This window comes from Blastococcus deserti (genome assembly GCF_042682525.1).
In the GTDB taxonomy this organism is placed as follows: domain Bacteria; phylum Actinomycetota; class Actinomycetes; order Mycobacteriales; family Geodermatophilaceae; genus Blastococcus_B; species Blastococcus_B deserti.
On sequence record NZ_JBHUHP010000016.1, the window covers coordinates 244,975 to 299,749 of the forward strand.

The following is a 54,775-nucleotide window of genomic DNA, read 5'->3' on the forward strand; positions in this document are numbered from 1 at the left end:
CCGTCGGCCCCGTCGGGGGCTCGTCCCGAGCGTGCCGGGACAGCAGGACGGGATCGGTGTTCAGTCGCGGGTCAGCTTGCGGTACGTCGCGCGGTGCGGGCGGGCCGCCTCGGCGCCGAGCCGCTCGACCTTGTTCTTCTCGTAGTCGGCGAAGTTGCCCTCGAACCAGAACCACTTCGACTCGCCCTCGTAGGCGAGGATGTGCGTCGCCACCCGGTCGAGGAACCACCGGTCGTGGCTGACGACGACGGCGCAGCCGGGGAACTCCTCGAGCGCGCCCTCGAGGCTGCTCAGCGTCTCCACGTCGAGGTCGTTGGTCGGCTCGTCGAGGAGGAGAAGGTTGCCGCCCTGCTTGAGGGTCAACGCGAGGTTGAGGCGGTTCCGCTCGCCACCGGACAGGACACCGGCAGGCTTCTGCTGGTCGGGGCCCTTGAACCCGAAGGCGGCGACGTAGGCGCGCGAGGGCATCTCGACGTTGCCGACCTTGATGTGGTCGAGGCCGTCGGAGACGACCTCCCACAGCGTCTTCTTCGGGTCGATGCCGCTGCGGCTCTGCTCGACGTAGGAGATCTTGACCGTGTCGCCGACCTTGATCTCGCCGTCGTCGGGCTTCTCCTCGCCGACCAGCATCTTGAACAGCGTCGTCTTGCCGGCCCCGTTCGGGCCGACGACGCCGACGATGCCGTTGCGCGGCAGGGTGAACGACAGGTCGTCGATCAGCATCCGGTCGCCGAAGCCCTTGGTCAGGTTCCTCGTCTCGACGACGACGTTGCCCAGGCGCGGGCCCGGCGGGATCTGGATCTCCTCGAAGTCCAGCTTGCGGTACTTCTCGGCCTCGGCGGCCATCTCCTCGTACCGCGCCAGCCGGGCCTTGCTCTTGGCCTGGCGGGCCTTGGCGCCGGAGCGGACCCACTCCAGCTCGTCCTTGAGGCGCTTCTGCCGCTTGGCGTCCTTGGCGCCCTCGACCTTGAGGCGGGCGGCCTTGGTCTCCAGGTAGGTGGAGTAGTTGCCCTCGTAGGGGTAGGCCCGGCCGCGGTCGAGCTCGAGGATCCACTGGGCGACGTTGTCGAGGAAGTACCGGTCGTGGGTGACGGCCACGACGGTGCCGGCGTACTTCTCCAGGTGCTGCTCCAGCCAGGCCACGCTCTCGGCGTCGAGGTGGTTGGTGGGCTCGTCGAGCAGCAGCAGGTCGGGCGCCTCGAGCAGCAGCTTGCACAGGGCGACGCGGCGGCGCTCGCCACCGGAGAGGACGGTGACGTCGGCGTCGCCGGGCGGGCAGCGCAGCGCGTCCATGGCCTGCTCGATGCGGGCGTCGAGCTCCCAGCCGTCGGCGTTCTCGATGATCTCCATGAGCTCGCCCTGCTCGGCCAGCAGTCTGTCGAAGTCGGCGTCGGGCTCGCCCATCGCCGCGCTGACCTCCTCGAAGCGGGTCAGCGCGTCGCGCAGCGGCTTGACCGCCTCCTCGACGTTGCCGCGCACGTCGAGCTCCTCGTTCAGCGGCGGCTCCTGCAGCAGGATGCCGACCGTCGCGTCGGGCGCCAGCGTCGCCTCGCCGTTGGAGGGCTGCTGCATGCCCGCCATGATCTGGAGGACGGTCGACTTACCGGCGCCGTTCGGCCCGACGACGCCGATCTTGGCGCCGGGGAGGAACGCCAGGGTGACGTCGTCGAGGATCACCTTGTCGCCGTGCGCCTTGCGGGCACGGACCATGGAGTAGATGTACTGAGCCACTGGGCTTGCCGAGCCTTCCGTCGTCTCACGAGCGTGGGCGGGGCCGCCGGTGCGCGGCCCCACCCCGTGCGTTCTCGCCTCCGATCCTCCCAGCCCGGGGCAACTAGGCGTGCGCAGGCTCCGCGGAGAGATCGGCGGGGTTCATGTCGTCCAACGTCTCGGGATCGCCCACGTAGTCCCGCCCCGCGAGCAGTTCCTCGGACGCGAAGTCGTCCCGCGTGTCGTCGCCGAGAGCCGGGGACAGGGGTCCTCTCGCTGTCGCGTCGGCTGGCTCAGCGCTGCGACCGAACCGGTCCCGCTTGAAGACCGCCGTCCCCCGCGCGAGGTTCGGCCCCACGGCGAAGGCCCTGATCCGCGGGGTGCTGCGCCGGCCGTTGTCGGTCTCCCAGCTGTGCGTGGTGAGTGCGCCGTGGACGATGACCGGATCGCCCTTGCTGACGCTGCCGGAGACGTTGCTGCTCAGGCCGTTCCAGCACTCGACGTCGACCCAGAACGTGCCGGAGTCGACGAACTCCTCGCGGGCGGCGTCGAACCGGCGGGCGGTCGAGGCCATCCGGAAGTTGGTGACCGCGCCGTTCTGCAGGCTGACGCGTCGCGGTGAGTCGACGACATTGCCGACGACGGTGACGATGGTGTCGTTCACGGTGCTCCTCAGGGCTGTGGCGCCGTACGGCGCGACCGGCGAGGTGCCGGCCTGTGCAAACCTTGACGGCGCCCGGTGCGCGGGAGCACCCGACCGGGCGATCTGTGGACGGCCCTCCGCCCTGTGGACGGCGGATCTCCCGCTCACCCGCGCGCATGACCACGCCGCCGCCTGCCGACCCGGCGCCGCCCGCCGATGCGATGATCGGCAGCCGAGCGCCCGTAGCTCAGCGGATAGAGCAGGTGCCTTCTAAGCACTTGGTCGCAGGTTCGAGTCCTGCCGGGCGCGCCTACCGGGGAGCTGACCTGAGCTTTCGTCGGCCCGCCCGGCGCTGTGACCGCCGGTTACCGAAATTGTTACCCGTCAAGGGCGTCGGCCACCGACTGCTGGCCGCCCATGAGGTCGCGCCGGAGGTAGACCCGGGCGGTCATCGCCGGATCGGCGTGCCCCAGCTGGTCGGCGATCTGGACCAGGGGGACGCCCGCCTCGTGCAGCCGCGAGGGTGCGGCGGAAGGTGTGCGGCGTCGCCCAGGACATTCCGGCGTCGGCGAACAGGCGGCCAGGGCCTTGGCGCAGTTGGACTGACCTCGGGGCCGTTCGGTGTCGATCAGGTGCGGCGAGGCCACCACGTAGCCGAGCGCCCCGGTCTGCTCGGCCCGGCGGCGCAGCCGGGCGCCAGGGTGCCGGGCAGCGGCAGACGGCGGTGCGACGACTTCGACTTGGTGCTGCCCAGAAACATCTGGTGGGAGAGGGGACGCGGGTCAACCTACCGGCAATCTACTGGGTATGTCACCGACCCACGGCCTTTCAGTTTACTGTGCGGAAAGCGACGCCCCCTCAACAACGAATGTCGGAAAGACGTCCCCGCACCAGATGAGGTGACGCCGCGCCGCGCTGAGAGTATCGTCGACAGCCCGTCAGGAGGCCGAGATGGATCATGCGGCGCAGCTGATCAAGTCCATAGCCGCGATTGCCTGGCCGGTGATCGTAGTCCTAGCGCTGGCCCTGGCGTGGCCGATCTTGAGGGATCGCCTTAAAAGGGATCCGGTCACGTTCAAGTATGGCTCCATGGAACTAACCCTCGAAAGTGTCGCAAAGCAAGTTTCTGATCTACAGAATCAACAGATCGCAGGCAGTCAACGTGGCTCAGGAGAGCTGCCACCGGCCGCGTCTACGCCGATCCAGATTGCGCGCGGGAGCCGAATACTCTGGGTCGATGATCGACCTCAGTACAACACCTTCGAGGTGGGGAGGCTTAAGGACTGCGGGATCATCGTGGAGCAGGCATCAACCACGAACGACGGATTGCGCAAGCTGGTGCACGGGGACTACGACTTGCTCATCACTGACATGGAGCGCGAGGAGGGTGGTCATGTGCATCCAAGGGCGGGGCTCGAGCTGCTCCGGCAGGTGAAGAGTGATCCACGACTAGACCTCCCCACGATTGTGTATTGCTCTCCAGAAGCGGTTCACAAGTACGGGGACGAGGCATTGATCGCTGGCGCCGCAGCCGTAACGCACTCTCCCCTTGCACTTCTTGGGATCTTATATCCCCAGGTTACCGACAAGGCCGGTGTGGTGGACAAGGTCGTACACTCATCGGCATCCGTGTCTGGTAGTTGACCGGATAAATTTCGGTAGGTTGACCCGCGTCCCATCTCCGACCAGACGTCTGCTGGGCATGACGCGGGGATACTAGGTCAGTCGACTCCGGCCTGCGTCACCGCAGCGAATCAGGGTCAACCTACGAGCAATCCTCTTGGTAAGGCCAGGCGGAGTGCGGCGCACACCCATGGCATGACGACACGTATGCCTCCCGCTACGCCGTCGGCAGTAGCACGCGTTCGAGGACGTCGCGGTCGCGAAGGACCGGCTCGTCAGCCTGTCCCAGCTCAAGTCGCCGCTGCGCTACGTGCTGGACGGCGCGCTCACCGACGCGCGGCGCGCGGTGCAGGACGATCCGACTGCGCCGGCGAAGTTCTTCCACGTCCACCCGACCGTGCTGGCCTTCGCGCCGGGACCCGTGGGCGGCCGCAGCGGCCCCAGCCGGGTGACGCTCGTCAACAACGGCAGCGCCCCCCTCGTGGTCGCGGACGTCGAGATCGGGGGTCCCCACGCCACCGACTTCGCCGTCCGCGGGGGCGACTGCCTCCCCCAGACGACCCTCGCGGTCGGCGCCGGCTGCGGCATCGACCTCGAGGCAACTCCGTCGGCCGTGGGCCGCCGCACCGCGCAGCTGCGGATCGACGCGGCGGGCGGGGACGCCGCGTCGTCGAGCTCGTGGCCACCGGCGTCGGGGCGGACCCGGCCTTCGACCCGCCCCACACCGACTTCGGCACCGGTCTGGTCGGCAGCACGACCGACCTCCACCAGGCCTCGACCACCGGGCCGCGGACGGGCCGCATCGTGGCCACGGCCGGCGGTCACGAGGGCATCGCGAGCCTGCACGGCATCGGCGCTGCGCCGGCGGTCGCTCTGGACCCGGCGGCCGTGACGTTCCCCCCGACGGCCGTGGGGAGGTCCGCCCCGCCGATGGCGATCACCCTGACCAACTCCGGGACCTGGCCGCTCACGCCACGCAACACGGTGCTGCGGGGCACGAACGCCTCGGACTTCGCCCCCTCGCGACAGCGGACGGAGCCGTGCTCCCGCCCGGGGGCACGCGGTTGCTGCAGGTCGCGTTCACGCCGGGCGCGGAAGGCGAGCGGACGGCGAGCCTGGAGTTCGAGGCCAATGTCCAGGCCGGCCCGCACCGTGTGGCACTGACCGGCACGGGCACGGCGCCGTAGCCCCGCGGACGCCGTCTCAGCGGGCGGTCGTGACCACCGAGTGCGGGAACGGAGCACTGCGGCCGTCGAAGGCGCCGAGGTGCACGAAGGCGATGAGGTGCACGAAGGCGATGAGGCCGGCCGCCGCCGCGACGGTCCCCAGTGACGCGACGACCTTCCGGCCGGCCGCCCGGTAACGCCTCTCCCCCACGACGCGGATCCTGCTCTCGGAGGTGACCGTCGGTGACGATCCCGCCGACCGTCCGCCCGGTCGAGTACCGCCCAGGAGGGCTGGGGCGGGAGATCGCCACCCCTCTGGACGGCGGTGACGACGGCGGTCGGCGGCGTCGACACCCTTCCCGGTCTGGCCGAGGGTGTGCTCCTGGACCTCCTCACCGTGGTCACCCTGGGCGTGCTCGTGATGCTGCTCTGGCGCGGGGCGCGCGGGCGCTGGCCGGTGGCCCCCGCCGCCCTGGCGACCGCGCTGTGGGCCGCGCCGGTGTTCAGCCGGTCGATCTCGGGGCACGTCCGGTGCGCCCGGGTGCCCGGCCCGTGCTCCTCGTGCCGGGCACCCCTGGTCGCGGCTGCCCGCGTCGTACGGGCCGCCGTCGTCCTCGCCGCGGGCATGCTCACTGTCGTGCTGCTGCGGCGGCTGACCTACGGGATGTTCGCGGCCTGAGGTCGGCGGCCCGACCCGTGGCGCTCCGACGGGGGCCGCAGGACCGCGAAGGGGTCGGTCACCTCCAGGGCCGTGGACGCGAAGCGGTAGAGCATCGCGGGGCGCCCCCCGGCCCGGCCGGGCGACGCCATGTCGCCGGTCGCCTCCAGCACCCCGCGGCGCAGCAGCACCCGCTGCAGGTTGGTCGCCGTCACGTCGTAGCCGAGCGCGGCGACGTAGATGTCGCGCAGCTCGGCGACGGTGAACGTGGGCGGGGCCAGGGCGTACCCGACGTTGGTGTAGGACAGCTTGGCCCGCAGCCGCAACAGCGCCGAGGCCACGATCGAACCGTGGTCGAAGGCCGTCGGCGGCAGGCGGTCGACGGGGTGCCAGCCGGTGTCCTCGGGTAGCGCCGGGTCCACGTCCGACGGGATCAGCCCCAGGTAGGCGGTGGCCACCGTCCGGCCGCGCGGATCGCGCTCCGGGTCGCTGCGCGTCTCCAGCTGCTCGAGGTGCGCGAGGTGCGTCACCTCGACCTTCGACGCCAGCTGGCGGGCCACCGAGGCACCCAGCCGCTCGTCGGGCAGCAGCGGCCCGCCGGGCAGGGCCCACGCGCCGGCGAAGGGCTCGTTCTCCCGGCGCCAGAGCATCACGTGCAGCCGGGCGGCCCTGACCTGCAGCACCGCCGCGAGGGCGTGGTGCGGATAGGCGGGCCGGTCCGGCGAGGACCACACAGAGGGCACGACCCGAATGCTATGGTCTGCCACCGAGGTTTTCGCCTGCCAGTACGAAACCCACCCTCCCGGAGGTCCCGGTGACTGCGACGCTGCCCGCCCCGACTGCTGCCGACTGGACGCGTGACCAGTGGGAGGCCTGGCGCGACGAGGTCCGCCGGCTCGCCCGCGAGCGGGACGCCGTCCTCCTGGCGCACAACTACCAGGCACCGGAGATCCAGGACGTCGCCGACCACGTGGGCGACTCGCTCGCCCTCTCGCGGCTCGCGGCGGCCAGCGACGCGTCCACCATCGTGTTCGCCGGCGTCCACTTCATGGCCGAGACGGCGAAGATCCTCGCGCCGGAGAAGACCGTGCTGGTCCCCGACGCCGCCGCGGGCTGCTCCCTCGCCGACACGATCACCGCCGAACAGCTGCGCGCCTGGAAGGCCGAGCACCCCGGCGCGGTCGTCGTCTCCTACGTCAACACCTCCGCCGAGGTGAAGGCCGAGACCGACATCTGCTGCACGTCGTCCAACGCGGTGGAGGTCGTCGAGTCGATCCCCGCCCACCGCGAGGTCCTCTTCCTGCCCGACCAGTTCCTCGGCGCCCACGTCCAGCGGGTCACCGGCCGGCCGAACATGCGCATCTGGATGGGCGAGTGCCACGTGCACGCCGGCATCTCCCCCACCGACCTGCGCGCCAGCGTGGAAGCGGCGCCCGACGCCGAGCTGCTCGTGCACCCCGAGTGCGGCTGCGCGACCAGCGCGCTGTGGATGGTGTCGGACGGGCAGCTGCCCACCGAGCGGGTGCACGTGCTCTCCACCGGCGGGATGCTCGACCAGGCCCGGCGGACGACGGCGCAGCGGGTGCTCGTCGCCACCGAGATCGGCATGCTCCACCAGCTGCGCCAGGCCAACCCGGCCACGTCGTTCGAGCCGGTGAACGCCCGGGCGGCCTGCCCGTACATGAAGATGTCGACGCCCGAGAAGCTGCTGCGGGCGCTGCGCGAGGGGCGCGACGAGGTCACCGTCGACCCCGTGGTGGCCGCGCGGGCGCGGGCGGCGGTCGAGGCCATGGTCGCCATCGGCACGCCGTCGCCGGTCGGTGAATGACGTGCGCGCGAGCCTGTCCCCGATCGTGCCGGCGCTGCGGTTGCCCGCGGCCGGCTGGAGCCGCTGGACCGACGTCGTCGTCGTGGGCGGCGGTGCGGCCGGGCTGATGACGGCGGTCGCGCTCGCCGACGCCGGCCGCGCGGTCACCGTGGTCACCAAGGGCGCCCTCGGTGAGGGCAGCACGGCCTGGGCGCAGGGCGGCCTGGCCGCCGTGCTCGGACCCGACGACGATCCCGAGCTGCACCTGCGGGACACCCTCGTCGCCGGCGCGGGCCTCTGCGACGAGGACGCCGTCCGCACACTGGTCGACGAGGCGCCGGCCGCCGTGGGGATGCTGCAGGCGCTGGGCGCCCAGCTCGACCTCGACCCGCACGGCCGGCCGGCGCTGACCCGGGAGGGCGGCCACAGCCGCGACCGGATCGTGCACGCGGGCGGCGACGCGAGCGGAGCGGAGGTCACGCGCACCCTCGGATCGGCGCTGCGCGCCCGCGGCATCGAGGTGCTGGAACGGACCGCCGCCCTCGAGGCCCTCCGCACGGCGGACGGCCGGGTCGCCGGCCTGCGGGTCGCGCGCATCGACGACGGCGACCTGGTCGACGCCGGAGACCTGCGCGCGCGGGCCGTCGTCCTGGCCACCGGTGGGTACGGGCAGGTGTACGCCGCGACCAGCAATCCCGACGGCGCCACCGGCGACGGGCTGGCGCTGGCCCTCCGGGCGGGCGCCGAGGTCGCCGACGTGGAGATGGTGCAGTTCCACCCGACTGTCCTCTGGACCGGGCGGCGGGCCCACGGCCAGCAGGCGCTGGTGTCCGAGGCGGTGCGGGGCGAGGGCGCCGTCCTCGTCGACCGGTCCGGACGGCGGATCATGGCCGGAGCGCACCCGCTCGCCGACCTCGCCCCGCGCGACGTCGTCGCGGCGACGATCGCGGCCCGCCTGCGCGACACCGGCGAGGACTCCGCCTTCCTGGACGCGACCCACCTGGGGGCGGACTTCCTGACCGGCCGGTTCCCCGGCATCGCGCGGGCGTGCCGGGAGGCGGGATACGACCTGACGCGCGAGCCGGTGCCGGTGGTCCCGGCCGCGCACTACGCCTGCGGCGGGGTGCTCGCCGACCTGGACGGGCGCACCTCGGTGGCCGGTCTCTTCGCCGTCGGTGAGGTCGCCTGCACCGGCGTGCAGGGGGCCAACCGGCTGGCCTCCAACTCGATTCCGGAGGGACTCGTCGCCGCCCGGCGCTGCGCCGCGCTGCTCGCCGGAGAGCTGCCGCCTGCCGGCGTCCCGGTCGAGCCGGACGGGGGCGGCGCCATCGACCCGGCCGCCCGAGGGACGATCACCGCGGCCACCACCCGGCACGCCGGGGTGCTCCGGGACGCCACGGGGCTGGGCCGGCTGGTCGAGGTGCTGGCGTCGGCCCGCCGGACCGCACCGGACCTGCCGCTGGACGCGGCGGCGGTCGAGGCGACCGCCCTGCACACGGTCGCCACGCTGCTGGCCACCGCGGGCCTGGCCCGTCCGGAGAGCCGCGGCTGTCACCGCCGCACGGATGCGCCGGCGAGCCGCCCGGAGTGGCGGGTCCGGCTGGTGCACCGGCTCGACGGGCGCGGCCGGCTGTCCGTCCGCACGCAGCCGGTGCGGGAACTGGTCGCCGAGGGCGTCGCGTGACCGGCGAGGGGGTGCTGCGGCCGGAGCTCACGGCCATGCTGGCCGACGCCGGACTCGTGCCGGGCGAGGTGGTCCGCGTCGTGCGGCGGGCGCTGGAGGAGGACCTCGCCCTCGGCCCCGACGTCACGACCGAGTCCACCGTGCCCGCGGGCGCGCACGCGACCGGCGACGTCGTCCCGCGCACGTCCGGCGTGCTGGCCGGCGTGCCGGTCGCCGCCGCCGTCTTCGACCTGGTGGGCGGGCCGGGGACGGCCATCCGGATGCACAGCGCCGACGGCGCCGCCGCGGAGCCCGGGCGTGCCGCGCTCACCGTCGCCGGCCCGGCCCGGTCGCTGCTCACGGCCGAGCGCACCGCGCTCAACCTGATCGGGCGTCTGTCCGGGGTGGCCACGCTGACCCGGCGCTGGGTGGCGGCCGTCGAGGGCACGGGCGCCGCGATCCGCGACACCCGCAAGACCACCCCTGGCCTGCGCGCCCTGGAGAAGTACGCCGTCCGCTGCGGTGGCGGCCGCAACCACCGGATGGCCCTGGGCGACACCGCGCTGGTGAAGGACAACCACGTCGCGGCGGCCGGGGGGATCACCGCCGCCGTCGACGCCGTCCGCGCGCACGCGCCCGGGGTGGCGCTGGAGGTCGAGTGCGACACCCTCGACCAGGTGCGGGAGGCGCTGGCCGCGGGGGTCGAGCTGGTGCTGCTGGACAACTTCTCGCTCGATGACACCCGGGCCGCCGTGGCGCTCGCCCGCGGTTCGGGTGCGCGGCTGGAGGCCAGTGGCGGCCTGTCGCTCGAGCGGGCGCGCGAGGTCGCGTCGACCGGGGTGGATTTCCTGGCCGTCGGCGCGCTGACGCACAGCGCCCCGGTGCTCGATCTGGGCCTCGACCTCCGCGACTGACACCGCGCCGCGCGCCCCAGCTTTCGGTACCGAAAGCTGGGGCCTCCCGCGCAGCTTCCGGTACCGAAAGCTGGGGTCAGCTTCCGCGCTGGTCGGGGTGGACCCAGCCGACCGCCGGAGCGACGTGCGTCGTGATGCTCTCGAGCAGGTGGGCGTTGTAGTCGACGCCGAGCATGTTGGGCACCGTGACGAGCAGCGTGTCGGCCTCGCGGACGGCGGCGTCCTTGGCCAGCTCCTCGGCGACCACGTCGGGCTCGCCCACGTAGCTCTTGCCGAACCGGGCGCGCACGCCCTCGAGGATGCCCACCTGGTCCTCGCCGGAGCGCTCCGCGCCGAAGTAGGCCCGGTCCTCGTCGGTGACGACCGGCAGCACGCTCCGGCTGACCGAGATGCGCGGCCGGCGGTCCCACCCCGACTCGGCCCAGGCCGTGCGGAAGCGGGCGATCTGCTCGGCCTGCAGCTCGTCGAAGGGCACGCCGGTGTCCTCGACCAGCAGCGTGGAGCTCATCAGGTTCAACCCCTGCCGCGCCGTCCACTCGGCCGTGGCCCGGGTGCCCGACCCCCACCAGATGCGCTCGCGCAGTCCCGGGGACTGCGGCTGGATCGCCAGACGGCCCGACCGCCCGCCGGTCATGCGGGGATCGACGTCGACGACCGGCTGTCCCTCGATGGCGGCGAGGAACAGCGCGGTCTTGTCCCGGGCGAGGTCGGCGTCGCTGCCGCCGTCGGGCGGCACGTACCCGAACGCCTCCGATCCGCGCAGCGCCGTCTCCGGTGATCCCCGGCTGACGCCCAGCTGCAGCCGGCCGCCGCTGAGCAGGTCGGTCGCGGCGGCCTCCTCGGCCATGTACAGCGGGTTCTCGTAGCGCATGTCGACCACGCCGGTGCCGATCTCGATCCGGGTGGTGCGCGCGGCCATCGCCGCGAGCAGCGGAAAGGGCGAGGCCAGCTGACGGGCGAAGTGGTGCACGCGCACGAAGGCGCCGTCCACTCCCAGCTCCTCGGCGGCGACGGCCAGCTCCACGGTCTGCACCAGGGCGTCGCGCCCCGTGCGCACCCGCGATCCCGGGATGGGCTGCCAGTGCCCGAAGGACAGGAACCCGATCCGCTTCTCCACGGCTCTCCCCTCTCGTCGGTCTCGACCGGGTGGAGCAGCCGGGAAGGTCGCGGTGTTCCCGGCGTGCGGATGTGCCCGTCCGCGCCGCAGCCCTTGGCACAAGACGCCGACGCCGCGGCGGGGAATGACTCACCGTGACGGCACGAACACGACTCTCCGTGACCAGGTTCCGTCACTTCCCGCCCACCATGGGTGACGCTGTGCTCGTGAGTTCTCCCGCCTCCGAGGTACCCCGGACGCCCGCCGGAACCAGGGCCGCCGGGCAGCGCATGCGGGCCATCGACACCCTGCTCGCCGACCGCGGCCAGCTGTTCCAGGCGCTGTTCCTCTCCGCGCCGATCCCGAAGGCGCTGGTGGACCTCGACGGGCACATCCTGGTCGCCAACCCGATGCTGTGCGCCCTGTCCGGGCGGACGGCGGAGGAGCTGGCCGGCCGGCACATCGACCTCTTCGCCCACCCCGACGACCCGCCGGTCGCCGACCTGGGCCTGGTCCCGGACCAGCAGGAGCCCGCCGACCTCGACCCGCACCTCCTGCTCGACGGGGAGCGCCGGCTCCGGCGATCCGACGGCACCGAGCTGTGGGTCGTGCAGTCCCACGAGATCGTCCGGCACAACAACGGCGACCCCCAGTTCGTCGTCCTCTCCCTCGTCGACGTCACCGACCGCCGGCGCGCCGAGGACGACCTGGTCCGACGGGCGTTCACCGACCCGCTCACGGGGCTGCCGAACCGGCGGGCGCTGACCGACCGCCTGCGGCACGCCGTCGCGCTGTCCCGGCGCCGGGGGCTGCAGGTCGGCCTCGTCCACCTCAACATCGACCGGTTCAAGGCGGTCAACGACTCCCTCGGCCACGAGGCCGGCGACCTGCTGCTCAGCCAGGTCGCCGACCGCCTCCGCTGGAGCACCCGGGTGGAGGACACCGCCGTGCGGCTGGGTGCCGACGAGTTCCTCGTCGTCGCCGAGGACGTCGAAGACCTCGACGGCCTGCGCGCGCTCGCCGACCGGCTGCTCGCGGTCCTCGACGAGCCCTTCCTCGTCGAGGACCGCGAGATCAGCCTCTCGGCCAGCGTGGGGCTCACGCTGGGCTCGGACACCACCCCCGACGACCTGCTGCGCCAGGCCCAGAGCGCGCTCACCCGCGCCAAGACCGACGGCAGCCGCGCCCGCATCGAGGTGCACGAGGGTGCCCTCAGCCGGGACGACGTCGACGCGCTGCAGCTGGAGACCGACCTCAAGCACGCCCTCGACAATGACGAGCTGCGGCTCTTCTACCAGCCGATCGTCCACCTCCGGGACGAGACGCTGCTCGGCTACGAGGCCCTGGTGCGCTGGGAGCACCCGACCCGCGGGCTCCTGCCCCCGGGCGCCTTCCTCGACGCCGCGGAGAACAACCGGCTGACCTCCAAGCTGGGCGCCTGGGTGCTGCACCGCGCCTGCACCGACGCCGCCGCCTGGCCCGAGGACCTCCGCGTGCACGTCAACGTCTCCGCCCGCCACCTGGCCGAGGAGGGCTTCAGCGAGCTGGTCGCGCAGGCGCTCGCGGAGTCCGGTCTCGCCCCGCACCGGCTCGAGCTGGAGATCACCGAGTCCACCGCCCTGTTCGCCGCGGAGGCCACCCTGCACTCCGTCGCGGTGGTCACCGACCAGGGCGTCACCCTCGCGCTGGACGACTTCGGCACCGGCTACTCCGCGATCACCGCGCTGCACCGCCTGCCGATCCACACCGTGAAGATCGACCGGTCGTTCGTGGCCGACGTCGTCACCGAGCCGGCGACCGCCGCCCTCGTGCAGGGACTCCTCCAGCTGGGCCGCGGCATGGGGCTGCAGGTGATCGCCGAGGGCATCGAGGACCTCGACCAGGCGCACTGGCTGCTCGAGCACGGCTGCGCGATGGCCCAGGGGTACGCGTTCGGCCGGCCCGCTCCCCTGCCCAGCCCCGCCGAGGTGTTCATCGGCGAGATGACCGACGCGGCTGCCCAGGACGTCGCCGGAGAGCTGCTGCCCGAGGAGCGGGAGCTGCCCGCGGTGCCGCAGCAGCGCAGCGAGCCGACCCTGCGGGTGACCGACCTCGACGACACCGGTGCCTTCGCGACCGGGGCGCTGCTCGACGAGCTCGCCGACCCCGAGGACTGAAGGACCCCCAGAACGACCCCCAGAAGGACCCCGCTCCCCTCACCGCTCGCAGGCTCGCGGCGAGCCTCCGAACGCGGCCATCTGCCGCTCGCGGGCTCGCGGCGAGCCTCCGGACGGGGCCGGGGGCTCGCTACGGACGAGGCAGGTTCAGGGGCACCGGGCGCTTCTGCGCGCGGCCGTCCCCGGAGGACCGGCCGCGCAGCCGCCGGCCGACCCACGGCGCGACGAAGCCGCGCACCCACGCCGCCTCCTCCGCGACGGCCACCCGGAACGCTCGTGAGGTGGCCGGCGGTAGCGGGGTGCGCCAGCCGTCGCCGTCGGTCCCGGGGAGGCCGAGCGCGGCGGCCGCGGCCAGGGCGATCCGCCGGTGGCCCTGGCCGGTCAGGTGGATGCGGTCGGCGTCCCACATCCGCCGGTCCTGGATCCAGTCCGCGCCCCACTGGTCCAGGACGGCGGCGCCGGAACGGGCGGCGATCGACCAGATGTGGGCGTTGAGCACGACCACCTTGCCGCGGACCCGCCGCAGGATCGGCGCCTGCCGGGTGTCCACCCCCGTCGCGAGCAGCACGTCGGCACCCTGCTCGCCGGCCGGGGCGTGCGCCGCGACTACGCGCACCTGACGGTGACGCTGCTGCGGGTGCTGGAGATCCGCCCGGCTCGTCGCCGTGTACGCGCCCGGGCTCCCGCCCATGGACTTCCACGCGGTGGTCGAGGCCGACGTCGACGGCACCTGGTGCGTGGTCGACGCGACACGGCCGGCTCCGACCCGCTCCCTGGTGCGCATCTGCTCGGGCCCGGACGCCGCCGACACCGCATGCCTCTCGCTGTTCCGCGGGGTGGCCCGGTTCCGGACGATGGAGGTCACGGCGACGTCGGAGGGCGCCCTGCCGCCCCCCGACGACGCTCCGTTCCCGCTGCCCTGACGTCGCACGTCCCGAAGGCCTACGGGCAGGGAGCCGGTCAGCCGCGGTAGGCCTCCAGGAGCCGCAGCCAGATCTCGCTGACCGTCGGATAGGCCGGCACGGCGTGCCACAGCCGGGCGATGGGCACCTCGCCGACGACGGCCATGGTGGCGGCCTGGAGGAGCTCGGCGACCGCGGGGCCGACGAAGGTCACGCCCAGCAGCACCTCCCGCTCGGTGTCGACGACGGCGATCGCCGTTCCCTCGTAGTCGTCGGCGAACAGCGACGATCCAGCGACCTTCAGCGGGATCTCCACGACCCGGTGGGGCAGGCCCGCGTCCTCCGCGTCGGCCGAGGTGCGGCCCACACTGGCGACCTGCGGGATGGTGAACACCACCGACGGGGTCGCGTACCGGTCGGCGGTGGCCACGAACGGCGACCAGTCGGAGGTGTCGACGTCCTCGCCGCGGGCGCGCCCCACGATCGCCGCGCCGGCCTGGCGCGCCTGGTACTTGCCCATGTGCGTGAGCTGGCGGCGTCCGTTGACGTCCCCGACGCCGTAGAGCCAGGGGCGGTCCCTCACCTGCAGCGTGTCGTCCACCTGGAGGGGGTCGCCGGGGGCGAGGCCCACCGTGTCCAGCCCGATGTCCCGCGTGCGAGCGGCGCGGCCGACGGCCACGAGGAGCTCGTCGCCGCGCACCTCCTCCTGTCGACCGCCCTCCGACGTCACCGTCAGCACCACCTCGTCGCCCTGCCGCCGCGCGGACGTGACGTCGGTGTCGAGGCGCACGTCGACGCCGCCGGCCCGGAGGGCGGCCGTCACCGCCTTGCCGGCGGCCGGCTCGGCCTTCGGCAGCAGCCGGTCGTCGCGCTGCAGCAGCGTCACCCGGGAGCCGAGTGCCTGCCAGGCGGTCGCCATCTCGCAGCCGACGTAGCCGCCACCGAGGATCAGCAGCCGCCGGGGCGTCTCCTTGGCACTGGTCGCCTCGCGCGGGGACCACGCCTGCACCTGGGCGAGACCGTCGATCGGGGGCATGGCCGCCGTCGACCCGGTGCACACGGCCACGGCGTGCCGGGCGATGAGCCGGGTCTCGGCCCCGTCGGGACCGGTGACCACGACCGCGCGCTCGCCGGCCAGCCGGCCCCTGCCGCGGACCAGGTCGATGCCGGCGCCGCGGACCCACTCCACCTGCCCGGCGTCGTCCCAGTTCGACGTGAACGAGTCGCGGCGGGCGAGGGTGGCCGCGACGTCCTGCTCCCCGGTGACGGCCTGCCGGGCCCCGTCGACCGCGCGGGCCTCGGCGAGCACCTCGGTGCCGCGCAGCAGCGCCTTGCTCGGCATGCACGCCCAGTAGGAGCACTCACCGCCGACCAGTTCGTCCTCGACCAGGACCGCGGTCAGGCCGCCCCGGACGACGGTGTCGGCGACGTTCTCCCCGGTCGATCCCGCGCCCAGCACCACGACGTCGTAGGTCTGATCCACTGGCTCATAGTGTCGATGTGGTCGACTGGCCGCCATGCCGGTCGACGCCACCGAGTTCGCCGCCGCCCTGGGTCAGTACGCCGCGGGGGTGTGCCTGCTGACCGTGCGGGACGACATCGACGACGTCGGGACGACGGTCAGCTCGGTGATGAGCGTGTCGGCCGCTCCCCCGCTGGTCGCCGTCGGGCTGAGCGCCGAGGGATACCCCGCGGAGGTGCTCGGGGACGTCGGCTCCTGCGCGCTGACCGTGCTGGCCGCCCCGCACGGCATCGTCGCGTCGCGGTTCTCCTCCGCCGGGCGGCCCAGCGCCCGGCACCTGCTGGAGTCGGTGCCCTGGTCGCGGGCGTCCGGCAGCGGCGGGATCGTGCTCGACGACGGCCTCGCCGCCCTGGACTGCCGCCTGGAGCGCCTCGTGGAGGCCGGTGACCACGTCCTGGCGCTGCTCGCCGTGGAGGACGTGCCGGTGCTCAACCCGGACGCCCGCCCGCTGCTGCGCCTCCGGGGCCGGTACGTCGACGAGTCCGGCTCCCCCCTCACCCGGCCGTGAGCGGTGCGGGAGAACCGCCCACCGCTGTCACATCCGGACCGTCGGCGGTGCTCACCAGTCGTGGAACTCGTACGGCCGGCGGCCACCGCACTCCCCCTGGCCGGGTTGCGCGACGCGGCCCGGCCCCGGACTGAACGGGGCGTGGGCATGTCACGGGGACGGGTCGACGTCCGGACCGACCTCGAGGAGGTCTTCCGCGGCAACTACGCGCGGGTCGTCGCCGTCGCCGCCCGCGTGCTCGGCTCCCGAGACCAGGCCGAGGACGTCGCCCAGGAGGTCTTCCTCTCCTTCGGCCGCTCCTCGGTCCCGGCCGACGAGGCCGGCGGCTGGCTCACCGTCGCAGCTACCCACACCGCCCTCAACGTGCTCCGCTCGGGCCGCCGTCGCAGCGCCCGGGAGGAGGTGGCCGGAGACGGCCCGACCGTCGCTCCTGACGTCGCCGAGCTCGTGATCACCCGCGAGGAGCGCAGCGCCGTGCGGGCAGCGCTCGGCCGGCTGCCGCACAAGCAGGCGGCCGCGCTGGTGCTCCGGCACAGCGGCCTCTCCTACGCCGAGGTCGCCGCCGCACTCGACATGTCCCCAGGGAGCGTGGGCACCACCGTGCGCCGCGCCGAATCCGTCCTGCTCAAGGAGCTGAACCGCCATGCGTCACCCGAGTGAGGGCGTGCTGCGCCGCCTGGTCGACGAGCCGGCCGGCGTGACCGACGACGACCGCACCCACGTCGCCGGCTGCCCCACCTGCCTGCGCGCGCTGGACACCGTCCGCGCCGACGCGCGGCTCGTGGGCTCCGCGCTCGCGCCGTCGGGCACCGCGACCGTCGACCCGGACGCGGCCTGGGCCCGGCTCACGGCGACCGCCGCGGCTCCGCCGGCGAGCACGGCAGTGTTCCGCCCGGCGCCCTCGCCCGCGCGCGGGCGGTGGCGGACGACGGTGCGACGGCCCGTGGTCGCCGCGCTCAGCGCCGTGGTGCTGGTGACGGGTGCCGGCGTGGCGGCGGCCAACGACTGGCTGCCGATCTTCCGGACCGAGCGGGTCGACCCGGTCGAGGTGACCTCCACCGAGCTGGTCCGGCTACCCGACCTCTCCGCCTACGGCGACCTGCAGATCACCCAGGAGCCGAACCCCGAGCAGGTGGCCGACGCCGAGACCGCGCGCGAGCGTTCCGGCCTCGACGTCCCCGAGGTCGCCGAGCTGCCCGAGGGCGTCAGCGGCGACCCGGCCTACCAGGTCGCGGGCGTCGTGGGTGCCACGTTCACCTTCTCGGCCGCGAAGGCCGCCCAGGCCGCGGCCGCCGAGGGTGAGGTGCCGCCAGCGCCGCCCGCCGGGCTCGACGGCAGCCAGCTGCGGCTCGAGGCCGGGCCGGGCGTGGCGGCGATCTGGTCGCAGCCGACCGGCGTGCCGACGCTCGTCGTCGCACGGGTGGGCGCGCCCAAGGTGTACTCCTCCGGGGTGCCGTTCGAGACGGTCCGCGACTACCTGCTGTCCCTCCCGGGCCTGCCCCCGAGCCTCGCCGACCAGCTGGAGCAGCTGTCGGACGAGCGCGGAGTGCTGCCTCTGCCCGTCCCGGCGGAGATGGTGACCAGCTCCACGGCGGACGTGGACGGCGCGGAGGCGACCGTGCTCACCTCCCGCAACGGGCTCTTCGCCGGGGTGGTCTGGGTCGAGGACGGCGTGATGACCGGCGTGGCCGGGTCGCTGAGCGCCGACGAGCTCCTGTCGGTCGCCCGTGACCTCCGCTGACGCCGCTACGGTCCGCGGGATGACCTCCGACACCGCTGCCACGTCCGCGGCCGCCACGCTCGCCGGCCTGCCGCCGTCCCCGGCGGTCTGGTGCTCCGGGCTGCGCAAGCGGTACGGCCGCCGCACCGCCGTCGACGACGTCTCCTTCACGGTCGGCCGCGGCGAGGTGCTCGGCCTGCTCGGACCCAACGGCGCCGGCAAGACCAGCGTCATCAAGATGCTGCTCGGCCTGGTGCGGCCCGACGCCGGTGAGGTCCTGCTGCTCGGGCGGCGCTCGTCCGACCCCCGCTCCCGCAGCGCCGTCGGCTACCTGCCCGAGCTGTTCCGCTACCAGCCGTGGCTGACCCCGACGGAGGTGCTCGACCTGCACGTCCGGCTGGCCCGGGCCGCCGTCCCCGCCGACGAGCGGCGGGAGTGCCTGGCGCTGGTCGGCCTCGCGGACCGGGCGGGCGATCGGGTCGGGGGGTTCTCCAAGGGCATGCAGCAGCGGCTGGGGCTCGCCGTCGCGCTGGTCGCCCGTCCCGAGCTCGTCGTCCTCGACGAGCCCACCAGCGCGCTCGACCCCATCGGGCGGGTCGACGTCCGCGACCTCGTGCTCTCGCTGAAGTCCCGGGGCGTCGCCGTGCTCCTCAACTCGCACCTGATCGGCGAGGTGGAACGGGTGTGCGACCGCGTGGTGATCCTCGACCAGGGCCGGGTGGCCGCGTCGGGCACCCTGGCGGAGCTGCTCGGGCAGCGCGAGGTGCGGCTGCGGCTGGCCGGCGTGGACGGCCGGGCCGAGGACCGGCTGCGGGCGGCCGGCTCGCTGGCGCGCAGCGGCGACTGGTTCACCGTCGCCCTGGCGTCCGAGGACGACGGCGTGACCGTGCCCGACCTGGTGCGCGACCTCGTCGGCCTCGGCGTCCGCGTGCACGCCGTCGAACCGGTGCGGATCAGCCTCGAGGAACGGCTGCTCGGCATCCTCCGCCACGAGGAGCCCGCCACCGGGAGCGTCGAGGAGCCGGCCCGGTGACCGCGCTGACCGTGGCAGGGCTGACCCTGCGCGAGGCGTTCCGGCGGCGGGTGGTCTGGGCGTTGCTGATCCTGACCGTCGGGCTGCTCGCGCTCAGCGGCTGGGGCTTCTCGAAGCTGATCGGCCTGGACACCGAGCTGGGCACCATGACCAGCGGCGAGGCCCGCCTCGTGGCATCGGTGCTGCTGAACCTGATCATGTTCGGGTTCAGCCTCATCGCCGCGATCGGCACGGCATTCCTCGCCGGGCCCACGCTGGCCGGTGAGGTGGAGTCGGGGCAGGCACTGGCGATCCTCGCCCGCCCGGTCCGCCGCTCGGCCGTGCTGCTCGGCAAGTGGCTGGGCCTGGTGGCCTTCGGCTCCGGCTACGTGGTCCTGGCCGGCCTCGCCCAGATCCTCGTCGTCCGCGCGACGGTCGGCTACTGGCCTCCAGCGCCCGCCGGGGGGCTGGCGCTGCTCGCCGCCCAGACCGTCGTGCTGCTGACCCTGGCCCTCCTGCTCTCCAGCGTCGTCTCGCCCATGGCGTCGGGCATCATCGCCGTCGGCCTCTTCGGGGCGACCTGGGTCGCCGGCGTGGTCGGCGGGATCGGCGGGGCCCTGGGCAACGAGGGCGTCGAGCGCGTGGGCACCGTGTCGCGCATCGTCCTGCCCACCGACGGCCTGTGGCGCGGCGCGATGAACGCCTTCCAGGATCCGTTCGCTCTCGCCCAGATGGGGCCCGGTGAGGGCGGCTTCCCGTTCCTGAGCGAGGGCCCGCTGGCGCCCGCCTACCTGGCGTGGGCCGTGCTCTGGATCGCCGTGGTCTGGGGGCTGACCGCCCTCTCCTTCCAGCGCCGGGACATCTGAAGGCTCCGGCCGCGCCAGTGTGCGCGGATCGGGGCCATCCGGGCGCGATGACCCCGATCTGCGCACACTCGTCGGGCGCTCGGTCGTCCTTGGACTAGCGTCGTTTCCGCCATGGACGTCCTGCCTGCCCCGTCCTCGTCCGCGCTGCGTCGTGCCCTCACCCGCGCCGAGCGCGGGATGACCCTCGACCCGGTCGAGGCCGAGACACTGCTGCACGCGCGCGGCCTCGGTGGGGGCGAGCCGCTCGACCGGCTCCTGACCGCCGCATCCCGCGTGCGCGACGCCGGGCTGGCCTCGGCCGGGCGGCCGGGGGTGGTCACCTACAGCCGCAAGGTCTTCATCCCGCTCACCCACCTGTGCCGCGACCGCTGCCACTACTGCACGTTCGTGACGACGCCCGGTCGGCTGCGCGCCCAGGGCAGGGCGCCGTACCTCTCCCCCGACGAGGTGCTCGAGATCGCCCGCGCCGGCGCCGCGATGGGCTGCAAGGAGGCGCTGTTCACCCTCGGCGACCGCCCCGAGACCCGCTGGCCGGTCGCCGCCGAGTGGCTGCACGCGCACGGCTTCGACTCCACGCTGGCCTATCTGCGCGCGATGGCGATCCGGGTGCTGGAGGAGACGGGGCTGCTCCCCCACCTCAATCCCGGCGTGCTGAGCTGGGAGGAGATCCAGCGGCTCAAGCCGGTCTCCGCCTCGATGGGCATGATGCTCGAGACGACGGCGACGCGGCTGTGGGCGCAACCCGGCGGCCCGCACTTCGGCTCGCCGGACAAGGAGCCCGCCGTCCGGCTGCGGGTGCTGGAGGACGCCGGCCGCTCCGCCGTCCCCTTCACCACCGGCGTGCTGCTGGGCATCGGGGAGGACTACGCCGAGCGGGTGGACGCGATCCTGCAGATCCGCGCGTCGGCTCAGCGGCACGGGCACGTGCAGGAGGTCATCGTCCAGAACTTCCGCGCCAAGCCCCGGACCGCGATGCAGGCGCACGACGACCTGGAGCTGCAGGAGTACGTGGCCGCGGTCGCCGTCAGCCGGCTGCTTCTCGGACCGAAGGCACGCGTCCAGGCACCGCCGAACCTGTCGGACTCCACCGAGCTCGGCCTGCTGCTGCGGGCCGGGGTCGACGACTGGGGCGGGGTCTCGCCGCTGACCCCGGACCACGTGAACCCCGAGCGGCCGTGGCCGAACCTGGAGGAACTGGCCAAGCTCACCGATTACGCGGGCTTCGAGCTGCGCGAACGGCTGGCCGCCCAGCCGCCGTACGTGCTGGCGCCCGAGCCGTGGCTCGACCCGCGGGTGCGGCCGCACGTCACCGCGCTGGCCGGGCCCGACGGGCTGGCCGTCGAGGGCCGGATCCCGGCCGGGCTGCCCTGGCAGGAGCCGGACGAGGCGTGGTCGGCCTCGGGCCGGGTGGACCTGCACGTCGAGGTCGACACGGTGGGCCGCACCAGCGACCGGCGCAGCGACTTCGACGCCGTCTACGGCGACTGGTCGGAGCTGCGCGACCGGACGACGTCGGCCCGCGACGGGCACTCCACCGCGCTGGCCGCCGGCGACCGGGAGGTGCTCGCGGCGCTGCTGCACGCCGAGCAGGACCCGGCGGGGCTGACCGACGCCGAGTACCTGGCGCTGCTGGGCGCCGACGGCACGGATCTGGAAGCTCTGACAGCGCTCGCTGATGCCGTCCGCGCCGACGTCACCGGCGACGACGTCACCTACGTCGTGAACCGGAACATCAACTTCACCAACGTCTGCTACACCGGCTGCCGGTTCTGCGCGTTCGCCCAGCGGCGCACGGACGCCGACGCCTACACGCTGTCGATGGAGCAGGTCGGCGACCGCGTCGACGAGGCCTGGGCCGCCGGGGCGACCGAGATCTGCATGCAGGGCGGCATCCACCCCGACCTGCCCGGCACCGCCTACCTCGACCTCGCCCGGGAGGTGAAGCGCCGGCAGCCGGGCATCCACCTGCACGCCTTCTCGCCCATGGAGATCGTCAACGGCTCGGCCCGCACCGGGCTGTCGTTCCGCGACTTCCTGACCGCCGCGAAGGAGGCCGGGCTGGACTCGGTGCCGGGAACGGCGGCGGAGATCCTCGACGACGACGTCCGCTGGGTGCTGACCAAGGGCAAGCTGCCCACGGCCACCTGGCTGGAGATCGTCCGCACCGCGCACGAGATCGGCCTGCCGACGACCTCGACGATGATGTACGGCCACGTCGACACCCCCGCGCACTGGGTCGCGCACCTGCGCACTCTGGCCGCGCTGCAGGACGAGACCGGCGGCTTCACCGAGTTCGTGCTGCTGCCCTTCGTGCACCACAACTCGCCGATCTACCTCGCCGGCGTGGCGCGGCCGGGCCCGACGGTGCGGGAGAACCGGGCGGTGCACGCCGTCGCGCGGCTGCTGCTGCACGGGCGCATCCCCAACATCCAGACGTCGTGGGTGAAGCTCGGCGACGCCGGGACCCAGGCGGTGCTGCAGGGCGGGGCCAACGACCTCGGCGGCACGCTGATGGAGGAGACGATCAGCCGGATGGCCGGCAGCGAGAACGGCTCGCTGAAGACCATCGCGCAGCTGGAGCAGATCGCCGCCGCCATCGGCCGGCCCGCCCGCCAGCGGACCACCGAGTACGGCGCGCCGTCCGCCGAGCGCATCGCCACCGCCCGCTCCGAGGAAGGCCGCCGCCGGCTCACCCTGTCCATCACGCCGTCCTGAGGGCGGCACCGGCTCTGCGGACCGGGGACCCCTCTCCGGCCCTGGAACGGCGCGCCGGCGCTCACGTTCGTATCCGGCGGGACGTAACGCTTTCGCAGCTTTGCCCTGGTGGTGCGCCGGAGTCCGGCAGGATGCCGCCACCGGCGAGACGCCGGTCTCGGAGAGGAGCCGGAGTGACCGCGCAGGACCGCCTGACGTTGCGGAACGTGTACCTGTACTTCGTCTGCCTGATCACGCTGGTGGTCAGCATCTTCGCCGCCGTCCAGCTGGTCCGCAGCGCCGTCGGTCTCGCGTACCCGGACCCGGGCTACTACGGCTACTACGGCTATCCCGCGCCGGCCGACGAGAACGGCCAGCAGATCAGCGAGGAGGAGCTGCGGCGCCAGGAGGAGATCGCCCGCGACTCGCAGCGGCGCAACGAGGTCCTGGGCCTGGTCGGTTCGGGCACGACGCTGCTCATCGCCGGCCCGCTGTACCTCTACCACTGGCGGCGGGTGCAGGCCGAGCTGCCGACCCGCGCCACCCCCGACACCCCCGTGGCCACCGCACCCTGACGGTCAGGCCCGCTCCGCGGGCTCCTTCCCGGCGGTGGCCTCGTCCGGCTGGTCCCTGAGGAACAGGTACCAGTAGCTCGTCGCCACGAAGACGACCGCGCCGACGAGGTTCCCGGCGCCGGCGAGCGCCCAGTTCCACAGGGCGTCGTCCCAGCCGACGTCGGGCACCCCGGCCCAGATCGCGGCCGGGATGAAGAACATGTTGGCCACCACGTGGTCGAAGCCCATCGCCACGAAGGCCATGATCGGGAAGAAGATGGCGAGGATCTTGCCGCCCACCGAGGTGGCGGCCAGCGACATCCACACCGCCAGGCACACCAGCCAGTTGCAGCCGACGCCGCGCAGGAACGTCTCCCAGGCGGTGTGGCCGGTGGCCTTGCCGGTCGCGATCTCGGCCAGCCGGTCGTGGGTGAGCCCGCTGCTCCCGGTCGCGTCGGGGTCACCGATGACGCCGGTCTGCACCGCGAGGAAGAAGGCGACGAGCAGCGCGCCGACGAGGTTGCCCAGGAGCACGAGCGTCAGGTTCTTGGCGACGTCGCCGAGATCGATCTTGCCGCGCATGGCGCCGAGCGGGACCAGCATCATGTTGCCGGTGCCCAGGTCCGAGCCGGCGATGAGCACCAGCACCAGCCCGAGGGTGAAGGCGGCCCCCATGAACAGGGTCGGCAGCGTTCCCCAGGTGGAGGGGTCCAGCCCCGAGGACACGGTGATGGCGACCAGCGCGCCGAAGGAGATGTAGGCGCCGGCCAGGAAGGCGCTGACCAGCACCCGGTCCCAGGTGCGACGGGTCTTCTTCGCCCCGGTCTCGGCGGCGACCTGGGCCATCTCCTGCGGTTCCCGGGCGGTCACGAGCGCCTCCGAGGGTCAGCCGGACGGTCGACGGCGGTAGTGCCCGCGTCCGGCGCGGTCCACGCCCCACCTGCCGTTCTGTTCCGGGGGTCGGCCACGAGCTGCGACCCACTCTGGGCCGCCGTCTCGAGATCCACGTCCGGCGCTGAGCCGGCTCAGCGGTCGGCCAGCGCCAGCCGCGCGCTCAGCGCCACGAACGCGCCGGCGAGGACCCGCCGGAACCAGTCCATGACCCTCGGCCGGACGAGGACCCGGGTGCGGACTGCCGCGGCGCAGAGCCCGTAGCCCACGAAGACGACGAGGGTCGGCACCATGAAGACCCCGCTCAGCAGGAGCATCCGACCCAGTGCGTCCGGCTGCCCGGCCGGGACGAACTGCGGCAGGAAGGCGAAGAAGAAGATCGTGAGCTTGGGGTTGAGGATGTTGATGAGGACGCCGGAGAGGATCACCCGTCCGGGCGACCGCGGCGCCGCCTCCTCCTCGACGGCGAGCGCGCCTCTGTCCCTCAGGGTGCTCCACGCCATGTAGATCAGGTAGGCCACGCCCGCGTACTTGAGCACCTGGAAGGCCACCGCGCTGGTGTGCAGCAGCGCGGCCAGGCCCGTGATCGCCGCCACCATGTGCGGCACGATCCCGAGCGTGCACCCCACGGCGGCGACCACGCTCGCCCGCGCTCCCCGGGCCAGGCCGGCCGCCAACGTGTAGAGAACGCCGGTCCCGGGCGTCGCCACGACGACGAGCGTGGTCAGCAGGAACTCGACGCTCACGGACAGCCCCTCGGACGGCGGGTGGTCGCGGAGCCTACTGGTTCGCGGGGCCGGCCTCTCCGGTCGCTAGCCTCCGCCAGTGGGGTACTTCGGAAAGCTCTCGTACAGCGACGGCCGGTGGAGGGCGGCCGGCCCGACGGCCGTTCCGTTCCTGATCGTCGACGTCCACGACAGCCACATCGCCACGGTCGACTACCGGGCGGCCGACGCCGGCGGCGGTCGCTTCTTCCTCGGTTACGAGCCGCGGATCTACTTCGAGGAACCCGACGCCGGCGACCCCGTCGACACCCGGGCGGAGGCCGAAGGGTTCGCCCGCTGGGTGCGGGACGCCGTGGGCACCGAGGTGGATCCCGACGACGTCCGGCGACTGATGGCCTCCCCCGACGGTGCGCCACCCCAGGACGAGGTCGTGGAGCAGACCGTCGAGCGCCTGTGCGCGCTCGCCGGGCTGCCAGTACCCGGGTGGCCGGCCGACGAGGACGCGCCGCCGGGCTGACGACGGGCGCGTCAGCCCGCACGTCACGGGTAGGGGGCCGCGGTGCGAGCCATCACCTACACCCGGCCCGGCGGTCCCGACGTCCTGCAGCTGACCGACCGCCCGGTCCCCGAGCCCGGTCCCGGCGAGGTGCGCGTCCGCGTCGCCTTCTCCGGCGTCAACCCCACCGACTGGAAGTCGCGCACCCGCGCGCAGCCCGGGCCCGAGGGGCAGGTCCCGAACCAGGACGGCGCCGGCACCGTCGACGCCGTCGGCCAGGGCGTGGACCCCGTCCTCGTCGGCGAGCGGGTCTGGATGTGGGAGGCGGCCTGGCAGCGTTCCTGGGGCACCGCCGCCGAGTACACCGTCGTACCGGCGCGGCAGACCGTGCTGCTGGGCCCGGAGCCGTCCTTCGAGCTCGGGGCTGCGCTCGGGATCCCGTTCCTGACCGCGCACCGCTGTCTCACCGTCGCGGAGTCGCTGCCCGACCGCCTCGGGCCGGGCACGCTCGACGGGCGCACGGTCCTCGTGCAGGGCGGGGCGGGCGCCGTCGGCAACGCGGCGATCCAGCTCGCCCGATGGGCCGACGCGACGGTCATCGCCACCGTGAGCAGTCCGGAGAAGGCGCAGCTGGCCGCCGCGGCCGGCGCCGACCACGTCGTGGACTACCGGCAGCAGGACGTCGTCGCCGAGGTCCGCAAGATCGCGCCGAAGGGCGTCGACGCGATCGTCGAGGTGTCCGCGGCGGTGAACGCCGGAGCCGACGCGCAGCTGATCGGCATGCACGGTGCGGTCGCCATGTACGCCGACGACGGCGGGGCGGAGGTGACCGTCCCGGTCCGGCTGCAGATGACGCCCAACGCGCGCTGGCAGTTCGTGCTCGTCTACACCGAGCCCGCGCGGGCCAAGGAGATCGGCGTCGAGGACGTCAACGCCGCCGTCCTGGACGGCGCGATCCGCGTCGGCCGGGAGGCGGGGCTGCCGCTGCACGTCTTCCCGCTGGAGCAGACCGGGCAGGCGCACCAGGCCGTGCAGGACGGCGTCGTCGGCAAGGTGCTCGTCGACGTCACCGCCTGATCCGCGGCAGCAGGATGGCGCGCAGGAGGAGCAGCCAGATCACCGTGTAGATCACGCTGGCGGCGACGTCGGTGGGCCAGTGCATCCCGCGGTAGAGCCGGCTGAACAGCACGAGGAGCGGCCACGTCACGGCGACGACCCAGATGAGGATGCGGAGCCGATGGCCGGGTCGGGTTCGCGCCAGACCGAGTGCCAGGCCGCACGCCAAGGCGATCGTCGCCGCCGTGTGCCCCGACGGGAAGCTCGACGTCGGTGGCGCCGCGTCCAGCTGAGGAACCGCCGGCCGCAGCCGGTCGACGACCGAGGACGCGAGCAGGAACAGAGCGGTCTGGCCGGCGACCGCCACGGCCAGGAAGGTCGGGAGCCGTGGGCCGTGCCCACGCCAGGCGAGCAGGACGCATCCCAGCGCGGTCAGCACGACCACGGTGCCGGTCGCCCCGAGCACCGAACCGTACTGGGTCACCTGGTCCCAGAGGGGGGTGCGCAGCTCCACGACGGTGCGGGTGAACTCGATCTCCTGACGATGCAACGACGTGCCCACCAGCACTCGGGTGACCAGCAGCCCCAGCCCCAGGAGCAGTGCCAGCACGAGGACGAACGCGCCCAGCACGAGGACGACCAGGCGCCGGAGCGTGCGGGCGCGGGAACCGGGCAGCACACCGGGCTCTCCCCGACCACCCGTCCGCGGCTGCGTCATCGCATTCCTCCGGCCGGCCGCGTGCAACTGTCCACCCCGGGCCCAGGGTGCACGACGACGAGGAGGCCAGGACGCGTCTGGGCGCGCGGGCTCGCGGACGGCAGGCCGGCCGAGCCACCGGTGTCGGCCGGCTGACCGTCGGCGCGGGTCATCAGCATCCGGTCCCGGTGGACGGCAGGACGTCGTCGTCGGCCGCTCAGGTCTCCGCCAGCGACCTGAGGTGTGAGTGCAGCACGCCCCGGAGGTGCTCGGCCGGGAACCGCTCGGGCCAGAGAGTGCCGTGCAGTGCCAGCCCGTCGACCATGGCGTACAGGCGGTCGACCTCGGCCTCGACGTCGCGCCCCGGGTGCAGGCAGCCGGCCTCCGCCAGCATCCGCAGCGCCACGGTGACGGCTTCCCGGCTGCTGCTCTCGGCCATCCCACGGATCTCGCGCAGCCGGTCCTCGCCGTGCGGCCTCCCCAGGAACCCGAGGTAGACGGCGGTCTCGTCGCGCCGTTCGTCGTCCAGGGGCAGCAACTGCTCGAGGAGGTAGACGGCCGCGTCACGGCCCTGGAGAGCGGGCAGCCGTTCGGTCAGCCGGGCTCGCACGCGGTCCACCACCGCCTGCAGCGCGAAGGCCGCGAGGTCGTCCTGAGTCGTGAAGTAGTGGCGCAGGGCGCCCGGGCTGGTGCCCGCCTCGGCGGCGACGGTCCGCACCGAGATGCGGTGGATGCCCTCGCGGCGGACGACCCGCCACAGCGCCTCGGCCAGCGCGCGCCGGCGTGCCGCATGGTCGACATCCCGTGGCATGGGCCGGTTCTAGCACGATTGTGCTGCTACGTTCCGATACGACTGTGTTGGAACGGAGGCGCATGCTGATCGCGATCGTGGCGTGCGAGATCGGCTTCTGGGTCGTGCTCGCCGCCGGCCTGCTGGCGCGTTACGGGTTCCGCCGCCGGCGCCTGGGCGGCGCCCTGCTGCTGGCCGTGCCGCTGGTCGACCTCGTGCTGCTGGTGCTCACCGCGGTGGACCTGCGATCCGGAGCCGAGCCGGACGTGACGCACGGGTTGGCCGCGCTCTACCTGGGGTTCTCCGTGGCCTTCGGGCACGACCTGGTGCGCTGGGCGGACGTCCGGGTCGCTCACCGATTCGCCGGCGGACCCGCCCCCCAGGGTCCCCCGCCCTCCGGTACGGTCGCCCGCGCCCAGAAGGAGTGGCGCGACTTCGGGCTGGCCGTGGTCGGAACCGCGCTCGCCGCCGCCGTCCTGGCCGGGCTGGCGCTGGCGACTGCGCCGGGTGTCGACGACGGCCCGCTCCTCGGGCTGCTCCCGAAGCTGGGCGTCGTCCTCGTCATCTGGTTGCTCGGCTGGCCGGTCTGGGAGTCGGTGCGCACGTGGAACGCCCGGCAGCCCGAGCAGGTCAGCGGCCGCTGAGCGTGGTGACGACCGTCGCGAGCCCGGCGATCACCACGAGGCCGAGGGTCAGGAGGCGGAAGAGGTCGGCGGGCAGCCGCGAGCCGTAGGCCAGTCCGATGGCGTTGCCGGCCAGGGCGACGGGCAGCCAGCACGCCAGGAGCAGCCCGAGCCGGTCGAGCGCCAGTCCGCCGCCGAGCTGGATCAGCAGCAGCGCCAGTCCGTTCCCGACGATCAGGTACACCGCCATGTCGGCGACGAACTCACGCTGCTCCGCCCGCTGCCGGGACAGGAGGATCACCGGCGGCGGGCCGTTCAGCGACGTCGTGATGCCGAGGAAGCCACCGAGCACGCCCGCCACGCCCGACTGCAACCGCGGCGGCGGGCCGGCATCGCCCTCGCGCGGCGTCGGCGGGCGGAACAGCAGGTAGGCGGCGACCAGGACGGCGATCCCACCGGCACCCACCTTGAGGACGGCGTCGTCGACGGCGTCCCGCACGAGGAAACCCACCAGCAGACCGGGCACGCAACCGGCCACCAGCCAGACCGCCCGGCGGCGGTTGACGAAGTGCCGCAGCCGGATCACCGTGGCCACCCGCGTGGTGCCGGAGATGGTCAGGTTGACGACCACCACGTCGGCCAGAGGGAAGCCGGCGAGCAGCAGCAGCGGCGCGCACACCAGGGAGAAGCCGAACCCGGTGACCCCGCCCAGGACGCTGGCGCCGAGGACGACGACCCCGCCGACGACCAGGAGCGACGCGTCCACCGGAGCCACCCTGCCAAACGGGCGGGCCCGGTCGCGCCCGGAGGTGGCCGTCCCGCGGCGGCGACTGCTGCACGGGCGCGACCACGGCGGGCTCAGCCGACGCCCAGATCCCTCGCGATGAGCATGCGCTGCACCTCGCTGGTGCCCTCGCCGATCTCGAGGATCTTCGCGTCGCGGTAGAACCGGCCCACCGGGAACTCGTTCATGAACCCGTACCCGCCGTGGACCTGGGTCGCGTACCGGGCGTTGTCCATCGCCACCTCGGAGCTGTACAGCTTGGCGATCGAGGCCTCCCGCTTGAAGGGCTCGCCCCGCAGCATCTTCTCGGCCGCCCGGTAGTAGGCCAGACGCGCGGTCGACGCCCGCACCTCCATGTCGGCGATCATGAACTGGATCGCCTGGTTGCGGCCGATCGGCTGCCCGAACGCCTCCCGCTGCGCCGCGTACTTCACCGACTCGTCGACGCAGCCCTGCGCCAGGCCCACCGACAGCGCGGAGATCGCGATCCGGCCCTCGTCGAGGATCGAGAGGAACTGCGCGTAGCCGCGCCCCCGCTCCCCCACCAGGTTCTCCTCCGGCACGCGGACGTCGGTGAACGACAGCTCGCGGGTGTCCGAGGCGTTCCAGCCGACCTTCGAGTACCGCTGGCCGACGACGAACCCCGGCGTCCCCGACGGCACGATGATCGCCGAGATCTCCTTGCCGCCGTCCGGTCGCGTGCCGGTGACGGCGGTGACGGTGACCAGTGCGGTGAGATCGGTGCCCGCGTTGGTGATGAACGCCTTCGACCCGTTGATCACCCAGTGGCCGTCCTCCAGCCGCGCGGTCGTGCGGGTCGCCCCGGCGTCCGAGCCACCGCCGGGCTCGGTGAGCCCGAAGGCCCCCAGCGCCTCACCGGAGCACAGCCGCGGCAGCCACTCCTGCTTCTGCTCCTCGGTGCCGAAGCGGTGGATCGGCATGGCCCCGAGCGAGACGCCGGCCTCCACGGTGATGGCCATCGAGCTGTCCACCCGGGCCAGCTCCTCGAGCGCCACGCACAGGTCGAAGTAGGTACCGCCCGCACCGCCGTACTCCTCGGGGAACGGCAGCCCGAACAGCCCGAGCTCGCCCATCTGCCGGACGATGTGCGTCGGGAACTCGTCGCGCTCGTAGAACTCCCCGATCTGCGGGGCGATGACCTCCTGGGCGAACTCCCGGACGGTCTTGCGAAGGGCCTCGGTCTCGGCGGCGAGCCGGTAGTCCAGCATCTGGGTCACAGCTCCTGTCGATCGGGTGCGGCCGCCACCGGGGTCACCAGGGCCAGCCGCTCGTCCAGCGCGACCGTCTGGCCGGCCGTCACACCGAGCTCGGCGACCGTTCCCGCGATCGGGGCGGTCAGCACGTGCTCCATCTTCATGGCCTCGACGACCAGCAGCGGGGTCCCCGCGGCCACCTCGTCGCCCACCGCGGCCTGCACCACGGTCACCGTTCCGGGCATCGGCGCGGTGACCACACCGTCGCCGGACGCCGCACCCGCCGCCGATGACAGCCGCTCGTGCTCGCGCAGAGCCGTCACGTGCCCGTCGGCGGCCAACCACACCGTGCCGCCCTCGTGCTGCAGGACGTAGGACATCGTCAGGCCGTCCAGGGTCACGGCGAGCCGGCCGCCGTCCCTGAACGCCCGGGCCGCCACGGGCTCGCCGTCCCCGACGCGCACTTCCGCCGCCGAGGACCGCCCGCGCAGGCGCACCTCGACCGGGTCGCCCCCGGCGGCCTGCAGCCGCCGGACGGTCCAGGCGGGCTCGCCCAGCCGCCAGCCGTCGGGGACGTCCCAGGGGTCGACGACCGGGCCGGCCGGCTCGCTCTCGATCAGCAGCGCCAGCGCCGCGGCGGCGTACACGTGCGGCGGCGGCGCCTCGGGCAGGGTCAGGGCGTCGCCCCGGCGCCCGATCAGGCCGGTGTCCAGCCGCCCGGCGACCACGTCGGGATCGCTGAGCAGCCGCCGCAGGAAGGCCGCGTTCGTCGTCACCCCGAGGACGGCGGTGTGCCCGAGGGCGCCGACCAGCCGGGCACGGGCGGTCTCCCGGTCCGGCGCCCAGGCGATGACCTTGGCCAGCATCGGGTCGTAGTCGGTGCCGACCACACCGCCGACGGCCAGCGAGCTGTCGACGCGGATGCCGGGACCCGACGGCTCGACCAGCCCCAGCACGGTGCCGGCCTGCGGGAGGAAGCCGCGGGAAGGGTCCTCCGCGTAGAGCCGGGCCTCGATCGCGTGCCCGTCGAGCGTGACGTCGCTCTGGTCGACCGGTAGCCGCTCGCCCGCCGCGACGCGGATCTGCTGCTCGACCAGGTCCAGGCCGGTGATGCACTCGGTGACCGGGTGCTCCACCTGCAGCCGGGTGTTCATCTCGAGGAAGTAGTAGTCAGGCGTGCGTCCGGGCCCTGCCGTATCGCCGTCCACGATGAACTCGACCGTCCCGGCACCGGTGTAGCCGACCGCCCTGGCGGCCTCGACCGCCGCGCCGCCCATGGAGGCCCGCGACGCGGTGTCCAGCAGCGGGGACGGCGCCTCCTCGATCACCTTCTGGTGCCGGCGCTGGAGGCTGCACTCGCGCTCGCCCAGGTGGATCACGTTGCCATGGGCGTCGCCGAGGACCTGCACCTCGATGTGCCGGGAGTTGCCGACGTACCGCTCCACCAGCAGCGTGTCGTCGCCGAAGGAACCCTTGGCCTCGCGTCGGGCGGAGGCGATGGCGTCGGGCAGCTCCTCCTTGCTGCGCACCACCCGCATGCCCTTGCCGCCGCCTCCGGCGCTGGGCTTGAGGAGCACCGGGAAGCCGACGGCGACCGCGGCCTCGGTGACCTGGCCGTCGTCCATGCCGGGCTCCGTCCGCCCGGGGACGACGGGGACCCCGGCGGCCATCACCGTCTGCTTGGCGCGGATCTTGTCGCCCATGGCCTCGATGGCGGCGACCGGCGGACCGATGAAGACGATTCCCGCCTTCTCGCAGGCCCGGGCGAACTCGACGTTCTCCGAGAGGAAGCCGTAGCCGGGGTGGATCGCCTGCGCCCCGGTGCGGACGGCCGCCTCCAGCACCCGCTCGATCGAGAGGTAGCTCTGCGCGGCGGGGGCCGGCCCGATGGGGACGGCGACGTCGGCCAGGCGCGGGTGCAGGGCCCCGGCGTCGGCGTCGCTGTGCACGGCGACCGAGCGGATGCCCATCGCCCGCAGCGTGCGGATCACGCGGACGGCGATCTCGCCCCGGTTGGCGACGAGCACGGTGTCGAACACCTACGCCACCGCCCCTACGGAGCTTTCGGTACCGAAAGCTGGGCGCCGCGCCGCAGCTTTCGGTACCGAAAGCTGCGGGTCACATGCGGAAGACGCCATAGCCGACCTCCTCGAGAGGGGCGTTCGCGCAGGCGGAGAGCGCCAGGCCGAGCACCGTGCGGGTCTGCGCGGGGTCGATGACGCCGTCGTCCCACAGCCGGGCGGTGGCGTAGTACGGGTGCCCCTGCGACTCGTACTGCTCACGGATCGGCGCCTTGAACGCCTCCTCCTCCTCGACCGGCCAGTCCTCCCCCCGGGCCTCGAACCCGTCGCGGCGGACCTGGGCGAGCACCGACGCCGCCTGCTCACCTCCCATGACGGAGATGCGTGAGTTGGGCCAGGTGAACAGGAACCGGGGCGAGTAGGCCCGGCCGCACATCGAATAGTTGCCGGCGCCGAACGAGCCGCCGATGACCACGGTGAGCTTCGGTACCCGGGCGCACGCGACGGCAGTGACCATCTTGGCGCCGTGCTTGGCGATGCCCCCGGCCTCGTAGTCGCGGCCGACCATGAACCCCGAGATGTTCTGCAGGAACAGCAACGGGATCCGCCGGCGGTCGCACAGCTCGATGAAGTGCGCCCCCTTGAGCGCCGACTCGGCGAACAGGACGCCGTTGTTCGCCACGATCCCCACCGGATGACCGTGCAGGCGGGCGAAGCCGGTGACCAGCGTCGCCCCGTAGAGCGGCTTGAACTCGGCGAACCGGCTGCCGTCGACCAGCCGGGCGATCACCTCGCGGACGTCGTAGGGCGTGCGCGGGTCGGGCGGCACGACCTCGTAGACCGAGCGCGGGTCGTGCAGCGGCTCCTCGACCGGCTCGACGTCCCAGGGGCGCGGTGCGCGCGGACCCAGGGTCCCGACGATCTGCCGGACGATCTGCAGCGCGTGGGTGTCGTCGTCGGCCAGGTGGTCGGTGACGCCGCTCACCCGGCTGTGCAGGTCGCCTCCGCCGAGCTCCTCGGCGGTCACCACCTCGCCGGTCGCCGCCTTCACCAGCGGGGGCCCGCCGAGGAAGATCGTGCCCTGCTCGCGGACGATGACGGCCTCGTCGCTCATGGCCGGCACGTACGCCCCGCCGGCGGTGCAGGACCCGAGGACGGCGGCGATCTGGGGGATGCCGGCCTTCGACATCGTGGCCTGGTTGTAGAAGATCCGGCCGAAGTGCTCGCGGTCGGGGAAGACCTCGTCCTGCATCGGCAGGAACGCCCCTCCGGAGTCGACCAGGTAGACGCAGGGCAGCCGGTTGTGCAGCGCCACCTCCTGCGCGCGCAGGTGCTTCTTCACGGTCATCGGGTAGTAGGTGCCGCCCTTGACGGTGGCGTCGTTGGCGACGACGACGCACTCGCGCCCGGCGATGCGGCCGATGCCGGTGATGATGCCGGCCGCCGGTGCCTCGCCGTCGTAGAGGCCGTGCGCGGCCAGCGGCGAGAGCTCGAGGAACGGGCTGCCCGGGTCGAGCAGCGTGTCCACCCGCTCCCGCGGCAGGAGCTTGCCCCGCTCGACGTGCCGCTGCCTCGCCCGCTCGCCACCGCCCAGGGCCACCCGGCTCAGCTGCGCGGCGAGGTCGGCGGCCAGCTCGGCGTGCGCGGCGGCGTTGCGGGCGGCGCTGGCGGCGTCGACCACAGCCGCGGGGGAGAGCACGGGTGCGTCCACGCGCAGAGGTTAACCGCCGTTCACACCGGCGGTAAAGCCAACGCCCCGGAGTGGTTAACGCTCGTTCACCCCCGGGCTACCATCGGCCGTATGACCTCCGCGCGCACGGCACGGGACGCGGCGCTGCACGCCGACGCCGACCGCCCCTCGCGGCGGGAGCAGATCCTCCAGGCGGCCGCGCAGCTGTTCGCCGAGCGCGGCTCGCGGGCGGTAGGGGTCGACGACGTCGGCGCGGCCGTGGGGGTGACCGGCCCGGCGATCTACCGGCACTTCGCCAGCAAGGACGCGATGCTCGCCGAGATGCTGCTGCGGATCAGCGAGCGGCTGCTGGCGGGGGGCAGCGAGCAGGTGGCGCAGGCCGGCGCCGACCCCGCCGCCCAGCTCCGGGCGCTGATCGCCTTCCAGGTCGACTTCGCCCTCGCCAACCCGGCGCTGATCACCGTGCAGGACCGCGATCTGGGCAACCTGGCCGAGGTCGACGCCGCGCAGGTCCGGCGGCTGCAGCGCCGCTACGTCGAGGTGTGGGTCGCCGTGCTGGCCCGGCTGCACCCCGCGGCGGACGCCGCCGCCTGCCGGGCCCGTGCCCACGCGATCTTCGGGTTGATCAACTCCACCCCGCACAGCGCGGGTCGGCTGAGCCACCCGGCCATGGCGGCACTGCTGGCCGACATGGCCTGGGCCGCCGCCACCGCTTGAGGCCGAGACCCCCGCGATCATGGCGCGCTGACCACCGCGGGGCGCCAGAACGTGGCCCCGCCGCCATGATCGCGGTGAGAGGGACGGGGTCCTCTTTCAGCCGGGGATTGGCGGGACGGGCAGGGCCAGACCGCCGTCGGCGACCCGGTCGATCTCGGCGGATCCGCCGTCGGCGTCCTCGTCGACCCAGGCGCTCTCGACGATCGTCACCGTCGGGCCGGAGACCGCGCTGGCGTACTCGGCGGAGGAGAGCTCGGCGGGGCTGCCGGTGTAGCGGACGCCCTCGCGCAGCAGGTCGCTGACGTTGCCGCTGCCGTTGCGGTCGGTCACCGCCTGGAGCTCGCGCGCGATCGCGGTGTCGGGCATCTGGACGCGGGCCACCGAGACCACCACCGGCTCGCCGTCGATGCGGGCCGAGTAGAGCGCCCGCGACAGGCCGGTGCAGTCGGTGGCCGCGAAGAAGCCCGCGGTGTCGCCGTAGGCGTGACCGGCGCAGGTGTCGTCGACGTCCACCGCCTCGAGCACGTACTGGACGCCGCCGACCTCCAGCATGTCGCCGACCTCGGGACCCGCGGGAGCGGTCTCCGTGGCCGGTGGCTCGACGGCGGCCTCGGTGCCGGCGTCCCCGGGGTCGCGCAGCAGGAGCCAGGCACCCCCACCGAGGACGGCGAGGACCAGCAGTGCGACCAGCGCGAAGAGGGCGGCGCGCCCGCGCGGGCGGGCGCCTGACCCGTCGTCCTCGTCGTCCTGCTCGGTCCGGCTCCAGAAGACCGGAGCGGGCGTGGGTGCCGCCGGCGGGGGCGGCTCCGGAAGGACCGCCGTGCGCGGGGGGACGACGGTGCCGACCGGCGGGCCCGGTTCGACGTCGGCCTCCCTTCCGCCGAACAGCCCGCCGATGCCGTCGTCGTCCGGTGGCGCCGCCGGTCCGTCGATGGCGACCGTGTCGCGCTTCGACTGCACCGGCGCGGGAGCCGACTGCACCGGCGGGGCCGGCGGCTGTGCGGGCGCCTGGGCGGCAGCGGTGTGCGCGGCGGCGGCCGAGGCGGCGACGGCCTGGGCGATCGCCGCCGGGCTCGGGTGCTCGCGCACCGGCGTCGCGGCCGGGACGTGAGCCGGCGCGTCCCCGACCGGCGGGGCGGCCGCCGCAGCGGACGACGCCGCCTGCGCCGCGCCGGCGGGCGAGGCGGCCATCGCCGCCGGGGCGAGCAGTTCCGGACGGCGCAGCACGTAGGGCGAGTAGGGGAAGCCCTCGCCGTTGAGCTCCTCGACCGTCGGGCCCCGGCCGCCGAGCTCCAGCGCCTCGAGGGCGGCCCGGACGTCGGCGGTGGTCCACAGCCGGGGGTTGTCCACACCGGCGTAGCGGCTGGACCGGGCGATGCCGAGCAGCAGCGACCGGGGTTCCAGGCGGGCCACCAGGTCGCCCTCCCCCAGGTCGCCGTCGGCGGGCACCAGGCCGGTCACGTCGCCCACCAGCACCGTCAGCCGGGCGATCCGGCCCGGTTCGAGGCCCGCGCGGCGCAATTTCACCGCGACGTCCATGCCGGCGCGCATCAGCCCGTCCAGCGGCGTGGAACCCCCACCGGAGAGCTGCAGCGCCTGACCCGGTCCCGACTCGGGCGCGATGGTCCACGCCCCCTCCGGTACCGCCTTCACGACACCGGACTGCCGCAGCACCTCCGCGATGCGGATGACGGCGATCCCCTCGGGGACGAACAGGACCGCGTCGGAGATGCGCCGGCCGAGGGGGCCGTCGATGAGGGGGATGGAGGCGACGACGGCGGCGCGGACCGATGCGCCGGTGTCCCAGCGGGTCAGCTCGCCGAACAGGGCTCGCTCCCCCGCGGTCTGCAGCGGCGCCGGGGTCAGGGCCAGCACGTCGGGTGTCCTCCGGGCGGTCGGGTACTCGGCTCGTTCAGGGGCATGCGGACGCCAGGCGCCCTCGGCGCGCACTGCCCGTGGGCGAGGGCCCGGCGCCGGCAGCTGCCCTCGACGCTACGTCATGGAGGCGGTCGAACCCGGCCTCCGCGCCGGAGGCCGGGCGATCAGACGCGCACGGTCTCCGGCTCGTCGGCGGTCTCGTCGGCCGTCTGCCACCGGGCCGGCCAGCGGCTGCCGGTGAGCGCGTCGACCCCGGCCCAGAGCAGTGCGAAACCGGCGGCGACCGGCAGCGCCGACCACCAGTTCCACGGTGGCAGGAGACCCAGCGCCTCCTGGACGACGGCGCCGGCGTAGACGGCCGCCGCGACCCCGACCCCGGCCGCCCACCCCGGAACCCGGCGGGTGACCGCGACGTCGACGAGGACCGCGCCCACGACGAGCACGACGGGCAGGACCGAGGGCGGGAAGCCGATCGCGACCAGGCCCAGCCACATGACGGCCCGGTAGGCGAGGTAGGTGGCGGCGATGGTCGTCGCCGTCCAGCGCAGGCCCACCACCTTGCGGGCCACCACCAGCGAGAGCAGTCCGGCGCACACCAGCCAGGCGGGATGCACCCAGGAGGGCACCGGCAGCATGAACGTCGCCGGGGACTGCCCCTGCGAGGCGGCGAAGTCCAGGAGCTGCGGCTCGGCCGTCGTCCGCCCGGCGTCGTAGGCCCGCAGCGACAGGACCCCGTACTCCTGGTGCTGGTTCGGGAAGAGCACGTTCTCGACGAAGAACAGCCACAGGCCCAGCGAGACCAGGTCGCGGACGCGGCCCGGCGCGGCGGACAGCCACCAGCCGCGCAGCGCGCCGGCGAGCATGACCGCCGTCCCGATGTAGAGCAAGGCGTGGCTGGGGCTCCAGCTGGTGATGTCCAGCCCGTTGATCCGGTGGTTGATGATGTCGAGCGGCACGGCGACCAGGAACAGGCCGATCCCGCACTGCATCAGGCGCAGGGCACGGCGGTCGACGCCGTAGCCGGTGTAGCTGTGGAAGACCACCAGCCCGATGACCAGCGCGGTGCCCGCGGAGTTGAGCAGGTGCGGGGGCGCCAGGTCGTCGCGCAGCCACATGAAGTGCCAGGAGACGTCCCACGACGAGCCGAGCATCTTGAGCCCGAAGGCACCCAGCCAGGCGGTGTAGATCCACCGCAGCTCGGTCGGGGTCGTGCTCCGCCCCGGCGGACCCGGGGTCGTGTACGCCGACCACAGCCACCGCACCAGGGCGACCGGACGGGCCAGTCCCGCACGCAGCGATCCCGGTGGCGGGGGGACCGCCGGGGAAACGGGGGTGGGGACAGCAGGAAGGGGCACAGGAACTTCCTCGGCTCGGTGGACTCGCTCGACCCTATCGGCGCCGACGGCCGATCCCGGTCCTTCGACTGGCGGAACGGCGACGCGTGCGCTCAGGCCCGACATGCGGGGCGTGCGGGGCGCACGGTGCGTACTGTCGGGCGACGTGGCAGAGAGCGCAGGGCACCTGGTCTGGATCGACTGCGAGATGACCGGACTCGACATCGTGAAGGACAAGCTGATCGAGGTCGCCGTCGTGGTCACCGACTCCGAGCTCAACGTCCTCGACCCCGGCCTGGACCTGATCATCTCCGCGGACGACGCCGATCTCGACGGGATGAACGAGGTCGTCGTGGAGATGCACCGGAAGTCCGGGCTGACCGACGCCGTCCGGGCCTCGACCCTGACCGTGGCCGACGCCGAGCAGCAGCTGCTCGCCTACATCAAGCGCTGGGTGCCCGAGCGCCGGACCGCGCCGCTGTGCGGGAACTCCATCGGCACCGACCGCGGCTTCCTCGCCCGTGACATGCCCGAGCTCGACGACCACCTGCACTACCGGATGGTCGACGTCTCCTCGATCAAGGAGCTGGCCCGCCGCTGGTTCCCGCGGGTCTACTTCGCCCAGCCGGCCAAGGGGCTGGCCCACCGGGCGCTGGCCGACATCATCGAGTCGATCCGCGAGCTGGCGTACTACCGCCGCACCCTGTTCGTGCCGGCCCCGGGACCCAGCAGCGACCAGGCGAAGGACGCCGCCGAGGAGGTCATCGGCTCGTTCGCCGAGGTCCTGGCGGCCGGCGACGCCACGCCGCGGGTCGGTGTCGACGACGTTCCGCCCCCGGCCGCGTCAGAAGCCTGACCGGCTCCGGTATCGTTGCACCGGCTCCCCCGAAGGCGCGTGCGCCGGCCGGGGAGCGACGGTGGGTGTAGCTCAGCTGGTAGAGCACCAGGTTGTGATCCTGGGTGTCGCGGGTTCGAGCCCCGTCACTCACCCCACGTGAGAGGCCCTGGTCAGTGCGCTGACCAGGGCCTTTCTCGTTCCCCACTCCGTGACCTGCACCGGTTCGGTGCGCACCAGCAGGATCCGCCCCGGTGGCGACCTCCAGCGCGCGCAGCCGCTGGCTGATGCCCGACGGGGTGACGTGGAGTTCTCGCGCGGCCGCCTCCGACGTGCCTCCGCGGACGGTGGCGGCCAGCGCCCGCAGCTCGGCCAGGTCGAGGTCCACGAGCAGGTCGGTCAGACCGGCTGGATCGGCGCCCCGGGGCGGATCTCGCCGTCGGTGAGGACGTCGGCGCGCAGACCGCCCTTGTGGATGAGCGGCCGCAGCAGGCCGGGGCCGCTGAGCCGGTCGAGGTGGACGCAGGGCTCGCAGAGCCGGAGGCCCTCGCACACGACGTCGCCGATGCGGAAGGTGCGCCCGACGAGGGCGTTGACGTCGATGCCGCGGGTAAGGACGTTGCGCCGGGTGGCGGGGAAGTCGACCGTGACGCCGGCGGCGGTGAGCTCGTCGAGGACCTCGGCGGCTATCAGGGTGAGGTCGTAGCCCGGGCGCTTGTCGCCGCGCGAGGTGAAGGTGCCGGCGCCGGCGGCGTACCGGTCGCCGTCGAGGCCACGCCCGGCGACCGTCCGGGCGACCTCGAGCAGCTGCATGTCGGCCTCGGCGGCGGGTGCGATCGCGAGCGCCTCCACCGTGCCGTGCAGGTCCGGCGTGTCCGCGGCCGGCCGGAGGACCGGGTCGAGAGAGGCGACGGCGTAGGCGGCGGTGATCGGCAGCTCGGCGGTGGCCCGGCCCATCAGGGCCGGCCTCTGCGGGCTGAGCACGATGCCCGCCGGGGTGCCGAAGGCCACCGTGGCGACCTCGGCATCGGCGGTCTGCACGACGGCGATCCACCAGCCGGGCCACTGGAAGCGGGTGGGGTCGGCGATGGGCACCAGGCCGGAGTTCCGCCCGGCCAGCCAGGTACGGAGGGCGCCGACGGCCGAGGACAGGTCGCCGGGAGGAAGCGGGAGCTCGGTGACCGGGACCTCGGTGATCGAGGCGAGGCAGGCGGCGAGACCGCGGGTCAGCGCGCTGGCCCCGGGTGCGCTGGGCAGGTCGGTGTCGATCACGGGTGGCTCCCGGCGGGGACGTCGGAACGGGCGGTGGACTGGGTCATCGGGTCGGCGGCGGGGGACCCGAGGGCGGCGGCGAGGTCGGCCCACAGGTCCTCGACGTGCTCGACGCCGACGCTGAGGCGCAGCAGGGCGGCCGGGACGTGCTCCTGGCCGGGCAGCTTCGCACGCCGCTCGATGGTGGACTCCACGCCGCCGAGGCTGGTGGCGTGCGTGACGACCCGGACGGCGGTGCAGACCGCGTCGGCGGTCGCGGCGTCGGTGACCTCGAAGCTCAGCACGGCGCCGAAGCCGCGCATCTGGCGGGCGGCGAGCTCGTGGTGCGGGTCGCCGGGCAGGCCGGGGTAGCGCACCCGGCTGACCGCCGGGTGGGCGGCCAGCCGGGCGGCGAGCTCGCCGGCGGTCCTCTGCGCCTGGCGCAGCCGGACGGCGAGGGTGCGGGCGCCGCGCAGCGCCAGGAACGCCTCGAGCGCACCTGGGGTCGCGCCGGCGACCTCCCGGCGACGGAGGAGCCGCTCCCGGTCCTCGGGTCGGCGGGCCACGACCGCGCCGAGCAGCAGGTCGGAGTGCCCCCCGATGAACTTGGTCGCGCTGTGCACGACGAAGTCGGCACCGAGGGCCAGCGGGTTCTGCAGCAGCGGGGTGGCGAAGGTGTTGTCGACGGCGACCAGCGCACCCGACGCCGCTGCGACAGCGGCGATGTCGACGACCTCGAGCAGCGGGTTGCTCGGGGTCTCCAGCCACACCAGGTCCGCGTCGGCCACGGCGGCGGCCATCTCGTCGGCGTTCGCCATGTCCACCGTGCGCAGCTGCCAGCGGCCGCCGGCCGCGGCGCCGTCCTCGAGCAGGCCCCGCAGGCCGGTGTAGCTGTCGCGGGGCGCGACCACACGGGCGCCGACCGGCAGCAGCTCGAGGACCGCGGCGATGGCTCCCATGCCCGAGGAGAAGCACACCGCCGGACCTCCTTCGAGGTCGCCGATCAGCGCTTCGAGCGCGTCCCAACCCGGGGTGCCGTCGTCGCGGGAGTACTCGCGCGCGGTCTCCCCGTGCGACGGGGCCCGGAAGTTCGAGGCCGGGACGATCGGCACGTTCAGCGGCTGCCCCGGCTCGCGGGCACCCCGGCCGAGGGCGGCCAGCCGCGTCTCCACATGCAGCCGTCCAACCATGTTGTCGAGGCGGTCCATGCGGTCACCCCTCCCTCCGTGATGCACTATGTTGCACCATGGAGGGCAGCGTAGACGGACGGCCCGTGGTGGGCACAAGGGAGGTGGCGGGATGACAGCAGCAGTGGTTGCGGTCAACGAGCAGATCGGTGCGCGTGTTCGGCAGCACCGCACGGCGCATGGCTGGACGCTCGACGATCTCGCCGACCGCTCCGGCGTCAGCCGCCGGATGCTGATCACCATCGAGCACGGGGAGGGCAACCCCAGCATCGCCACGCTGCTGCGGATCAGCGACGCCCTCGGCATCGGGCTGCCGGTGCTGGTCGACGTCGAGCGACCCCACGCGCTGACGGTCACCGCGGCCGGGACCGCGCCGGTGCTCTGGCGCGGTCCGCGCGGCGGGCAGGCGCTGCTGGTCGCCGGCACCGAGCCACCCGACGTCGTCGAGCTGTGGGACTGGACCCTGCAGCCTGGCGAAGCGCACGCCACCGAGGCCCACAGCGCCGGTACCCGGGAGCTGCTGCTCGTCCTGGACGGCGCGGTGGAACTGCGCGTCGGGGACCGCATCGAGCGGCTCGGCGTCGGCGACTCCGTCGCGTTCGCCGGTGACGTCCCGCACGGCTACGCGACACCGGCCGCGGCGGCCACACCCGCCCGGTTTGCGCTCACCGTGTTCCAGCCGCAGGTCGGCGGAGGCCGCAAGTGACCGGCCACCACGACGCCGCCGCGCCGAGCGACCCGCAGGAGTGGCTGGCCGCCGCCACCATCGACCCCGCGGTGTCCGAGCTTCGGCCGGACTACCGGGCGCTGCTGCTGACCGCCGACGGCCTGGGCGGCGGCCCCAGCGACGCGGTCAGCGAGGGCATCCTCGCCGCCGCCGAGGCCACGGCCCGCCGGCACGTCGACGGGCGGCCGCCCGAGCAGCTGCCCCACCCGGCGGCCTGGCGGGAGGCCTACCGGGCCTTCGGCGCCAAGCCGCAGCGCACCCGCCCCAGCGTGGAGGCCCTACTGCGCCGCCTGGACCCCGACGGGCTGCCGCGCATCGACCGGATCACGGACGTCTACAACGCCGTCTCGATCGCCCACCTCCTGCCGCTGGGCGGCGAGGATCGCGCCGCCTACGCCGGGCCGCCCCGGCTGATCCGCGCCGAGGGCAGCGAGCCGTTCGACACCACCGCCGGCGGCGAGCCCGTCGTCGAGCACCCCGAGCGCGGCGAGGTCGTCTGGCGCGACGACGTCGGCGTCACCTGCCGCCGCTGGAACTGGCGGCAGTGCACCCGCACCCGCCTCACCACCGCTACCGGCAGCGCTGTGTTCATCCTCGACATCCTCGACCCGCTCACCGACGACGACGCCTCCGCAGCCGCCGACGCCCTCACCGACGCGCTGCTCGCCCTCAGCCCGGACGCCGTCATCCACCGGCGGCTGCTCACCCACTCTCCCGCCACCGATGGAGGCAGCTCGTGCTGATCCACCCCTGGGACGCCGCCCTCGACGACGAGTGGCGCACCTGGCCGGCCGACGGCCACGACTTCGGGCAGCTGGTGGTCAACGGCCTGCCCGGGCAGCCGCCGGTCGTCATCCCCACCCACTTCAGCGTCGAGGACGCTCCGACCGAGACCGTGCTGCTCGTGCACCTGGCCCGGCCCAACCCGGTGTGGAAGAACCGGGGTCGCTCGGTGGTGGCGACCGAGTCGAACTGCTCGCGGCCGAGGCGTGCGTCGACACCTGACGCCGTGTAGGCCACGCCGCGGCGGGAGCGCACCCTGGGCGCTTCGGCGCTGAGCCGGCCGGCGGATGCGACACGAGCAGCCGCCCGTTCGCGTTCGCGTCGGTCAACTGCGTGCTCGCTCGAGGATCCCGACTGTCACCACGGCCATGTCCGCGGCACTGAGTCGGCCACCCTCGGACGCCCACAGCCGCAGGGCTAGCCGCCGTACCACGTCAGGCTGGGCGGCGAGCCAGGTGGCCCGCTCGGCGCGTCTACCGCACGAGCGGGCGCGCGTCTCGTTCCAGATCGTCCCTGGGGCGCCGCCCGGATCTCGTCCGCGGCCCAGATGAAGACGTCGGCGACGTAGGACCAGCTGCCGTCGTCAGGGACGGCGCGGACAGCATGCTCCCGGCTGCACCCGATGCCGACCGGTCCGAGCAGGCGCCACGGGAGCGGCAGGGCGAAGTAGGCGTGCCAGAGCTCCGCCCGGCGACCGCAGGCCGGGCACGCATCGGCGGCCGTCCCGAACCGCCTGACGAAGACGGTGGCCCCGTCCTCACCGAGCTGCCCGGGCGCCGGCGCTTGCCACATGGGCCGGCCGGCGGACGGCTCGAGCCGTCGCCAGCGCCATCGAGACGGGGTGAGCCCGACGCCGGCCTGCCGCTCCTCCACGGACGTGATCATCTGTGGGACCCACGACAGGACGCGCCGAGAAGATCGGTCCACCGTCGCCTGCCGGCAGGCTGGGACGCGCGAACGGACGATCTGATGTGGTGGCGGAGCGGTGTCACCACACCGTGGTGCGGCGGTGCCCCGGTCAGCGCAGACCGATGCTGGCCCACCTGTCGAGCACGTCGGCGGTGAGCGGCTCCGGCGCGTCCGGCGCTGCGGAGTGCGCGTCGGCGGCCGCGGCCCGCTTCGCCTGAAGCGGCGTCATGAGCTCCGGCAGCATCTGGCCAATCGCCATGATGTCGGCCCAGGTGGACCACACCCCGCGCTGCTGGACACCGTCGGGGTTGCCGCTGCGCTGGTGCGGGATGCACCGGGCGGTGACCCACCTCTTCAGCCAGGTGTCCGAGATGTTCAGGACCTGCGCCACCTCGGCCCGTTTGCAGCAGCGGACGCTGCGAGCTGCTCGTTGATCACCCTCGGACCTGTCCGGTGGCCAGCACCGGGGCGATCCCCGCCAGGACTCACATCCCCCGGCGGCGTCGGGATGGCTCGGCTTGAGCTCTGCTGCGGTCGCTGAGGCACTCGGGAGCTGGGGGCAGATCGGGGGCAACTGACCGCTCAGGACCGCTCCACGACGTCCGAGCGCACGCGTGACCTGCGCATTCGCCGGGCCACCGGGCCCGGGACCGGCCTCACTCGCGGGTTCGAGCCCCGTCACCCACCCCACGCGGAGAGGCCCCGGTCAGGTGACTGACCGGGGCCTCTCCGTTCTCGACGAGGTGGGCTGGAACGCGACCCACCGCGCCGCGTCCTCGGGTGCCGGTGGCACGTCGGCGACGACGGCATGCCCCCGGACGGGGCCTGTCGCCGGCGGGAGCGGCCCGTTCCGCTGTCCGCCGGTGAGCGGGGCGGCTCAGTGGATGTGCGACCCCCCGTTGACGTCGTACGTGGCGCCGGAGATGTAGCCGGACTCCTCGCGGCACAGGTAGGTGATGAGGTCGGCGACATCGGCCACCTTGCCGGTGCGGCCGACCGGGATCCCGGCGAGGAGCTGCGCCTTGCGCTCGCCCTCGAGCGCGCCGCCGGTGATGTCGGTGTCGATCAACCCGGGGGCGACGGCGTTCACGGTGACGCCGTGCGGCCCGAGCTCGCGGGCGAGAGCGCGGGTGAACCCCAGCTCCGCCGCCTTCGCCGCGGAGTAGGCCACGCCGCCGAAGACGCCGCCACCGCGCTCGGCCGAGACCGAGGACAGGAACACGATGCGGCCGAAGCCCCGCTCCGTCATGCCTGGCGCGATGCGCCGGGTGACGTTGAAGGCGCCGCGGACGTTGACGGCGAAGATGCGGTCCCACTCCTGGCCGGTGACCTGCAGGAACGGGATGGGCGAGGTGATGCCGGCGTTGTTGACGAGGGCGCCGACGGGGGGCACCGCGTCGTCGAGGACGGCGAGCGCGTTCTCGACGGAGCTCTCGTCGGTGATGTCGCAGCCGATGCCCACGGCCCGCACGCCGTGCTGTTCCTCGATCTCGTGGGCGGCGTCCTTCGCGCTGGCCTCGTCCAGGTCGAGGATGGCGATGTTCCAGCCGGCCGCGGCCAGCGTGTGGGCGGTGGCGCGGCCGATGCCGCGCTTGGAGCCGCCTCCGGTGACGAGGGCGGTCTTGTCGGACACGGACATGGGTTCCTCCGGAAGGTGTGGGGTCGTTCGATGGTTCGGGGGCGCGGTCTCGCGCCCCCGGGGGTCAGGGGTCGGGTGGGGATCAGGCGGTTGCCGGAACGGGGTCCGCGGGCCAGGCCACGCCGCCCAGCTCGCTCCTGACCTTGGCGACGATGGCGTCGGTCGAGAGGCCGTAGCGGTCGTGCAGGGTGGGCAGGGCGCCCGCGGCGAGGAACTCGTCGGGGAGCGCGATCGGCACCACCCGGTTCCCGACGCCGGCGTAGGCCAGCGTGGCGGCCACCGACTCGCTGAGCCCGCCCATCACGGTGTGGTTCTCGAGGGTGACCACGAGCCGGTCGGTCCGGGCCGCCCGCAGGATCGCCTCGGTGTCCAGAGGCTTGATCGTGGGGACGTGCAGCACCGCGACGTCGACGTGATCGGCCTCCAGCCGGGTCGCGGCCTGCAGCGCCCGCATGGTCATCAGCCCGGTGGAGATGAGGACGACGTCCCGGCCGGTGCGCAGCTCGGCGGCCTTGCCCAGCTCGAACCGGTAGTCGTACTCGTCGAGCACGGTGGGCACCGCTCCGCGCAGCAGCCGCAGGTAGGTGGGTCCGGGTGCCGCCGCCAGCGCCGGCACGGCCTGCTCGATGTCCACCGCGTCGCACGGGTCGACGATCGTCAGGTTCGGGCAGCCGCGCAGGATCGCCAGGTCCTCGGTCGCCTGGTGGCTGGGCCCGTACCCGGTGGTGAGGCCGGGCAGGGCCCCGACGACGTTGACGTTCAGGTTCGGCTCGGCGATGTCCAGGCAGAGGAAGTCGTAGGCCCGCCGGGTGGCGAAGACCGAGTACGTCGAGGCGAACGGCACCAGGCCCACCTCCGCCATCCCGGCAGCCGCCCCGAGCATGACCTGCTCGGCCATGCCCATCTGGAAGAACCGCTCCGGGAAGGCGTCGCGGAACACGTGCATGTCGGTGTACTTGGCCAGGTCGGCGGAGAGTCCCACGATCTCGGGACGCTCCTCGGCCAGGCGGACGAGAGCGCGTCCGAAGGGCGCGCTGGTGGTGCGCTGACCGGGGTCGGCGAACGAGGCGATCATCGCCGAGGTGGTGAGCTTCTTGCGGGGGGCGGTGCTGGTCATCGGGCCAGTCCTTCCTGGAGCTGGGTGCGGGCGAGCTCCCATTCGTGTTCCTCCACCCGCATGAAATGGGCCTTCTCGCGGTTCTCGAGCAGGGGGACGCCGGAACCGATGCGGGTGTCGCAGATCAGCACCGCCGGAGAGCCGCGGTGCTCGCGCAGTTCGTCGAAGGCGCTGACGAGCGCGGCGACGTCGTTGCCGTCGACCCTCAGGGCGTGCCAGCCGAAGGCCCGCCACTTGTCGACGACCGGCTCGGTCCGCAGCACGCCGGCGGTGGGGCCGTCGGCCTGCAGGGCGTTGACGTCGACGATCGCGGTGACGTTGTCGAGCCCGTGGTGGGCGCAGGCCATCGCCGCCTCCCAGGTCGAGCCCTCGTCGAGCTCGCCGTCGGAGAGCAGGTTGAACACCCGCGCCGGATTGCCCAGGTGGCGCAGTCCCAGCGCCATCCCGGTGGCCACCCCGAGGCCGTGGCCCAGCGATCCTCCGGAGATCTCCATGCCCGGGGTGTAGGACGCCATCCCCGACATGGGCAGCCGGGAGTCGTCCGATCCGTAGCTCTCCAGCTCCTCCACCGGAATGATCCCGGCCTCCGCCAGCGCGGCGTACAGCGCGATGGCGTAGTGGCCGATGGAGAGGAGGAAGCGGTCCCGGTCGGCCCAGTGCGGGTCCTCGGGCCGGTAGCGCAACTGGTCGGTGTAGACGACGGCGAGGACGTCGGCCACGCCGAGGGCCTGGCCGATGTAGCCCTGCCCCTGCACCTCCCCCATGTCCAGTGCGTTGCGCCGGATGCGGTAGGCGGCCTGCCGGATGCGCTCGATCCGCTGTGCGTCGTCCTTCTGCCCCTCGCCGACCTCGCGGACGGCGGTGGCCGGTGTTGTGCTCAGGGAAGTCATGACATGCCTCTCGTGGGTCGTCGGGTCAGTCAGTGGTCGAGCCGGCGGTCAGCTGCCGGTCGGCCGACCCCCGCGGCGCGGGGACGTCGCCCGGCGTGGTGGACCTGATCGCGCGCTCGAGAGCGGCGACCTCCTCGCGCTCCTTCGCGCCCCAGGTCTCGGGGGTGACGACGGCCGCGACGAGGCCGAGCAGGCCGTAGCCGCTGAACAGCAGGGCGGGGCCGACCCAGCCGTAGCCGGCGTAGAGGGCGGTGGCGACGAGCGGGGTGAACCCGGACACCACCGCGGACATCTGGTAGGCCAGCGACGCGCCGGTCGTGCGGGTCTTGGTGGCGAACAGCTCGGAGAACCAGGCGCCCTGCACCCCGGCCAGGCAGTTCTGGAGGACGGCGTAGCTGACGACGAAGGCGATGACGATCGCCACCGCGGCACCGGTGTTGACCACGAGGAACAAGGGGATGCCCCAGAGCAGGTGCAGCGCGGTGCCCAGCAGGTACACCGGGCGCCGCCCGATGCGGTCGGTGAGCGCGCCCCAGGCGGTCGTGGCGACGATGCCGATGCCGGCGGCCACCATCGTGGCGGTCAGCGTGACCGACCGGTCGGCCAGCTCCTCGGTGGCGACGTACGACAGCATGAACGTGACCGACACCGCGTATCCGGCCGTCTCGGTGATCCGCAGGCAGAAGGCGCGGAGGATGTTCCGCCAGTCGTCGCGGAGGACCTCGAGGAGCGGGTTCTTGGAGAGCTCGCCCTCCTCCTTGAGCTCCTCGAACTCCGGGGACTCCTCGACCTTGAGCCGGATGACGATGCCCACGACGATCAGGACGGCGCTGAGCAGGAACGGCACCCGCCACGCCCACGAACCGCCCAGGGGCACGCTGGCCAGGAAGGCGAGGTTGGCCAGCAGCAGCCCGACCGGGAAGCCGGCCTGCGTGATCCCGGTGTACAGGCCCTTCTTGCGCCATGGGGCGTGTTCGAAGCACATCAGGATCGCGCCGCCCCACTCGGCGCCGAACGCGAGACCCTGCACGACGCGGACAGCGACGAGTAGCACGCCGGCCCAGATGCCGACCTGCTCGTACGTCGGCAGCACACCGATGAGCACCGTCGCGATGCCCATGAGCAGCAGCGATCCGACGAGGACGGGCTTACGGCCGATCTTGTCGCCGAGGTAGCCGCCGATGATCCCGCCCAGCGGGCGGACGGCGAAGCCGATGCCGAGCGTGGCGAAGGACAGCAGCGTGCCCGACAGCGGGTCGTCGGCGGGGAAGAAGGCGGTGTTGAAGTACAGCGCGGCCGCGATGCCGAAGCCGATGAAGTCGTAGGTCTCGATGGTTGCGCCGACCGAGCAGCCGATGGCCACCTTCTTCTTGGTCGGCGTGCCTTCGATCGGGTGCCACGCGGCCACCTCCTCGAGGTGGGGGTCGTGGTCGTGCGGGTACCGCTCGGTCATGGTGACCTCCGGTGAGCGATGGATGAGGGGAGATCCAGTGGCCGCTGGCGTTGACTGTTAACAGTCAACTGCCAACGAGTGTGGATGGCCCACATCACAGTGTCAAGGGTCACTTCGGAGGCGTGCGCCGACGACGGTTGCGCGCACGACCAGTGAGGGGCGGCGACGCCTGGGCGGCTCAGCCCACGGTCACGGGGAGACGGCGAGAGGGCAGCACGTGCTGGTGCTGCCGCGGCAGACCTCGGTCGTCAGGCCGGTTGGGACGCCTGGGCGAAGTGCTCCGCGGCCGAGGCCATGTGCTCCTCGACGATCTGCACGGCGGCGTCCACGTCAGCTCGTTCGACGGCGTCGACGATCGTCGCGTGCCGGGAGCGCGCCATCATGGGCGCCTGCCACGCGGCGCCGTTCAGGATCGCCACCCGCATGCGGCCCTCGAGGCGGCGCCACGCCTCGACCAGCATGGAGTTGCCGGCCAGCCGGCAGAGCTCGAGGTGGAAGGCGAGATCGGCGTCGATCCGGGCACGGAAGTCCCCACCCTCGTCGGTGAGCTGCTCGAGCGCCGTGCGCAGCGCCTCGACGGCGGCCTCCCGCCGCGGGGAGGAGATGATCGTCCTGACCGCCAAGCCCTCGAGAGCTGCGCGGACCTGGAAGAGCTCGCGGACCTGGGTGGAGGTCAGGGTGTTGACGCGGAGCATGCCGCGGTTGCCGGCGGTCACGAGCCCTTCTTGCTCGAGGTGCCGCAGGGCTTCGCGCACCGTGCCGCGGCTGATACCGAGGGAACTGGCCAGATCGACCTCGCCCAGGTGGTCCCCCGGTCGGTACTGCCCGGAGATGATCGCCGAGCGGACCGCCTCCAGGGCCCGCTCCCGGAGCGTGCTGCGGTCCAGACTGGCCAGTGGCTCGATGCTCACGACACCTCCTCGTCGACGGCCAGCCTAGCGATGCGGTGTCGACACGGGTGTGGCGACTGTCGACACTTCCCCAGTCGTAGTGATCTGCCGGTGTGGGCGGCCTGCGTACCGCGACCGTGGCAGGCTTCACCGGCCAGGTTCGGCCAGGTCCGGCCTCGGGGCGGGACCGGGAGCGGATCGGGGGATGAACGTCCCCTCGCCCCCCGCCACACGCCTCCGACGTCGTCGCTCTCCTCGAACAGCACCACGTCATCGGCGCCGTCCTTCGACCCGGCCTCCGCGAGCCGGACGGCGGCGGCGAGGCCGCCGAAGCCGGTGCCGATGATCACGATCCTGGTCATCGCGCCTTGCTCATGCGGTCGGGCGCGTGAGCGCCTCGATGATCGTCAGCCAGTGCTGCAGGTGCCGGTCGCGGGGCGCATCGGGTTGCAGGGCGTAGGTGAGGGCCTGTCCCCGCATGGAGGTCAGCAGCACCTGGTACATCGCCTCGGCGGCCGGGTGCCGGGCCACCTCCTCGCCGAACACCTCGAACGCCAGCCGCCGCAGCTGCGCGCCCAGCCGGCGCTCGTGCGGCAGCAGGGCCGCCCGCAGTTCCGGGTCGGTCCGGGCCGCGGTCCACAGCTCCATGGCCGCGACGAACAGCGGGCCGTGGAACCGCTCCCAGATCAGCTCCACGCCGAGCCGGACACGGACGGCGGAGTCGCCCGGCAGGTCGACCGCGGCCTGCCGGACGCTGGCGCTGAACTCCTCGTAGAGGTGGTCGACGGCGGCCAGCACCAGCTCCGCCTTCGACGTGAAGTGGTGGGTCAGCGCGCCCCGGGACACTCCCGCCCGGCGCTGGACCTCCTGGGTGGTGGTGCGCGCGTAGCCGAGCTCGACCAGCGACTCGACGGTGGCCCGCACCAGCGCCGCGCGGGTCGCCGCCCGCCGCTCGGCCTGGGTGCGGCGCAGCGGCGGGCGGGGGTCGGCCATCGTGGCCACCTCGGCCCGTTCCCCGCTCAAGCGGTGACCGCGGCCCGGAGGCTGCCCGCCGGAACAGCCCGCTCCAGGAGGATCGCCGGGGGCCGGAACCGCTCGCCGTCCTTGCCGCGCGGCGTGCGCACGGCGTCGTAGACGAACGCCTCGGCGGTCATGCGGGTCCTCTCGGGATCATTCAGGTGGGAACCTTCGAGCTTCATCGCGATGGAGCACCGCGCTCTCGCGCGAGGACGCTCGGGGCCGGGCCGGGCCTAGACGCCGAGGGACCGGCCGACGATCTCCTTCATGATCTCGGTCGTCCCGCCGTAGATGGTCTGGATGCGGGAGTCCAGGAAGGCCTTCGCGACCGGGTACTCGAGCATGTAGCCGTAGCCCCCGTGCAGCTGGAGGCAGCGGTCGACGACGCCCTTCTGCAGCTCGGTCGTCCACCACTTGGCCATGGCGGCGTCCTCGACGGTGAACCGGCCGGCGTTGTGCTCGAGGATCGCCTTCTCCAGGTAGGTCTCGGCGATCGTCACCTCGGTGTGCATCTCCGCGAGCTCGAACCGCGTGTTCTGGAATGTCCCGATCGGCCGGCCGAACGCTGTGCGGTTCCTGCAGTAGTCGACGGTGAGGTCGAGGATCAGCCGACTCGCGGCGACGGCGACCGCGGCGATCGACAGCCGCTCCTGGGGCAGGTTCTCCATGAGGTGGAAGAAGCCGTGCCCCTCGGTGCCGAGCAGGTTGGCGGCGGGCACGCGGACGTCGTCGAAGAAGAGCTCCGCGGTGTCCTGCGCCTTGAGGCCGACCTTCTCGAGGTTGCGGCCACGCTCGAAGCCCGGCATACCGCGCTCGACCACCAGCAGCGAGAAGCCGCGCGCCCCGGCGTCCGGATCGGTGCGGGCCACGACGATGACCAGGTCGGCGTTGATGCCGTTGGTGATGAACGTCTTCGAGCCGTTCAGCACCCACTCGTCGCCGTCCCTGCGGGCCGTCGTCTGCAGGCCCTGCAGGTCGGAGCCGGCTCCCGGCTCGGTCATGGCGATCGCGGTGATGATCTCACCGCTGACCACGCCCGGGAGCCAGCGCCGCTTCTGCTCCTCGGTCGTGAGGTTGATCAGGTAGGGCGCGACGACGTCGTTCTGCAGCGTGAAGCCCAGGCCGCTCGCCCCGGCGCGGCTGATCTCGGCCGCGAGGATCGCGTTGTAGCGGAAATCCTTCACCCCGGCCCCGCCGTACTCCTCGGGCACGTCCATGCCGAGCAGGCCCTGCTCGCCCGCCTTCAGCCAGACCGACCGGTCGACGATCCCCGCGTCCTCCCACGTCGCGTGGTGCGGCACGATCTCCTTGGCCAGGAAGTCGCGCACCATCGCGCGGAACGCTTCGTGCTCTGCCTCGTAGAGCGCCGACTGCACAGGGACCCCCAGGGAGCTCGATTTCCGATCGGTGGAACGGACGTGGCGCACCACAACTTACAGACCATCCGTTCTGTATGTTCGCGGTCACCGTCACACCGCCGCGTCCCGACAGGAGGCGGCCGGTGGTGCGACCCGGTGCCAGTGGCACCGGACGTCCTTCCCCGAGGGTGGACGGATGCTTTTCGGCGCAGTAGGCGACTAGAGGGACCGATGTGACGGGTGCGGCGGACACGGAGCCGGCGGTGCTGGCGTGACGGGTCGGGGCCTCGGACTCTGGAGGCCATGACCAGCGTCTACGCGTACGGCACCGCACACGCCGTCGTGATGGTCGGCTCCTTCGGCGCGGAAGGCCTCACCCCCCGGCAGATCGGCCCCGCGCACGCGACGATCGGACGGGTCAACGGGCAGAGCCGCAAGGCGCTCTGCGGAGCCTACGTCTCGATCGACGAACAGCTGCCCTGGCCGCCCGAGGGCTACGAGGACCAACAGCTGTGCGCCAGCTGCGCGGAGCTGGCCGCGCTCTGATCGATGACGCGCCACTCCCCGCCGCGCTGGGATCAGATCAGCAGTGGTTGACCGATGAGGATTTCGGTGCCGTCGGGGCGGTAGGTGCACCATCGGCCGTCGGGCCCTCGCACGACGGAGAAGCCGTGGTGCACCTGGGTGTGGTGGCGTTCGCAGAGCAGGGCGGAGTTCTCGAGGCTGGTGGGGCCGTCGTCGCGGTGCCATTCAAGGACGTGGTGGACGTCGCACCAGGGGGCAGGGGCCTCGCAGCCGGCGAAGATGCAGTGCCGGTCCTGCACCTCGACCGAGCGGCGCAGGGAGGCGGGCACGATCCGCTGGTCGCGGCCGTGGTCGAGGATCCGACCGTCGGGGCCCATGATCACCCGACTGACGGTGCTGTCACAGGCCAGCCAGCGGGCCCGGGCCGCGGAGAGCATCGTGCCGAGACCGGTGGTCGCTGCGCCGGGGCCGGTAGCGGGGTCCATCAGGTCGTCGAGCTTGATCATCACGGCCACGTGCGGCTTGACCGTACGCAGGATCGGCGCCTGCCCCGCCGCGAGGGCGACGTCCACGCCCTGCACGAGCGCGTCACCGAACTGCTGGGCGCGCGTCCGGGTGTCCCCGGCCGGTCGGTCGGCCCGGACGTAGGACTCGAGCCACAGCTCCAACTTCTCCCCGCCGACCGCGTCGAGTTGGCCTCGAAAGCTGCGGCTCCCGTCGGCGTTCCGCGCGATCGACAGTGACCGACCCTCGGTCGGGTCCGGTTCGGTGCCGTCGGGGTCGAGCCGGGCCAGGTAGTGGTGCACGACCTGGCTCAGCTCCCGGTACGGGCGCGTCGCGGCGATCCGAGCCAGGGTCTGGTCCACCGCGGCCAGGTCGACGCCCTGCCCGACCGCCTCAGCCTGCGCCCGCACGCTGGCCACCGGCGCGATCACCGCCACCTGGTCGGCGGTGACCACGCCGGCGGCGAAGGCGGCCTCGACCGCCGGCAGCTGCTCCAGGGCTCGCCCGTTACGAACCAGCTGCGCCGCCGCCGAGGGGGAAAGACGGGGGTGGCCGCGCAGCCACGACTGCATCGTCTTCGCACCGTCGTGCTGCGACGCCTGGGCAAGCTCCCCCTCGCGGACCGACCGGGTCACCTGCGCGGCGATCAGGTGCTGCGCCCGCAGCAACCGGGCGGTCCGCTCGAGTACCTGCGGGCCGAACATCGACTTCATGTCGTCGGCGGCCAGGGCTTCCACCGCGGCCTCCAGTTGGGCCAGCGGATCACCAAAGTCGTTCGAACGCATGTACGAATGCTAGTCGCCCGAGACTTCACCGGCCACCCGAATCCCCAGGTCAGTGCGCTGTCCACACGCCCCTCAGGCCGGCCGTTGACCGACCCAGGATGCAGGCACGGTCGGACCGTCCGTCCGGTCGTCCCGCCGTGCTCAGCCGCCGGCGACCGACGGCAGGATCTGCACCACCGCCCCGTCCCGCACCGGTGTGGCGAGCCCCTGCTCGAAGCGGACGTCGTCGCCGTCGACGTAGACGTTCACGAAGCGGCGGATCGCGCCGGTCTCGTCCCGCAGCCGGCGGGCCAGGAGCGGATGCCCCTCCGCCAGCCGGTCCAGGACGTCGCCGACCGTCCCCTCCCCCACGTCGACGTCGACGTGCCGTGCACCGCTCACCAGACCGGCGAGCGCGCCCGGCACCAGCACCTCGACGCTCATGGCCGCGCCCTCACGGGAGCCGGGCCGCCCGGACGCACAGCACGTCGGGCAGGTGGCCGGCGACCAGTGCGAACGTGTCCCCCTCGTCGGCGCTGGCGTAGACGCAGCCGTCCCGCGTCCCGACGTAGATCCCCGTGGGGTCGCCCTCGTCGGCGCAGGCCGCGTCGCGCATGACGGCGGTCCACGACCCGTCGGGCAGCCCCTCACCCAGCTCCGTCCACGTCGCTCCGGCGTCGCGCGTGCGGTGCACCCGCAGCCGGCCGTCCGGCGGCACCCGCTGCATGTCGGCAACCAGGGGCACCACCCAGGCGGTGCCCGGTGTGCGCGGCGAGGAGACGATCGGGAAACCGAA

The 54,775-nt window shown here is 73.4% G+C and carries 59 protein-coding genes, 2 tRNA genes and 1 pseudogene (1 of these 62 cut by a window edge); 27 read left to right on the forward strand and 35 right to left on the reverse strand.

The genetic code is table 11. From position 1 onward, the window contains the following. Positions 1-60: 60 nt before the first annotated feature. Positions 61-1,731 carry an energy-dependent translational throttle protein EttA gene (gene ettA, locus ACFSHS_RS16880; protein ID WP_376878577.1) on the reverse strand — a complete coding sequence of 557 codons (1,671 nt, stop codon included), beginning with the start codon at positions 1,729-1,731 and terminating at the stop codon, positions 61-63. Positions 1,732-1,834: 103 nt separating this feature from the next. Further along, positions 1,835-2,374: a single-stranded DNA-binding protein gene (locus tag ACFSHS_RS16885; RefSeq protein ID WP_376878579.1), complete on the reverse strand. Its 540-nt coding sequence runs from the start codon at positions 2,372-2,374 to the stop codon at positions 1,835-1,837. Positions 2,375-2,589: 215 nt separating this feature from the next. Here ACFSHS_RS16885 and ACFSHS_RS16890 point away from each other — a divergent pair. Continuing rightward, a tRNA-Arg gene (locus tag ACFSHS_RS16890) sits at positions 2,590-2,662 on the forward strand. Positions 2,663-2,730: 68 nt separating this feature from the next. Here ACFSHS_RS16890 and ACFSHS_RS16895 read toward each other — a convergent pair. After that, positions 2,731-3,003: a hypothetical protein gene (locus tag ACFSHS_RS16895; protein ID WP_376878581.1), complete on the reverse strand. Its 273-nt coding sequence runs from the start codon at positions 3,001-3,003 to the stop codon at positions 2,731-2,733. A gap of 301 nt (positions 3,004-3,304) precedes the next feature. On the opposite strand from ACFSHS_RS16895, the gene ACFSHS_RS16900 reads away from it, so the two are divergent. The 3 genes from ACFSHS_RS16900 to ACFSHS_RS16910 all read left to right on the forward strand — a co-directional run bounded on the left by ACFSHS_RS16900 (position 3,305) and on the right by ACFSHS_RS16910 (position 5,163). After that, positions 3,305-3,997: a hypothetical protein gene (locus ACFSHS_RS16900; protein WP_376878583.1), complete on the forward strand. Its 693-nt coding sequence runs from the start codon at positions 3,305-3,307 to the stop codon at positions 3,995-3,997. 325 nt (positions 3,998-4,322) lie between these two features. Beyond that, positions 4,323-4,868, forward strand: coding sequence for a choice-of-anchor D domain-containing protein (locus ACFSHS_RS16905; RefSeq protein WP_376878789.1), 546 nt, complete (start codon positions 4,323-4,325; stop codon positions 4,866-4,868). 148 nt (positions 4,869-5,016) lie between these two features. Continuing rightward, positions 5,017-5,163, forward strand: coding sequence for a hypothetical protein (locus tag ACFSHS_RS16910; RefSeq protein WP_376878585.1), 147 nt, complete (start codon positions 5,017-5,019; stop codon positions 5,161-5,163). 16 nt (positions 5,164-5,179) lie between these two features. On the opposite strand, the gene ACFSHS_RS16915 is transcribed toward ACFSHS_RS16910, so the two are convergent. Continuing rightward, complete coding sequence (locus tag ACFSHS_RS16915) at positions 5,180-5,353, reverse strand: hypothetical protein (protein WP_376878587.1); 174 nt, start codon at positions 5,351-5,353, stop codon at positions 5,180-5,182. A gap of 114 nt (positions 5,354-5,467) precedes the next feature. On the opposite strand from ACFSHS_RS16915, the gene ACFSHS_RS16920 reads away from it, so the two are divergent. Beyond that, positions 5,468-5,821, forward strand: coding sequence for a hypothetical protein (locus ACFSHS_RS16920; RefSeq protein WP_376878589.1), 354 nt, complete (start codon positions 5,468-5,470; stop codon positions 5,819-5,821). Here the strand turns inward: ACFSHS_RS16920 and ACFSHS_RS16925 are convergent. After that, the gene (locus ACFSHS_RS16925; RefSeq protein WP_376878591.1) at positions 5,800-6,543 is read right to left on the reverse strand and encodes an NUDIX hydrolase; all 744 of its coding nucleotides are present in this window, start codon (positions 6,541-6,543) and stop codon (positions 5,800-5,802) included. The two genes, ACFSHS_RS16920 and ACFSHS_RS16925, sit on opposite strands and share 22 nt — an antisense overlap. A gap of 71 nt (positions 6,544-6,614) precedes the next feature. Between ACFSHS_RS16925 and nadA the strand changes: the two genes are divergently transcribed. From nadA to nadC, 3 genes are read left to right on the forward strand one after another with little or no spacing between them, the layout of a single operon-like run. After that, a complete protein-coding gene (gene nadA, locus ACFSHS_RS16930; protein WP_376878593.1) occupies positions 6,615-7,628 on the forward strand; it encodes a quinolinate synthase NadA in 1,014 nt (337 codons plus the stop codon). A 1-nt stretch (position 7,629) separates the two neighbouring features. After that, positions 7,630-9,291: an L-aspartate oxidase gene (locus ACFSHS_RS16935; RefSeq protein WP_376878595.1), complete on the forward strand. Its 1,662-nt coding sequence runs from the start codon at positions 7,630-7,632 to the stop codon at positions 9,289-9,291. Continuing rightward, positions 9,288-10,184 (forward strand): carboxylating nicotinate-nucleotide diphosphorylase, encoded by an 897-nt coding sequence (gene nadC / locus ACFSHS_RS16940; RefSeq protein ID WP_376878597.1) that lies wholly within the window; start codon positions 9,288-9,290, stop codon positions 10,182-10,184. The genes ACFSHS_RS16935 and nadC overlap by 4 nt, the downstream gene beginning before the upstream one ends. 76 nt (positions 10,185-10,260) lie before the next feature. Here nadC and ACFSHS_RS16945 read toward each other — a convergent pair whose 3' ends face one another. Continuing rightward, complete coding sequence (locus tag ACFSHS_RS16945; protein ID WP_376878599.1) at positions 10,261-11,301, reverse strand: LLM class flavin-dependent oxidoreductase; 1,041 nt, start codon at positions 11,299-11,301, stop codon at positions 10,261-10,263. A 206-nt stretch (positions 11,302-11,507) separates the two neighbouring features. On the opposite strand from ACFSHS_RS16945, the gene ACFSHS_RS16950 reads away from it, so the two are divergent. Next, positions 11,508-13,436 carry a putative bifunctional diguanylate cyclase/phosphodiesterase gene (locus ACFSHS_RS16950; protein WP_376878601.1) on the forward strand — a complete coding sequence of 643 codons (1,929 nt, stop codon included), beginning with the start codon at positions 11,508-11,510 and terminating at the stop codon, positions 13,434-13,436. A 130-nt stretch (positions 13,437-13,566) separates the two neighbouring features. On the opposite strand, the gene ACFSHS_RS16955 is transcribed toward ACFSHS_RS16950, so the two are convergent. Beyond that, a complete protein-coding gene (locus ACFSHS_RS16955) occupies positions 13,567-14,052 on the reverse strand; it encodes an SGNH/GDSL hydrolase family protein (protein WP_376878603.1) in 486 nt (161 codons plus the stop codon). 49 nt (positions 14,053-14,101) lie between these two features. On the opposite strand from ACFSHS_RS16955, the gene ACFSHS_RS16960 reads away from it, so the two are divergent. Then, complete coding sequence (locus ACFSHS_RS16960) at positions 14,102-14,359, forward strand: hypothetical protein (RefSeq protein ID WP_376878605.1); 258 nt, start codon at positions 14,102-14,104, stop codon at positions 14,357-14,359. Between the two features lie 37 nt (positions 14,360-14,396). On the opposite strand, the gene ACFSHS_RS16965 is transcribed toward ACFSHS_RS16960, so the two are convergent. Then, a complete protein-coding gene (locus ACFSHS_RS16965) occupies positions 14,397-15,821 on the reverse strand; it encodes a dihydrolipoyl dehydrogenase family protein (RefSeq protein WP_376878607.1) in 1,425 nt (474 codons plus the stop codon). Between the two features lie 34 nt (positions 15,822-15,855). Between ACFSHS_RS16965 and ACFSHS_RS16970 the strand changes: the two genes are divergently transcribed. The 7 genes from ACFSHS_RS16970 to ACFSHS_RS17000 all read left to right on the forward strand — a co-directional run bounded on the left by ACFSHS_RS16970 (position 15,856) and on the right by ACFSHS_RS17000 (position 23,235). Beyond that, positions 15,856-16,368 carry a flavin reductase family protein gene (locus ACFSHS_RS16970; RefSeq protein ID WP_376878609.1) on the forward strand — a complete coding sequence of 171 codons (513 nt, stop codon included), beginning with the start codon at positions 15,856-15,858 and terminating at the stop codon, positions 16,366-16,368. Positions 16,369-16,515: 147 nt separating this feature from the next. Then, positions 16,516-17,028, forward strand: a complete 513-nt coding sequence (locus ACFSHS_RS16975; protein WP_376878611.1) for a sigma-70 family RNA polymerase sigma factor — start codon at positions 16,516-16,518, stop codon at positions 17,026-17,028. Then, on the forward strand, positions 17,012-18,109 hold the full coding sequence (locus ACFSHS_RS16980) for a hypothetical protein (protein ID WP_376878613.1): 1,098 nt from the start codon (positions 17,012-17,014) through the stop codon (positions 18,107-18,109). Before ACFSHS_RS16975 ends, ACFSHS_RS16980 begins: the two co-directional genes overlap by 17 nt. A 19-nt stretch (positions 18,110-18,128) precedes the next feature. Beyond that, positions 18,129-19,121 carry an ABC transporter ATP-binding protein gene (locus tag ACFSHS_RS16985; RefSeq protein ID WP_376878615.1) on the forward strand — a complete coding sequence of 331 codons (993 nt, stop codon included), beginning with the start codon at positions 18,129-18,131 and terminating at the stop codon, positions 19,119-19,121. Continuing rightward, positions 19,118-19,966, forward strand: coding sequence for an ABC transporter permease (locus ACFSHS_RS16990; protein WP_376878617.1), 849 nt, complete (start codon positions 19,118-19,120; stop codon positions 19,964-19,966). The genes ACFSHS_RS16985 and ACFSHS_RS16990 overlap by 4 nt, the downstream gene beginning before the upstream one ends. A gap of 111 nt (positions 19,967-20,077) precedes the next feature. Further along, positions 20,078-22,681 carry a bifunctional FO biosynthesis protein CofGH gene (locus tag ACFSHS_RS16995; protein ID WP_376878619.1) on the forward strand — a complete coding sequence of 868 codons (2,604 nt, stop codon included), beginning with the start codon at positions 20,078-20,080 and terminating at the stop codon, positions 22,679-22,681. A 173-nt stretch (positions 22,682-22,854) separates the two neighbouring features. Continuing rightward, complete coding sequence (locus tag ACFSHS_RS17000; RefSeq protein ID WP_376878621.1) at positions 22,855-23,235, forward strand: hypothetical protein; 381 nt, start codon at positions 22,855-22,857, stop codon at positions 23,233-23,235. A gap of 3 nt (positions 23,236-23,238) precedes the next feature. Here ACFSHS_RS17000 and ACFSHS_RS17005 read toward each other — a convergent pair whose 3' ends face one another. Both ACFSHS_RS17005 and ACFSHS_RS17010 read right to left on the reverse strand, forming a co-directional pair. Then, a complete protein-coding gene (locus tag ACFSHS_RS17005; protein ID WP_376878623.1) occupies positions 23,239-24,084 on the reverse strand; it encodes a formate/nitrite transporter family protein in 846 nt (281 codons plus the stop codon). 155 nt (positions 24,085-24,239) lie between these two features. Beyond that, complete coding sequence (locus ACFSHS_RS17010; RefSeq protein ID WP_376878625.1) at positions 24,240-24,851, reverse strand: LysE family translocator; 612 nt, start codon at positions 24,849-24,851, stop codon at positions 24,240-24,242. A 79-nt stretch (positions 24,852-24,930) separates the two neighbouring features. Between ACFSHS_RS17010 and ACFSHS_RS17015 the strand changes: the two genes are divergently transcribed. Beyond that, entirely contained in the window at positions 24,931-25,347 is a 417-nt protein-coding gene (locus ACFSHS_RS17015) for a hypothetical protein (protein ID WP_376878627.1), read from the forward strand. Between the two features lie 42 nt (positions 25,348-25,389). Further along, on the forward strand, positions 25,390-26,403 hold the full coding sequence (locus ACFSHS_RS17020; RefSeq protein WP_376878629.1) for an NADPH:quinone reductase: 1,014 nt from the start codon (positions 25,390-25,392) through the stop codon (positions 26,401-26,403). Here ACFSHS_RS17020 and ACFSHS_RS17025 read toward each other — a convergent pair. Together ACFSHS_RS17025 and ACFSHS_RS17030 are read right to left on the reverse strand one after the other, a co-directional pair. Next, positions 26,393-27,100, reverse strand: a complete 708-nt coding sequence (locus tag ACFSHS_RS17025) for a phosphatase PAP2 family protein (RefSeq protein WP_376878631.1) — start codon at positions 27,098-27,100, stop codon at positions 26,393-26,395. The genes ACFSHS_RS17020 and ACFSHS_RS17025 overlap by 11 nt on opposite strands. Positions 27,101-27,296: 196 nt before the next feature. Next, positions 27,297-27,890 carry a TetR/AcrR family transcriptional regulator gene (locus ACFSHS_RS17030; RefSeq protein WP_376878633.1) on the reverse strand — a complete coding sequence of 198 codons (594 nt, stop codon included), beginning with the start codon at positions 27,888-27,890 and terminating at the stop codon, positions 27,297-27,299. 62 nt (positions 27,891-27,952) lie between these two features. Here ACFSHS_RS17030 and ACFSHS_RS17035 point away from each other — a divergent pair, with 62 nt between their 5' ends. Then, positions 27,953-28,513: a hypothetical protein gene (locus tag ACFSHS_RS17035; RefSeq protein WP_376878635.1), complete on the forward strand. Its 561-nt coding sequence runs from the start codon at positions 27,953-27,955 to the stop codon at positions 28,511-28,513. On the opposite strand, the gene ACFSHS_RS17040 is transcribed toward ACFSHS_RS17035, so the two are convergent. From ACFSHS_RS17040 to ACFSHS_RS17055, 4 genes are all read right to left on the reverse strand, one after another. After that, positions 28,500-29,258, reverse strand: coding sequence for a sulfite exporter TauE/SafE family protein (locus tag ACFSHS_RS17040; RefSeq protein ID WP_376878637.1), 759 nt, complete (start codon positions 29,256-29,258; stop codon positions 28,500-28,502). The genes ACFSHS_RS17035 and ACFSHS_RS17040 overlap by 14 nt on opposite strands. 92 nt (positions 29,259-29,350) lie before the next feature. After that, positions 29,351-30,505, reverse strand: a complete 1,155-nt coding sequence (locus tag ACFSHS_RS17045; RefSeq protein ID WP_376878791.1) for an acyl-CoA dehydrogenase family protein — start codon at positions 30,503-30,505, stop codon at positions 29,351-29,353. Between the two features lie 5 nt (positions 30,506-30,510). Beyond that, complete coding sequence (locus ACFSHS_RS17050) at positions 30,511-32,529, reverse strand: ATP-binding protein (protein WP_376878639.1); 2,019 nt, start codon at positions 32,527-32,529, stop codon at positions 30,511-30,513. A 79-nt stretch (positions 32,530-32,608) separates the two neighbouring features. Continuing rightward, complete coding sequence (locus ACFSHS_RS17055) at positions 32,609-34,222, reverse strand: carboxyl transferase domain-containing protein (RefSeq protein WP_376878641.1); 1,614 nt, start codon at positions 34,220-34,222, stop codon at positions 32,609-32,611. Between the two features lie 90 nt (positions 34,223-34,312). On the opposite strand from ACFSHS_RS17055, the gene ACFSHS_RS17060 reads away from it, so the two are divergent. After that, on the forward strand, positions 34,313-34,918 hold the full coding sequence (locus ACFSHS_RS17060) for an SACE_7040 family transcriptional regulator (protein ID WP_376878643.1): 606 nt from the start codon (positions 34,313-34,315) through the stop codon (positions 34,916-34,918). Between the two features lie 96 nt (positions 34,919-35,014). On the opposite strand, the gene ACFSHS_RS17065 is transcribed toward ACFSHS_RS17060, so the two are convergent. Together ACFSHS_RS17065 and ACFSHS_RS17070 are read right to left on the reverse strand one after the other, a co-directional pair. Then, positions 35,015-36,793 (reverse strand): hypothetical protein, encoded by a 1,779-nt coding sequence (locus tag ACFSHS_RS17065; RefSeq protein WP_376878645.1) that lies wholly within the window; start codon positions 36,791-36,793, stop codon positions 35,015-35,017. 167 nt (positions 36,794-36,960) lie between these two features. Next, complete coding sequence (locus ACFSHS_RS17070) at positions 36,961-38,151, reverse strand: hypothetical protein (protein WP_376878647.1); 1,191 nt, start codon at positions 38,149-38,151, stop codon at positions 36,961-36,963. 145 nt (positions 38,152-38,296) lie between these two features. Between ACFSHS_RS17070 and orn the strand changes: the two genes are divergently transcribed. Further along, entirely contained in the window at positions 38,297-38,986 is a 690-nt protein-coding gene (gene orn / locus ACFSHS_RS17075) for an oligoribonuclease (protein ID WP_376878649.1), read from the forward strand. Positions 38,987-39,047: 61 nt separating this feature from the next. Next, a tRNA-His gene (locus ACFSHS_RS17080) sits at positions 39,048-39,123 on the forward strand. Positions 39,124-39,272: 149 nt separating this feature from the next. On the opposite strand, the pseudogene ACFSHS_RS17085 reads toward ACFSHS_RS17080, so the two are convergent. From ACFSHS_RS17085 to ACFSHS_RS17095, 3 genes and pseudogenes are all read right to left on the reverse strand, one after another. After that, positions 39,273-39,353: pseudogene (locus tag ACFSHS_RS17085) on the reverse strand (hypothetical protein); the annotation flags it as partial. An 11-nt stretch (positions 39,354-39,364) separates the two neighbouring features. After that, positions 39,365-40,237 (reverse strand): MOSC domain-containing protein, encoded by an 873-nt coding sequence (locus ACFSHS_RS17090; RefSeq protein ID WP_376878651.1) that lies wholly within the window; start codon positions 40,235-40,237, stop codon positions 39,365-39,367. Beyond that, complete coding sequence (locus ACFSHS_RS17095; RefSeq protein WP_376878653.1) at positions 40,234-41,424, reverse strand: trans-sulfuration enzyme family protein; 1,191 nt, start codon at positions 41,422-41,424, stop codon at positions 40,234-40,236. The genes ACFSHS_RS17090 and ACFSHS_RS17095 overlap by 4 nt, the downstream gene beginning before the upstream one ends. Positions 41,425-41,515: 91 nt before the next feature. Between ACFSHS_RS17095 and ACFSHS_RS17100 the strand changes: the two genes are divergently transcribed. Genes ACFSHS_RS17100 through ACFSHS_RS17110 form a run of 3 tightly spaced genes read left to right on the forward strand, consistent with a single transcriptional unit; the run spans position 41,516 to position 43,145 of the window. After that, on the forward strand, positions 41,516-42,109 hold the full coding sequence (locus ACFSHS_RS17100; RefSeq protein WP_376878655.1) for a helix-turn-helix domain-containing protein: 594 nt from the start codon (positions 41,516-41,518) through the stop codon (positions 42,107-42,109). Continuing rightward, positions 42,106-42,873, forward strand: coding sequence for a B3/B4 domain-containing protein (locus ACFSHS_RS17105; protein WP_376878657.1), 768 nt, complete (start codon positions 42,106-42,108; stop codon positions 42,871-42,873). The genes ACFSHS_RS17100 and ACFSHS_RS17105 overlap by 4 nt, the downstream gene beginning before the upstream one ends. Beyond that, a complete protein-coding gene (locus tag ACFSHS_RS17110; protein WP_376878659.1) occupies positions 42,867-43,145 on the forward strand; it encodes an FMN-binding negative transcriptional regulator in 279 nt (92 codons plus the stop codon). Before ACFSHS_RS17105 ends, ACFSHS_RS17110 begins: the two co-directional genes overlap by 7 nt. Before the next feature lie 185 nt (positions 43,146-43,330). Here the strand turns inward: ACFSHS_RS17110 and ACFSHS_RS17115 are convergent, their stop codons facing one another. From ACFSHS_RS17115 to ACFSHS_RS17165, 11 genes are all read right to left on the reverse strand, one after another. Beyond that, positions 43,331-43,798: a hypothetical protein gene (locus ACFSHS_RS17115; RefSeq protein ID WP_376878661.1), complete on the reverse strand. Its 468-nt coding sequence runs from the start codon at positions 43,796-43,798 to the stop codon at positions 43,331-43,333. 133 nt (positions 43,799-43,931) lie between these two features. After that, positions 43,932-44,213, reverse strand: a complete 282-nt coding sequence (locus ACFSHS_RS17120; RefSeq protein WP_376878663.1) for a hypothetical protein — start codon at positions 44,211-44,213, stop codon at positions 43,932-43,934. A gap of 486 nt (positions 44,214-44,699) precedes the next feature. Next, positions 44,700-45,461, reverse strand: coding sequence for an SDR family NAD(P)-dependent oxidoreductase (locus ACFSHS_RS17125; RefSeq protein WP_376878665.1), 762 nt, complete (start codon positions 45,459-45,461; stop codon positions 44,700-44,702). 82 nt (positions 45,462-45,543) lie between these two features. Beyond that, on the reverse strand, positions 45,544-46,578 hold the full coding sequence (locus tag ACFSHS_RS17130; protein WP_376878667.1) for a transketolase family protein: 1,035 nt from the start codon (positions 46,576-46,578) through the stop codon (positions 45,544-45,546). Next, positions 46,575-47,468: a transketolase gene (locus ACFSHS_RS17135; protein ID WP_376878669.1), complete on the reverse strand. Its 894-nt coding sequence runs from the start codon at positions 47,466-47,468 to the stop codon at positions 46,575-46,577. The genes ACFSHS_RS17130 and ACFSHS_RS17135 overlap by 4 nt, the downstream gene beginning before the upstream one ends. 25 nt (positions 47,469-47,493) lie before the next feature. Then, positions 47,494-48,921: an MFS transporter gene (locus ACFSHS_RS17140; protein ID WP_376878671.1), complete on the reverse strand. Its 1,428-nt coding sequence runs from the start codon at positions 48,919-48,921 to the stop codon at positions 47,494-47,496. Between the two features lie 248 nt (positions 48,922-49,169). Beyond that, positions 49,170-49,832 carry a GntR family transcriptional regulator gene (locus tag ACFSHS_RS17145; RefSeq protein WP_376878673.1) on the reverse strand — a complete coding sequence of 221 codons (663 nt, stop codon included), beginning with the start codon at positions 49,830-49,832 and terminating at the stop codon, positions 49,170-49,172. Then, entirely contained in the window at positions 49,829-50,173 is a 345-nt protein-coding gene (locus ACFSHS_RS17150) for an NAD(P)-binding protein (protein WP_376878675.1), read from the reverse strand. Before ACFSHS_RS17150 ends, ACFSHS_RS17145 begins: the two co-directional genes overlap by 4 nt. A gap of 10 nt (positions 50,174-50,183) precedes the next feature. Further along, entirely contained in the window at positions 50,184-50,804 is a 621-nt protein-coding gene (locus ACFSHS_RS17155) for a TetR/AcrR family transcriptional regulator (RefSeq protein WP_376878677.1), read from the reverse strand. 26 nt (positions 50,805-50,830) lie between these two features. Further along, positions 50,831-50,965, reverse strand: coding sequence for a hypothetical protein (locus ACFSHS_RS17160; protein WP_376878679.1), 135 nt, complete (start codon positions 50,963-50,965; stop codon positions 50,831-50,833). Between the two features lie 96 nt (positions 50,966-51,061). Beyond that, a complete protein-coding gene (locus tag ACFSHS_RS17165) occupies positions 51,062-52,258 on the reverse strand; it encodes an acyl-CoA dehydrogenase family protein (RefSeq protein ID WP_376878681.1) in 1,197 nt (398 codons plus the stop codon). A 231-nt stretch (positions 52,259-52,489) separates the two neighbouring features. Here ACFSHS_RS17165 and ACFSHS_RS17170 point away from each other — a divergent pair, with 231 nt between their 5' ends. Then, complete coding sequence (locus ACFSHS_RS17170) at positions 52,490-52,732, forward strand: hypothetical protein (protein ID WP_376878683.1); 243 nt, start codon at positions 52,490-52,492, stop codon at positions 52,730-52,732. Positions 52,733-52,764: 32 nt separating this feature from the next. On the opposite strand, the gene ACFSHS_RS17175 is transcribed toward ACFSHS_RS17170, so the two are convergent. The 3 genes from ACFSHS_RS17175 to ACFSHS_RS17185 form a co-directional block, all read right to left on the reverse strand. Beyond that, positions 52,765-54,000 carry an HNH endonuclease signature motif containing protein gene (locus ACFSHS_RS17175; protein WP_376878685.1) on the reverse strand — a complete coding sequence of 412 codons (1,236 nt, stop codon included), beginning with the start codon at positions 53,998-54,000 and terminating at the stop codon, positions 52,765-52,767. Positions 54,001-54,141: 141 nt separating this feature from the next. Next, positions 54,142-54,423: a ubiquitin-like small modifier protein 1 gene (locus ACFSHS_RS17180; RefSeq protein WP_376878687.1), complete on the reverse strand. Its 282-nt coding sequence runs from the start codon at positions 54,421-54,423 to the stop codon at positions 54,142-54,144. A 10-nt stretch (positions 54,424-54,433) separates the two neighbouring features. After that, positions 54,434-54,775 carry the end of a WD40/YVTN/BNR-like repeat-containing protein gene (locus tag ACFSHS_RS17185; protein WP_376878689.1) on the reverse strand. The gene runs 741 nt beyond the window's last position, so the window shows 342 of its 1,083 coding nt (coding positions 742-1,083); the start codon falls outside the window, past its right edge; the stop codon is at positions 54,434-54,436.

What these genes read in the sequence shown, in the direction of transcription:
- ACFSHS_RS17160 (WP_376878679.1), bottom strand. Translation starts at nt 50,965, where the DNA reads ATGACCGCCGAGGCGTTCGTCTACGACGCCGTGCGCACGCCGCGCGGC.
- ACFSHS_RS17060 (WP_376878643.1), top strand. Translation starts at nt 34,313, where the DNA reads ATGACCTCCGCGCGCACGGCACGGGACGCGGCGCTGCACGCCGACGCC.
- ACFSHS_RS16975 (WP_376878611.1), top strand. Translation starts at nt 16,516, where the DNA reads ATGTCACGGGGACGGGTCGACGTCCGGACCGACCTCGAGGAGGTCTTC.
- ACFSHS_RS17135 (WP_376878669.1), bottom strand. Translation starts at nt 47,468, where the DNA reads ATGACTTCCCTGAGCACAACACCGGCCACCGCCGTCCGCGAGGTCGGC.
- ACFSHS_RS17175 (WP_376878685.1), bottom strand. Translation starts at nt 54,000, where the DNA reads ATGCGTTCGAACGACTTTGGTGATCCGCTGGCCCAACTGGAGGCCGCG.
- ACFSHS_RS17025 (WP_376878631.1), bottom strand. Translation starts at nt 27,100, where the DNA reads ATGACGCAGCCGCGGACGGGTGGTCGGGGAGAGCCCGGTGTGCTGCCC.
- ACFSHS_RS17030 (WP_376878633.1), bottom strand. Translation starts at nt 27,890, where the DNA reads ATGCCACGGGATGTCGACCATGCGGCACGCCGGCGCGCGCTGGCCGAG.
- ACFSHS_RS17100 (WP_376878655.1), top strand. Translation starts at nt 41,516, where the DNA reads ATGACAGCAGCAGTGGTTGCGGTCAACGAGCAGATCGGTGCGCGTGTT.
- ACFSHS_RS17125 (WP_376878665.1), bottom strand. Translation starts at nt 45,461, where the DNA reads ATGTCCGTGTCCGACAAGACCGCCCTCGTCACCGGAGGCGGCTCCAAG.
- ACFSHS_RS17115 (WP_376878661.1), bottom strand. Translation starts at nt 43,798, where the DNA reads ATGATCACGTCCGTGGAGGAGCGGCAGGCCGGCGTCGGGCTCACCCCG.
- ACFSHS_RS17150 (WP_376878675.1), bottom strand. Translation starts at nt 50,173, where the DNA reads ATGACCAGGATCGTGATCATCGGCACCGGCTTCGGCGGCCTCGCCGCC.
- ACFSHS_RS17095 (WP_376878653.1), bottom strand. Translation starts at nt 41,424, where the DNA reads ATGGACCGCCTCGACAACATGGTTGGACGGCTGCATGTGGAGACGCGG.
- ACFSHS_RS17155 (WP_376878677.1), bottom strand. Translation starts at nt 50,804, where the DNA reads ATGGCCGACCCCCGCCCGCCGCTGCGCCGCACCCAGGCCGAGCGGCGG.
- ACFSHS_RS17180 (WP_376878687.1), bottom strand. Translation starts at nt 54,423, where the DNA reads ATGAGCGTCGAGGTGCTGGTGCCGGGCGCGCTCGCCGGTCTGGTGAGC.
- ACFSHS_RS16970 (WP_376878609.1), top strand. Translation starts at nt 15,856, where the DNA reads ATGCCGGTCGACGCCACCGAGTTCGCCGCCGCCCTGGGTCAGTACGCC.
- ACFSHS_RS17130 (WP_376878667.1), bottom strand. Translation starts at nt 46,578, where the DNA reads ATGACCAGCACCGCCCCCCGCAAGAAGCTCACCACCTCGGCGATGATC.
- ACFSHS_RS17035 (WP_376878635.1), top strand. Translation starts at nt 27,953, where the DNA reads ATGCTGATCGCGATCGTGGCGTGCGAGATCGGCTTCTGGGTCGTGCTC.
- ACFSHS_RS16995 (WP_376878619.1), top strand. Translation starts at nt 20,078, where the DNA reads ATGGACGTCCTGCCTGCCCCGTCCTCGTCCGCGCTGCGTCGTGCCCTC.
- ACFSHS_RS17140 (WP_376878671.1), bottom strand. Translation starts at nt 48,921, where the DNA reads ATGACCGAGCGGTACCCGCACGACCACGACCCCCACCTCGAGGAGGTG.
- ACFSHS_RS17045 (WP_376878791.1), bottom strand. Translation starts at nt 30,505, where the DNA reads ATGCTGGACTACCGGCTCGCCGCCGAGACCGAGGCCCTTCGCAAGACC.
- ACFSHS_RS16900 (WP_376878583.1), top strand. Translation starts at nt 3,305, where the DNA reads ATGGATCATGCGGCGCAGCTGATCAAGTCCATAGCCGCGATTGCCTGG.
- ACFSHS_RS16985 (WP_376878615.1), top strand. Translation starts at nt 18,129, where the DNA reads ATGACCTCCGACACCGCTGCCACGTCCGCGGCCGCCACGCTCGCCGGC.
- ACFSHS_RS17170 (WP_376878683.1), top strand. Translation starts at nt 52,490, where the DNA reads ATGACCAGCGTCTACGCGTACGGCACCGCACACGCCGTCGTGATGGTC.
- ACFSHS_RS16980 (WP_376878613.1), top strand. Translation starts at nt 17,012, where the DNA reads ATGCGTCACCCGAGTGAGGGCGTGCTGCGCCGCCTGGTCGACGAGCCG.